This is a genomic window from Actinoplanes sp. NPDC049599 (assembly GCF_044465625.1).
Taxonomy (GTDB): domain Bacteria; phylum Actinomycetota; class Actinomycetes; order Mycobacteriales; family Micromonosporaceae; genus Actinoplanes.
Genome location: NZ_JBITLX010000038.1, coordinates 1 through 56,542 on the forward strand (window position 1 = coordinate 1; position 56,542 = coordinate 56,542).

Annotated in this window: 48 protein-coding genes (1 of these 48 cut by a window edge); 19 read left to right on the forward strand and 29 right to left on the reverse strand. The window is 73.9% G+C overall.

Annotated elements, in window-relative coordinates:
- Positions 1-961: 961 nt before the first annotated feature.
- The 3 genes from ACIBQZ_RS39090 to ACIBQZ_RS39100 are packed head-to-tail and all read right to left on the reverse strand — an operon-like array spanning position 962 to position 3,721.
- Entirely contained in the window at positions 962-1,549 is a 588-nt protein-coding gene (locus ACIBQZ_RS39090; RefSeq protein ID WP_396093987.1) for a GNAT family N-acetyltransferase, read from the reverse strand.
- Positions 1,546-3,048, reverse strand: coding sequence for an APC family permease (locus ACIBQZ_RS39095; protein ID WP_396093988.1), 1,503 nt, complete (start codon positions 3,046-3,048; stop codon positions 1,546-1,548). Before ACIBQZ_RS39095 ends, ACIBQZ_RS39090 begins: the two co-directional genes overlap by 4 nt.
- Before the next feature lie 25 nt (positions 3,049-3,073).
- Positions 3,074-3,721: a GPP34 family phosphoprotein gene (locus tag ACIBQZ_RS39100; protein ID WP_396093989.1), complete on the reverse strand. Its 648-nt coding sequence runs from the start codon at positions 3,719-3,721 to the stop codon at positions 3,074-3,076.
- Positions 3,722-4,058: 337 nt separating this feature from the next.
- On the opposite strand from ACIBQZ_RS39100, the gene ACIBQZ_RS39105 reads away from it, so the two are divergent.
- The 4 genes from ACIBQZ_RS39105 (at position 4,059) to ACIBQZ_RS39120 (ending at position 8,546) form a co-directional block, all read left to right on the forward strand.
- A complete protein-coding gene (locus ACIBQZ_RS39105; protein ID WP_396093990.1) occupies positions 4,059-5,354 on the forward strand; it encodes a DUF1800 family protein in 1,296 nt (431 codons plus the stop codon).
- A 28-nt stretch (positions 5,355-5,382) separates the two neighbouring features.
- Entirely contained in the window at positions 5,383-6,606 is a 1,224-nt protein-coding gene (locus tag ACIBQZ_RS39110) for a DUF1501 domain-containing protein (protein WP_396093991.1), read from the forward strand.
- A 63-nt stretch (positions 6,607-6,669) separates the two neighbouring features.
- Complete coding sequence (locus tag ACIBQZ_RS39115; RefSeq protein WP_396093992.1) at positions 6,670-7,440, forward strand: dioxygenase; 771 nt, start codon at positions 6,670-6,672, stop codon at positions 7,438-7,440.
- 107 nt (positions 7,441-7,547) lie between these two features.
- Complete coding sequence (locus tag ACIBQZ_RS39120; RefSeq protein WP_396093993.1) at positions 7,548-8,546, forward strand: TerC/Alx family metal homeostasis membrane protein; 999 nt, start codon at positions 7,548-7,550, stop codon at positions 8,544-8,546.
- A 57-nt stretch (positions 8,547-8,603) separates the two neighbouring features.
- Here the strand turns inward: ACIBQZ_RS39120 and ACIBQZ_RS39125 are convergent, their stop codons facing one another.
- The 3 genes from ACIBQZ_RS39125 to ACIBQZ_RS39135 form a co-directional block, all read right to left on the reverse strand.
- Positions 8,604-8,849: a hypothetical protein gene (locus ACIBQZ_RS39125; RefSeq protein ID WP_396093994.1), complete on the reverse strand. Its 246-nt coding sequence runs from the start codon at positions 8,847-8,849 to the stop codon at positions 8,604-8,606.
- Positions 8,850-9,105: 256 nt separating this feature from the next.
- A complete protein-coding gene (locus ACIBQZ_RS39130; RefSeq protein WP_396093995.1) occupies positions 9,106-11,337 on the reverse strand; it encodes a M4 family metallopeptidase in 2,232 nt (743 codons plus the stop codon).
- 88 nt (positions 11,338-11,425) lie between these two features.
- Positions 11,426-14,206 carry an AAA family ATPase gene (locus ACIBQZ_RS39135; RefSeq protein WP_396093996.1) on the reverse strand — a complete coding sequence of 927 codons (2,781 nt, stop codon included), beginning with the start codon at positions 14,204-14,206 and terminating at the stop codon, positions 11,426-11,428.
- Positions 14,207-14,397: 191 nt separating this feature from the next.
- Between ACIBQZ_RS39135 and ACIBQZ_RS39140 the strand changes: the two genes are divergently transcribed.
- The gene (locus tag ACIBQZ_RS39140) at positions 14,398-15,180 is read left to right on the forward strand and encodes a thioesterase family protein (RefSeq protein WP_396093997.1); all 783 of its coding nucleotides are present in this window, start codon (positions 14,398-14,400) and stop codon (positions 15,178-15,180) included.
- Positions 15,181-15,314: 134 nt separating this feature from the next.
- A complete protein-coding gene (locus ACIBQZ_RS39145; RefSeq protein WP_396093998.1) occupies positions 15,315-16,982 on the forward strand; it encodes an alpha/beta fold hydrolase in 1,668 nt (555 codons plus the stop codon).
- A gap of 9 nt (positions 16,983-16,991) precedes the next feature.
- On the opposite strand, the gene ACIBQZ_RS39150 is transcribed toward ACIBQZ_RS39145, so the two are convergent.
- From ACIBQZ_RS39150 to ACIBQZ_RS39180, 7 genes are all read right to left on the reverse strand, one after another.
- A complete protein-coding gene (locus ACIBQZ_RS39150) occupies positions 16,992-17,558 on the reverse strand; it encodes a hypothetical protein (protein WP_396093999.1) in 567 nt (188 codons plus the stop codon).
- 8 nt (positions 17,559-17,566) lie between these two features.
- Positions 17,567-18,763, reverse strand: coding sequence for an ABC transporter permease (locus ACIBQZ_RS39155; protein WP_396094000.1), 1,197 nt, complete (start codon positions 18,761-18,763; stop codon positions 17,567-17,569).
- Entirely contained in the window at positions 18,760-19,497 is a 738-nt protein-coding gene (locus ACIBQZ_RS39160; protein ID WP_396094001.1) for an ABC transporter ATP-binding protein, read from the reverse strand. Before ACIBQZ_RS39160 ends, ACIBQZ_RS39155 begins: the two co-directional genes overlap by 4 nt.
- Positions 19,494-20,717, reverse strand: a complete 1,224-nt coding sequence (locus ACIBQZ_RS39165) for an efflux RND transporter periplasmic adaptor subunit (protein WP_396094002.1) — start codon at positions 20,715-20,717, stop codon at positions 19,494-19,496. The genes ACIBQZ_RS39160 and ACIBQZ_RS39165 overlap by 4 nt, the downstream gene beginning before the upstream one ends.
- A gap of 65 nt (positions 20,718-20,782) precedes the next feature.
- Complete coding sequence (locus tag ACIBQZ_RS39170) at positions 20,783-22,288, reverse strand: sensor histidine kinase (RefSeq protein WP_396094003.1); 1,506 nt, start codon at positions 22,286-22,288, stop codon at positions 20,783-20,785.
- Between the two features lie 7 nt (positions 22,289-22,295).
- Positions 22,296-23,051, reverse strand: coding sequence for a response regulator transcription factor (locus tag ACIBQZ_RS39175; RefSeq protein WP_396094004.1), 756 nt, complete (start codon positions 23,049-23,051; stop codon positions 22,296-22,298).
- A gap of 75 nt (positions 23,052-23,126) precedes the next feature.
- Positions 23,127-24,377 carry an efflux RND transporter periplasmic adaptor subunit gene (locus ACIBQZ_RS39180; RefSeq protein WP_396094005.1) on the reverse strand — a complete coding sequence of 417 codons (1,251 nt, stop codon included), beginning with the start codon at positions 24,375-24,377 and terminating at the stop codon, positions 23,127-23,129.
- Positions 24,378-24,544: 167 nt separating this feature from the next.
- On the opposite strand from ACIBQZ_RS39180, the gene ACIBQZ_RS39185 reads away from it, so the two are divergent.
- Positions 24,545-25,114 (forward strand): hypothetical protein, encoded by a 570-nt coding sequence (locus ACIBQZ_RS39185; RefSeq protein ID WP_396094006.1) that lies wholly within the window; start codon positions 24,545-24,547, stop codon positions 25,112-25,114.
- Positions 25,115-25,157: 43 nt separating this feature from the next.
- On the opposite strand, the gene ACIBQZ_RS39190 is transcribed toward ACIBQZ_RS39185, so the two are convergent.
- On the reverse strand, positions 25,158-25,622 hold the full coding sequence (locus ACIBQZ_RS39190) for a hypothetical protein (RefSeq protein ID WP_396094008.1): 465 nt from the start codon (positions 25,620-25,622) through the stop codon (positions 25,158-25,160).
- Between the two features lie 105 nt (positions 25,623-25,727).
- On the opposite strand from ACIBQZ_RS39190, the gene ACIBQZ_RS39195 reads away from it, so the two are divergent.
- A complete protein-coding gene (locus tag ACIBQZ_RS39195; RefSeq protein ID WP_396094009.1) occupies positions 25,728-26,714 on the forward strand; it encodes an asparaginase in 987 nt (328 codons plus the stop codon).
- Positions 26,715-26,871: 157 nt separating this feature from the next.
- Here the strand turns inward: ACIBQZ_RS39195 and ACIBQZ_RS39200 are convergent, their stop codons facing one another.
- On the reverse strand, positions 26,872-27,861 hold the full coding sequence (locus ACIBQZ_RS39200; RefSeq protein WP_396094010.1) for a LacI family DNA-binding transcriptional regulator: 990 nt from the start codon (positions 27,859-27,861) through the stop codon (positions 26,872-26,874).
- A 74-nt stretch (positions 27,862-27,935) separates the two neighbouring features.
- Complete coding sequence (locus tag ACIBQZ_RS39205; RefSeq protein WP_396094011.1) at positions 27,936-29,159, reverse strand: MFS transporter; 1,224 nt, start codon at positions 29,157-29,159, stop codon at positions 27,936-27,938.
- 43 nt (positions 29,160-29,202) lie between these two features.
- Here ACIBQZ_RS39205 and ACIBQZ_RS39210 point away from each other — a divergent pair, with 43 nt between their 5' ends.
- Positions 29,203-30,315, forward strand: coding sequence for an ROK family protein (locus ACIBQZ_RS39210; protein WP_396094012.1), 1,113 nt, complete (start codon positions 29,203-29,205; stop codon positions 30,313-30,315).
- 16 nt (positions 30,316-30,331) lie between these two features.
- On the opposite strand, the gene ACIBQZ_RS39215 is transcribed toward ACIBQZ_RS39210, so the two are convergent.
- Genes ACIBQZ_RS39215 through ACIBQZ_RS39225 form a run of 3 tightly spaced genes read right to left on the reverse strand, consistent with a single transcriptional unit; the run spans position 30,332 to position 32,654 of the window.
- The gene (locus ACIBQZ_RS39215; protein WP_396094013.1) at positions 30,332-30,898 is read right to left on the reverse strand and encodes a histidine phosphatase family protein; all 567 of its coding nucleotides are present in this window, start codon (positions 30,896-30,898) and stop codon (positions 30,332-30,334) included.
- A 53-nt stretch (positions 30,899-30,951) separates the two neighbouring features.
- Positions 30,952-31,566 (reverse strand): FMN reductase, encoded by a 615-nt coding sequence (locus ACIBQZ_RS39220; protein ID WP_396094014.1) that lies wholly within the window; start codon positions 31,564-31,566, stop codon positions 30,952-30,954.
- Entirely contained in the window at positions 31,563-32,654 is a 1,092-nt protein-coding gene (locus tag ACIBQZ_RS39225) for an LLM class flavin-dependent oxidoreductase (protein ID WP_396094015.1), read from the reverse strand. The genes ACIBQZ_RS39220 and ACIBQZ_RS39225 overlap by 4 nt, the downstream gene beginning before the upstream one ends.
- 169 nt (positions 32,655-32,823) lie before the next feature.
- Between ACIBQZ_RS39225 and ACIBQZ_RS39230 the strand changes: the two genes are divergently transcribed.
- Positions 32,824-33,750: a hypothetical protein gene (locus tag ACIBQZ_RS39230; RefSeq protein ID WP_396094016.1), complete on the forward strand. Its 927-nt coding sequence runs from the start codon at positions 32,824-32,826 to the stop codon at positions 33,748-33,750.
- 53 nt (positions 33,751-33,803) lie between these two features.
- Here the strand turns inward: ACIBQZ_RS39230 and ACIBQZ_RS39235 are convergent, their stop codons facing one another.
- Complete coding sequence (locus ACIBQZ_RS39235) at positions 33,804-35,150, reverse strand: carbohydrate-binding protein (RefSeq protein WP_396094017.1); 1,347 nt, start codon at positions 35,148-35,150, stop codon at positions 33,804-33,806.
- Between the two features lie 292 nt (positions 35,151-35,442).
- On the opposite strand from ACIBQZ_RS39235, the gene ACIBQZ_RS39240 reads away from it, so the two are divergent.
- The 4 genes from ACIBQZ_RS39240 to ACIBQZ_RS39255 are packed head-to-tail and all read left to right on the forward strand — an operon-like array spanning position 35,443 to position 40,042.
- Positions 35,443-36,288 carry an SCO2525 family SAM-dependent methyltransferase gene (locus ACIBQZ_RS39240; protein WP_396094018.1) on the forward strand — a complete coding sequence of 282 codons (846 nt, stop codon included), beginning with the start codon at positions 35,443-35,445 and terminating at the stop codon, positions 36,286-36,288.
- Between the two features lie 33 nt (positions 36,289-36,321).
- On the forward strand, positions 36,322-38,169 hold the full coding sequence (locus ACIBQZ_RS39245) for an SCO2524 family protein (RefSeq protein WP_396094019.1): 1,848 nt from the start codon (positions 36,322-36,324) through the stop codon (positions 38,167-38,169).
- A gap of 2 nt (positions 38,170-38,171) precedes the next feature.
- Positions 38,172-39,089, forward strand: coding sequence for an SCO2523 family variant P-loop protein (locus tag ACIBQZ_RS39250; RefSeq protein ID WP_396094020.1), 918 nt, complete (start codon positions 38,172-38,174; stop codon positions 39,087-39,089).
- Positions 39,086-40,042: an SCO2522 family protein gene (locus tag ACIBQZ_RS39255; RefSeq protein ID WP_396094022.1), complete on the forward strand. Its 957-nt coding sequence runs from the start codon at positions 39,086-39,088 to the stop codon at positions 40,040-40,042. The genes ACIBQZ_RS39250 and ACIBQZ_RS39255 overlap by 4 nt, the downstream gene beginning before the upstream one ends.
- 7 nt (positions 40,043-40,049) lie before the next feature.
- Here the strand turns inward: ACIBQZ_RS39255 and ACIBQZ_RS39260 are convergent, their stop codons facing one another.
- Entirely contained in the window at positions 40,050-41,006 is a 957-nt protein-coding gene (locus ACIBQZ_RS39260; protein ID WP_396094024.1) for a DUF6879 family protein, read from the reverse strand.
- A complete protein-coding gene (locus tag ACIBQZ_RS39265) occupies positions 41,003-41,938 on the reverse strand; it encodes an SCO2521 family protein (RefSeq protein ID WP_396094025.1) in 936 nt (311 codons plus the stop codon). The genes ACIBQZ_RS39260 and ACIBQZ_RS39265 overlap by 4 nt, the downstream gene beginning before the upstream one ends.
- A 298-nt stretch (positions 41,939-42,236) precedes the next feature.
- Here ACIBQZ_RS39265 and ACIBQZ_RS39270 point away from each other — a divergent pair, with 298 nt between their 5' ends.
- On the forward strand, positions 42,237-43,190 hold the full coding sequence (locus tag ACIBQZ_RS39270; protein ID WP_396094026.1) for an FAD-dependent oxidoreductase: 954 nt from the start codon (positions 42,237-42,239) through the stop codon (positions 43,188-43,190).
- Here the strand turns inward: ACIBQZ_RS39270 and ACIBQZ_RS39275 are convergent.
- The 3 genes from ACIBQZ_RS39275 to ACIBQZ_RS39285 all read right to left on the reverse strand — a co-directional run bounded on the left by ACIBQZ_RS39275 (position 43,187) and on the right by ACIBQZ_RS39285 (position 45,386).
- Positions 43,187-44,245 (reverse strand): winged helix DNA-binding domain-containing protein, encoded by a 1,059-nt coding sequence (locus ACIBQZ_RS39275; RefSeq protein WP_396094045.1) that lies wholly within the window; start codon positions 44,243-44,245, stop codon positions 43,187-43,189. The genes ACIBQZ_RS39270 and ACIBQZ_RS39275 overlap by 4 nt on opposite strands.
- Before the next feature lie 62 nt (positions 44,246-44,307).
- On the reverse strand, positions 44,308-44,916 hold the full coding sequence (locus ACIBQZ_RS39280; RefSeq protein ID WP_396094027.1) for a transposase: 609 nt from the start codon (positions 44,914-44,916) through the stop codon (positions 44,308-44,310).
- Positions 44,841-45,386 carry a winged helix-turn-helix domain-containing protein gene (locus ACIBQZ_RS39285; RefSeq protein ID WP_396094028.1) on the reverse strand — a complete coding sequence of 182 codons (546 nt, stop codon included), beginning with the start codon at positions 45,384-45,386 and terminating at the stop codon, positions 44,841-44,843. Before ACIBQZ_RS39285 ends, ACIBQZ_RS39280 begins: the two co-directional genes overlap by 76 nt.
- A 317-nt stretch (positions 45,387-45,703) precedes the next feature.
- Between ACIBQZ_RS39285 and ACIBQZ_RS39290 the strand changes: the two genes are divergently transcribed.
- The gene (locus ACIBQZ_RS39290) at positions 45,704-48,151 is read left to right on the forward strand and encodes a BTAD domain-containing putative transcriptional regulator (RefSeq protein WP_396094029.1); all 2,448 of its coding nucleotides are present in this window, start codon (positions 45,704-45,706) and stop codon (positions 48,149-48,151) included.
- A gap of 16 nt (positions 48,152-48,167) precedes the next feature.
- Here the strand turns inward: ACIBQZ_RS39290 and ACIBQZ_RS39295 are convergent, their stop codons facing one another.
- Positions 48,168-48,404 carry a hypothetical protein gene (locus tag ACIBQZ_RS39295; protein WP_396094030.1) on the reverse strand — a complete coding sequence of 79 codons (237 nt, stop codon included), beginning with the start codon at positions 48,402-48,404 and terminating at the stop codon, positions 48,168-48,170.
- A gap of 176 nt (positions 48,405-48,580) precedes the next feature.
- Between ACIBQZ_RS39295 and ACIBQZ_RS39300 the strand changes: the two genes are divergently transcribed.
- Positions 48,581-49,315, forward strand: coding sequence for a hypothetical protein (locus ACIBQZ_RS39300; protein ID WP_396094031.1), 735 nt, complete (start codon positions 48,581-48,583; stop codon positions 49,313-49,315).
- Positions 49,316-49,397: 82 nt separating this feature from the next.
- The gene (locus tag ACIBQZ_RS39305; RefSeq protein ID WP_396094033.1) at positions 49,398-51,842 is read left to right on the forward strand and encodes a M36 family metallopeptidase; all 2,445 of its coding nucleotides are present in this window, start codon (positions 49,398-49,400) and stop codon (positions 51,840-51,842) included.
- Between the two features lie 17 nt (positions 51,843-51,859).
- On the opposite strand, the gene pgi is transcribed toward ACIBQZ_RS39305, so the two are convergent.
- The 3 genes from pgi to ACIBQZ_RS39320 all read right to left on the reverse strand — a co-directional run bounded on the left by pgi (position 51,860) and on the right by ACIBQZ_RS39320 (position 55,808).
- Positions 51,860-53,491, reverse strand: a complete 1,632-nt coding sequence (pgi, locus tag ACIBQZ_RS39310) for a glucose-6-phosphate isomerase (RefSeq protein WP_396094034.1) — start codon at positions 53,489-53,491, stop codon at positions 51,860-51,862.
- Between the two features lie 207 nt (positions 53,492-53,698).
- Entirely contained in the window at positions 53,699-54,043 is a 345-nt protein-coding gene (gene fliQ / locus ACIBQZ_RS39315) for a flagellar biosynthesis protein FliQ (RefSeq protein WP_396094035.1), read from the reverse strand.
- 106 nt (positions 54,044-54,149) lie between these two features.
- Positions 54,150-55,808, reverse strand: coding sequence for an FAD-binding dehydrogenase (locus ACIBQZ_RS39320; RefSeq protein WP_396094036.1), 1,659 nt, complete (start codon positions 55,806-55,808; stop codon positions 54,150-54,152).
- Between the two features lie 84 nt (positions 55,809-55,892).
- Here ACIBQZ_RS39320 and ACIBQZ_RS39325 point away from each other — a divergent pair, with 84 nt between their 5' ends.
- A protein-coding gene (locus tag ACIBQZ_RS39325; RefSeq protein WP_396094037.1) for a helix-turn-helix domain-containing protein crosses the window boundary here: on the forward strand, positions 55,893-56,542 show its 5' portion. The gene runs 541 nt beyond the window's last position; 650 of the gene's 1,191 nt are visible here — the first part of the coding sequence; its start codon is at positions 55,893-55,895; its stop codon lies off the right edge, out of view.

Consider the following 56,542-nt stretch of genomic DNA (forward strand, 5'->3'; position numbering starts at 1 on the left):
TGATTGCAACTCCAGGTGTGCGGTCACCTTCTGGTGCGGGGTCTGGCTTCCGCGCTGTGGTTGAGCCGGGCGGGTTTGTCGGGCAGGCCAGGCTTCGGTAGTGGTCAAGCGAACATTCCGCGCCGGTTGCGCTCAGCAGGCTGCGGCTGGGTGGGGGGTCACCCATGGGTTGCGGGGCCCCGGGGTGCGGGGTGCGGGCTGGGCTGTGACCCACTGGTTTTTGGCGGGGTTGATATCTGCAGTAGGCGTAGCCGGCCCACCCGGATGGCCCCGCTTGAGCAGCGGTGACGCCGCCCTCGAACGAGCGGGCCTCCGAACGCACCCCAGCGGTGCCTGCGCAACCGCCAGGGTCAGCAACTCCGCGTCCGCGAGCCTCGGCGGTCGACCGCTCCTGCGTGGCCGTCCGAGCCAGTCATCGATCTTCACGGGAAATGCGGTCAGAAGGGTGTTGGGGTCTGTCGTCACAGGAAGCGCCACACGTGCCGGCGGCGGTGCAGCATCTCTCCGGCGGTGACGGTGACCGCGCCGTCCACGACGGACTCGACCTCGTGGATGACGCGCAGCGTGCGTCCGGTGGCGTCGACGACCTCGGTGGCAAGCGCGGGCGTCCCGTCCCGCCTGGCGGGGGCCTGCGGGTGGCGGGTTTCGAAGGCGAACTGGCCGCCCTCGATCAGCGCGGCCCCGATCCCGGCCAGGCACAGGTGCGCCGGGTCCGGGTCGATGCCGGCCGGCCGGCCGGCTCCGGTGCCCGGCGTCCCGGGCGTGGTGCAGCATCGCCTCGATGCCGCAGCCCATATCCAGCACCGAGCCGGCCGCCGGCACCCGCCGGTGCAAGAACGCGTCGGCCGGGTTGCGCGCGGGGTCCCACGGGTTCAGCAGGTCGTGGAGCGCGGCCACGGCTCCGGCGGTCCGGCGCGACGGGGTGCGGCCCGAACCGGGCCGCACCCCGGCGGGCCAGCCGCTATGCCCGCCACATCCGGTAGAACGGTGTGTCGTCGGGCATGCGGATGTCGAACGGCATCATCTCGGCGTAGCCGTACCGGCGGTAGAGGCGGATGTTGTCGTCGTTGGTCGCCTCCAGGTACGCCGCCGTGCCGCCCAGGTCCTGGTGGGTGCTGTCCATGAGCGCGCCGCCGAGGCCGCGGTGCTGGTGCTCGGGGCACACCGCCAGGAACGCCAGGTGCCAGTGCGGGTCCACCGGGTGGTGCTTGTCGAACAGCTCGTCCAGGGCGTGGAAGTTCGGCAGCCACTCCCCCGCCAGCTCGGCCAGGCGGTGGTCGTAGTGCGGGATCTCCGGCATCTCGAGCGTACGGTCGAACCAGACCGCGGCCGCGGCCAGGCCGCCCGCCGGATCGTCGATCACGTCGACCTTGCCGCAGAGCGGCGCGTGCTCGGTGAGCAGCGTGAAGAAGTCGCTCATCACCCGCAGCCGGGCCGCCGGGTCCGGGACCAGCGAGTGGTTCTGTTCCAGGTGGTCGAAGGAGAGCGCGATCAGCGCGCCGACCGCGGGCAGTTCGGCCTCGGTGGCGGGACGGATGACCGGGTTCACGGGCGGACCTCCGAGGTGGCGTCGCGGAAGGTGAAGCCGGAGCCGGCGCTGCGCGCGCCCATGCCGATGCCGGCGTAGACCTGCGGCCGGCTCCGGCGCAGGATCAGCGCCCAGCCGACGCCGGCGAGGGTCAGCAGCGCGTACGCCAGCGGCACGGCCCAGGTCGGCGTGGAACCGGGCGCGACGCCGAACAGCACGGCGATGTTGGTCAGCGCCAGGTAGGTCACCACGAGCAGCAGCACGGTGCCGAGCACGGGCGCGCCGATCCGGTGCCAGCCGTCCTCACCCTCGGGGTTGCGGGCGAAGTAGCCGATCACCGCGGCGGAGGTGACCGTGATCAGCAGCAGCACCCCGATGCCGCCGGTGGTGCCGCCCCAGAAGAAGAGCTGCACCAGCGGGTCCCAGCCGGCCACCGCGTACACCAGGATGGCGACCAGGCCGAGCGCGGACTGGGCCAGCGAGCCGTTCTTCGGCGCGCCGGTGGCCGGCACGGTCCGGCCGAACGCGCGCGGCAGCACGCCCTCGCGGCCCAGCGAGAAGGTGTACCGGGCGATGATGTTGTGGAACGAGATCATCGCGGCGATCAGCGAGGTCAGGAACAGCGCGTGGCCCAGGTGCAGGGCGCTGCCGCCGAGCCGGTCCGCGGCCAGGTTGAAGAACAGCTCGGGGCCCTCGGCGCCGGCCCGGCCGACCGGGTCGGCGCCGGCCGCGGAGATCATCGCCCAGGCCGAGAACGCGTACAGGCCGGCGATCAGGGCGACCGCGATGTACGTGGCCCGCGGCACGGTCCGGCGCGGGTCCCGGGACTCCTCGCTGAACACCACGGACTGTTCGAAGCCGACGAAGCCGGTGACGGCCATGACCAGCAGCGCGCCGGCGCCCGCGCCGACCAGGCTGCCGGGGTTCAGCGGCGCGGACGACGCGGCGAACTCCGGGCCGGCCAGGTCGGCGAAGCTGAACACCACGACCAGCACGATCTCGGCGACCAGCAGGGTGGCCAGCACCTTGCCGTTGACCGCGACGTCACGCACGCCCAGCACGGCGACCAGCGCCCAGGCGACCAGCGCGATGCCCCACCACGGCAGCTCGACGCCGAACCAGTCGGTGACCAGCGGGGCGGCGATCGCGCCGAAGCCGCCGTACGAGGCGATCTGGAAGCTGTTGTAGGCCAGCAGCGCCACCCAGGCGGCGCCGACCCCGAACGGGCGGCCGATGCCCCGGGCGACGTAGGCGTAGAAGGCGCCGGCGTTGGCGATGTGCCGGGCCATGGCGACGTAGCCGACCGCGAAGACGGCGAGCACGACCGCGACGGCGAGGAACGCGATGGAGATGGCGGTCAGGCCGGTGACGGCCAGGCCGGTGGGGACGACGCCGGCGACGACGGTCAGCGGCGCGGCGGCCGACATCACGAAGAACACGACCGCGGCGACGCCCAGGCGGTCGCGGGCCAGGGCGGTCGAGAGCTGGCTTTCTCTGACGGGGGTGGACGTGCTGGACACGGGGATCTCCCAACGGGACGGGGTGTCAGGCTCGGCGGGCCATCACGGCGTCGCCGACGGCGGCCTCTGCGTGGCCGACGAGGTGCTGCAGCATCGCCGGCGTGCGCCGGCGCAGCTGGTCGAACAGGTGGTCGCGCTCGCGCGCGTCGAGCGTGACGAGCACGTGCTGGTCCAGGCCGGTGGCCAGCACCAGCCCGGTCAGCACGAGATCGGGGCTGTCCAGCAGCTCGCCGCGGGTGGCGGCGATCCGGATCCGGGTGCCGGGCCAGCCGGCCGCGGCGGGGTCGGTGGGCACGAACCGCACCTTGGTGCCGAGCAGCCCGCGCTTCTCCTCGCGGCGGATCAGCCCGGACCGGGCCAGGCGCCGCTCGACCAGCTCGGTGGCCACGCCGGTGGCCAGGAAGGAGATCCAGTCGCGGATCTGCCGGTGGTGGCTCTCGCGCAGCAGCTGTTCCAGCACCGCCGCGGTCGCCGGGTCGCCGGTGGGCCGCTCGTCGAGCACGGTCAGCTGGTTGTCCTGGGCCGCCAGCCGGCGCCAGAGGACCAGCTCGGCGAGCAGGGCGGCGGCCACGCCGAGCCCGAGGGTGGCGGGGGTGAGCAGGCAGCGGCCGCGGGTGCTGTCGTGGGCGGCGAGGTACAGGTCATCGGCGAGCGGCAGCTGGCTGGTCGCCACTCGACGGTCTCCTTCCCTGGGACGCGGGCACGGCCGGGCCACCGCGGGTCGTGGTGACCGGCGGTGCGGGCTGAGGATCGAGGTAGGACGAGGGTAGCCGCGACCGATTACGGTGAGCGGCGCCCGAGCAACACCGCGTAGCTTGCCAGCGCCCCGCACGCGGCGCAATGTCCAGAGTGGCCTGATCCGAAATGCATCCTGTGGCAAGGCCGCGAGCTGCGGTTCCGTCTCCGGGTAGATCGAAGAAGTTAACATCTTCTTTACCTGGCACGGACGCGTACGCGGCTCTGACCGCACCCTTACCGAACGCTTACCCGCCGGGCCTAGCGTCGCCGTCATGACCGACCGTGCCGAGGTGTCCCATCTGCTGCGCCGGCTCACCTTCGGACCCACGGCCGCCGAGGTGGACGCCGCCGTACGCGCCGGGGCCGCCGCGACCCTGACCCGGGTGCTGGCCTCGATCGGCGGCGCCGCCCGGCTGCCGGAGCTCGGGCCCGACCCGCTGGCCGGGCTGGGCCGCGACGCGAGCCGCGAGGACCTGCAGCGGGCCCGCCGGCAGGCCCGCGCCCAGGTCGGCGCCGCCACCCGGTGGTGGCTCGCCCGGCTGGCCGCCGAGCCGGGCGCCGCGGAGAAGCTCACCTTCTTCTGGCACGGCCACTGGGCGACCTCGGTGCGCAAGGTGCGCTCCGCGCCGCTGCTGCTGGCCCAGCAGCAGACCTTCCGGCGGTACGGCGGCGGCCCCACCGGTCCCCTGGTGCGGGCGATGATCCGTGACCCCGCGCTGATCCTGTGGCTGGACGGGCAGCGCAACACCCGCCAGGCCCCGAACGAGAACCTCGCCCGGGAGCTGATGGAGCTGTTCACCCTGGGCGTGGGGGCGTACACCGAGGCCGACGTGCAGGCCGGCGCCCGGGTGCTCACCGGCTGGCGGGTGGACCGGGCGGCCGGTACGGCGACGCTGGTCCCACGCCGGCACGACGACACCCCGGTCACCCTGCTGGGCCACTCCGGACGGTGCGATGTGGACACGTACGCGGATCTGCTGGTGCGGCACCCGGCCCACGCGTCTTTCCTGGCCCACCGCCTCTGGATCCGCTACGCCGCCGGCGCCGCGCCGTCCCCGCCGGTGACCGCACGGCTGGTCGCCGCGGGCAGCGCCGGCACCACCGCGATGCTGCGCGCCGTGGTCACCGACCCGGACTTCGCCGGCACCGCGGGCGGCCTGGTCAAGCAGCCGGTGGAGTGGCTGGTCGGCGCGCTGCGCCAGCTGGGCGTCGCCGTCGCCGGCCTGCCGGAGCCGGCGCAGCAGCGGCTGCTGGCCGGGCTGCGGGCGCTGGGCCAGGTCCCGTTGCAGCCGCCCAGCGTCGGCGGCTGGCCGGTCGGCGCGGCCTGGCTGACCACGTCGGCCACGCTGGCCCGGCTCGAGCACGGCCGGCACCTGGCCGCGCTCGCCCCGCGGGCGGTGGCGGGCCTGGCGGACACCGCACCCGGCGACCGGCTGGCCGCGCTGGCCCGGCTGCTGGTCGTCGACGCGTGGACCGACCGCACGGCCGCCGTGCTGTCCGGCGCCGTCCACGAGCCCCGCCGGCTGCTGGCGCTCGGCCTCGCCACCGGCGAGTACGCGGTCCACTGAGAAGGAGTCATGAGAAGGAGTCACGGACATGGACACGATCACCCGGCGCCGCTTCCTGACCGCCGGCGGTGTGGTCGCCGCCGGTGCGCTCGCGGCCGGCGGCACCGCGTACGGGCTGCGCGACATCCTGGCCACCGCCGGGCAGCGGGCACCCGGCCGGATCCTGGTGCTGGTGACCCTGTACGGGGGCAACGACGGGCTGAACACCGTCATCCCGTACGCGGACCCGGCCTACCACGCGGCCCGGCCGGGGCTCAGTTACGACGAGGGCGCGGTGCTCAAGCTCGCCGATGGCGTCGGCCTCAACCCGGGACTGGCCGGCCTGCACGCGCTGTACGGCCAGGGCCGGCTGGCGATCGTGCGCGGCGTCGGCTACCCGAAGCCGGACCGCAGCCACTTCCGCTCGATGGACATCTGGCAGACCGCCAGCCCCGAGCAGCCGGCCGGCACCGGCTGGCTGGGCCGCTGGCTCGACACCGCGGGCGGCGATCCGCGGCTGGCCGTGTCGTTCGAGCCGGTGCTGCCGCCGCTGCTGGCCGGCGCGACCAGCGCGGGCGCCACGGTGCCCGGCGGCGCCCTGCGCCTGCCGCCGGGCGTGACCACGCCGGTCCTCACCGGCCTGGGCGTCCCGGCCGCGGCCGACTCGCCGGCCCGGGCGCGGGCGGCGGCCTGCTTCGCCGACCTGGTCCGGGTGCAGGACCTGATGACCGGCGTCGCCGCCGGTGGCGAGGAGGCGGACGAGGCCGACGAGCCGGCGACCGCCACCGGCGGGCAGGCGCCGCCGCTGGACCAGCAGCTCGCGCTGGTGGCCCGGTGCGTCGAGGCGGGCGCCGCCACCCGGGTCTACTCGGTGTCGCTGGGCGGGTTCGACCTGCACGCCGACGAGAAGGCCGCCCAGGAGGCGCAGCTCGGCAAGCTCGACAAGCCGCTCGCCGCGTTCGTGACGCGGCTGGCCGGCAGCGCGGCCGGGCGCGAGGTGGTGGTGGCGGTCTACTCGGAGTTCGGCCGCCGGGTCCGGGCGAACGCGTCGGCGGGCACCGACCACGGCACGGCGTCCGCGCTGCTGCTGCTCGGCGCCGGCGTGCCGGGCGGCCTGTACGGCGAGCCGCCGAGCCTGACCGACCTGGCCGACGGCGACCTGCGGCACACGGTCGACTTCCGGGACGTGTACGCGATGCTGCTCGCCGACGTGCTCGGCGCGGAGCCGGAGCCGATCCTGGGCGGCTGGACCGGTCGCCTGACATTTAGTTGACGACTCAAGTAAATCGCCGTATGGTGAGCTTCAGTAGTTGAAGCGTCAACTCGGAGGCACCCCATGAGCACCATGCCCGCCCTGTTCCTCAGCCACGGCGCGCCGCCCCTGGTCGACGACCCGACGTGGGTCGGCCAGCTCCAGGAGCTCGCCGCCGGCCTGCCGCGGCCGAAGGCCATCCTGATGGCCTCCGCGCACTGGGAGTCGGCGCCGCTGATGCTCGGCGCCACCGAGACGGTGCCCCTGGTCTACGACTTCGGCGGCTTCCCCCGGCACTACTACGAGGTGCGGTACCCCGCCCCCGGCGCGCCCGAGCTGGCCGCCCGGATCGAACGGCTGATGCCCGACCACGAGCGGGTCACCCGGACCAGCCGCGGCCTCGACCACGGCGCGTACGTGCCACTGACGGTCATGTACCCGGGCGCCGACATCCCGGTGCTGCAGATGTCGCTGCCGACCCTGGAACCCGACCGGCTGCTGGAGATCGGCCGCCGGCTGGCCCCGCTGCGCGAGGAGGGGGTGCTGGTGGTCGGCTCCGGCTTCACCACCCACGGGCTGCCGTTCCTGCGCGACTTCCGCCCCGAGGCGGCGGCGCCGGGCTGGTCGCGGGACTTCGACGCCTGGACGGCCGAGACCCTGGCCCGCGGCGCGGTCGACGAGCTCGCCGACTTCCGCAACCGGGCGCCGGGGATGCCGTACGCGCACCCGACCATCGAGCACTTCGCGCCGATGTTCCTGACGCTGGGCGCGTCCGGGGACCCGGAGCGGCGCCCGGAGCAGTCGATCGAGGGCTACTGGATGGGCCTGTCGAAGCGCTCGTTCCAGGTCACCTGAGCGCCGCGACCGGGGGATTTTCAGGATGTTCCCAGTCTGACCAGCAACCCTTGTGGGTACATTCCGCCAACACCCCCCGCTGACTGACGCCCGGAGGTTCCTGCCCCATGCTGGAGGTCACCGCGCTCGGCTGGACGCTGACCATCGCGGTCATCGTCGCCCTGCTCGCCCTCGACCTGGCCCTCGGCGTGCTGCGCCCGCACGCCGTGGGCTTCCGTGAAGCCACCGCCTGGTCGGTGTTCTACATCGCGATCGCCATCGCGTTCGGCTTCGTCTTCGCGTCGATCGCCGGCTGGGACTACGGCACCGAGTACTTCGCCGGCTACATCGTCGAGAAGAGCCTCTCGGTCGACAACCTCTTCGTCTTCGTGATCATCATGGGCACCTTCGCGGTGCCCGAGAAGTACCAGCAGGAGGTGCTGACCTTCGGCATCATCATCGCGCTGGTGCTGCGGGTCATCTTCATCGCGCTGGGCGCGACGCTGCTGTCGCTGTTCTCGTTCATGTTCCTGATCTTCGGCCTGATCCTGATCTTCACGGCGGTGCAGCTCTTCCGGCACCGCGACGAGGATCCGGACCCCGACAACGCCGTGGTGCGGGCCGCCAAGCGGCTGTTCCCGGTCACCCCGGAGTTCGTCGGCGGCAAGATGTTCACCCGGCTGAACGGCAAGCGGACCGCCACCCCGCTGTTCATCACGCTCATCGCGATCGGCAGCGCCGACCTGCTGTTCGCGCTCGACTCGATCCCGGCGGTGTTCGGCGTGACCGAGGAGGCGTACATCGTCTTCGCCGCGAACGCGTTCGCCCTGCTCGGCCTGCGGGCGCTGTTCTTCCTCGTGAAGGGCCTGCTGGACCGGCTCGTCTACCTCTCCACCGGGCTGTCCATCATCCTGGCCTTCATCGGCGTCAAGCTGGTGCTGCACTGGGCGCACAAGGACATCAGCACGGACGTGCCCGAGGTCAGCACGCCGATCTCGCTCGGCGTCATCCTGGTGGTGCTGGTGGTCACGACGGTGGCCAGCCTGATCAAGGTCCGCAAGGACCCCGACACGGTGGCGCACGCCGGCAGCCTGCGCGCCCGGGACGACCACCCCACCGACCGGTGACCTGCGGAACGGCCCCCGGCGTCGTCGCCGGGGGCCGTTCCGTGTCCAGGTGCAGCGTCAGCCGCGATAGCCGCCGATGGCGCTGCCGGTGCGCTGGCGCTCGTAGTCCTGCCGGTTGAGGATCTCGCGGATCTCCCGCGTCTCCTCCTGCGTGTGCCGGCCCAGGATGAAGTCGAGCTCGGCGCGCTCGGCCGGGGTCTGGAACGCCGCGAGCTCGGCGCTGAGCCGGCGCCGGGCGGTCCGCTCGGTGCGACGGTTCGCCAGGTTCACGCGGACGTCGCGCAGCACGGTCTTCAAAGGCATGATCCTTCTCCTCACGATGAGTGATGGCGAAAGCCTCGTCGCTTCCTGCGTCAACCATCCTCGTCGAGGGCTTCCGCACCAAACCGGCCAGGTAAAACTCTCGATACAGGAGTGACGGCCACCACCGGATCCCTGTAGCCCACGTCACTGTGCGTCGTCAAAGTGCTGGTCAGAGCGGGCCCTCGGGCCGGCCGTGTTCCCGGACACAACGAAGGCCCGCGGCGGGCGCCGCGGGCCTCCGGAGTGGTGGCTGGGGTCAGAGGGTCAGGGTCCAGGTGTTGATGTAGCCGGTGTCCACGCTGTAGACGTCGCGCGCCTGCAGCTTCCAGTCGCCGTTGGCGGCCTCCGAGGAGAGGTTCACCGTGTACGTGGCGGCCACGTTGTCCGCGCTGTCCGAGGTGCTGCTGCTCTTCAGCCGGTACGCGGTGCCGTCCGGGGCGACCAGGTCGACGACCAGGTCACCGCGGTAGGTGTGCACGATGTTCACCGCGACGGTCGAGGTCGCCGACGCGGAGCGGGCGCAGCCGCTGATCGTGATCGTGCTGGTGACGGCCGACCCGGCGTCCGGGATGGACACGTCGGTGCCGTTGGTGCCGGCGCAGCTGCCGCTGGAGCCGCCGGTGACGGTCAGCGTGTAGGTGGCCGTGTGCGTCGCCGAGCCGGTGCCGGTGACGGTCACCGGGTAGCTGCCCGACGGGGTGGCCGCCGTGGTGGCGATCGTCAGGGTCGACGACGAGCCGGAGGTCACCGAGGCCGGGCTGAACGAGGCGGTCGCGCCGCTCGGCAGGCCGGACGCGCTCAGCGCGACGGTCTGCGCCGAGCCGGAGGTGGTCGCCGTGGCGACGGTCGTGGTGGCCGAGGAGCCGGCCGCCACGCTGCCCGAGGTGGGCGAGACCGAGACCGAGAAGTCGTTGGTCGGGGTGCCCGTGGTGCAGGTCGCCTCGCCGCTGACCGCCGGGACGCTGACCGCGGCCCAGGCCGCCTTGACGGCGTTGAACTCGGCGCAGCTCGGTGCGTACAGGTTCTTGGCAGCGGCCAGGGTCGCGGTGCGGACCCCGGAGTGCTTCCACGTCGACGTCTTGGACTGCATCGCGTTGTAGTAGATCTCGCCGGCCTTGCGGATGCCCAGACCGGTGACCGTGGTCGAGTTGCAGGTGGGGCTGGCGGGCTGGCCGTTGGTCGGGTTGGAGCCCTCGGCGGTCAGGTAGAACCAGTGGTTCAGCGGGCCGGCCGCGGCGTGCACCTCGGTCGACGGGATCGACGAGGAGTAGCAGTTCGGGTCGCCGGCCAGCGACGGGTCGTACATGTACCGGATCGGGCCGGCCCCGACCAGGTCGACCTCCTCGCCGACCTGGTAGTCCGGCGGGTCCAGCGGGCTGTTGGCGTACGCCTCGGTGAGCGCGCCGAAGATGTCGCCGGTGGACTCGTTGATGCCGCCGTTCTCGTTGCCGCTGCCCGCGCCGCCCGGCGTGTTCTGGAAGACGGCGTGGCCCAGCTCGTGGCCGACCACGTCGATGGGCGTGGCCTGGCGGGTGTTCGCCTGGTTGTGCCCGAAGTTGACGTAGGAGCCGTTCCAGTACGCGTTCACGTCGGCGAGCCCGACCCGGATCGGCGGGTTGCTGCCGTTGCCCAGGATGCCGTTGCGGCCGAACCAGGACGAGAACATGTCGACCTCACGCTGCGCGCCCCAGAGCGCGTCGACGCAGGCGGTCTCCAGGTTGGTGCCGGAGCCGTTGCCCCAGGCGTCGTCCGTGCCGGTGTAGGCGGTGCCGCCCTGGCCACCGCAGCGCAGCCCCGGGCGGGTCGTGTCGGTCATCGAGTACGACGAGCCGGAGCCCGAGGTGGTGATGGTGACGTTGCCGTAGTAGTAGCCGCTGCCGGTGCCCTCGCGGACGTAGTCGACCTCGTCGACCACCACGCCGGTCGCGGCGTCCACGAAGATGTGCAGGTTGCTGGGCTTGTTCTGGGCCGTACGGCCCTCGACGACGGCCTCGTAGACCAGTTTCGGGTCGGCGCCGGCCAGCACCTTCAGCGTGGGCGTGCCGGCGCTGTCCACCTTGGCCAGCTTGGCCTTCGCGGTGGCGGCCGCCTGCCCGGCGGAGATCTTCGGGGTGGTGCCGACGGCGATGGCCGCGGTCTCGGCGACCGCGGTGTCCTTGACCGTGCCGGCCGCGTCCGTGGTGACCACGACGTCGCCGCCGACCACGGCCAGGCCCTTGAAGGTGCGGGCGTACGTCACGTACTGCAGGCCACGGGTGCCCTGCACGACGCCGGTGCGCTTGAGGGCGTCGCCGTCGGAGCGCCGGAGCAGCCCGGCCTTGCCGGCGCTGCCGACCAGGCTGTCGGCGGCGGACGCGGCCAGGGTGGCGGGTGCGGGGGCGGGGCTGGGCGCCTGCTGGGGGCTCGCGGTGGCGGGCGCTGCCGCCAGCGCCAGCGCCGCGCCGGTGGCCAGGGCCACCGAGGCTGTGATGAGTTTCTGACGTCCCACGTCGTACTCCCTTTCTCGACCCGGTCAGGGCGAGGCCTGGGCGAGCTTTCCCGGGGTCGGGATGCACCAGGCTGACTGGACAGTGACGCTATGCATCGATGGCGGTCACCGAATCAGGGAAAACCCTTGTCGCGAGCCGGGCGGAGAGCTGGGAGGAGAGCTGGGTGCGGGAGCGGACGCCGAGCTTGCGGTAGACCCGGGTGAGCGTGGCCTCCACGGTCTTGACGCTCAGGTAGAGCTGGTGGGCGATCTCCCGGTTGCTGGCGCCGGCCCGGACCAGCCCGGCGATCCTGGCCTCGGTCGAGGTCAGCCCCGCCTCGGCCGGGGGCGCGGAGGTGCCCTCGGTGCGGGCCAGCGCCCGTTCGGTCTGCTCGGTCCACGGCTTCGCCTCGGCGGCCAGGAAGATGGCCAGCGCCGCGCCGATCGCCAGCCGCGCGGCCGCGTACCGCCGGCGCCGCCGTTCGGCGCCGCCCTGCACCAGCAGCGCGTGCGCCTGCTCGATCGGCTGGTGCAGCTCGGCGAAGTGCTCGGCGGCGGCCGCGGACAGCCGGACCGCGGTGTCGGCCTGGCCGCTCTCGGAGAGCACCACGGCGGTGGCCCGGTCCAGGTAGCCGGCCACGCCCGGGTGCGCGCCCAGCTTGTCCGCGGCGGCCCGGGCCTCGGCCAGGATGCGGGCGGCCTCGTCGTGCTCGCCGAGCGCGGCCAGCCCGCCGGCCAGGTCGCCGCGCCAGCGCACGATCATCGGGTCGGTGGCGCCGCCCTCCAGCTCGCGCAGCCGGCGCAGCGCCGCGACGCCCGCGCGGCTGTCCCCGGCGCGCAGCTCGGCCAGGCCCAGGGCGTGCAGGTTACGACGCAGGTAGAGGCTGTCGCCCTCCTGCTCGGAGGCGCGCCCGCCGCGGCGGGCGTACCCGGCGGCGGCGGCCAGGCTGCCACCGGTGAGCTCGGCGACCGCGGCGGTGTACCAGGTCGGCCCGGGGCTCAGCCCGGCCTGCTGGGCGGCGCCGACGGCGCGGTGGGCGTACCGCAGGGCCTCCCGGCAGCGGCCCGCCCGGCTGGCCACCTCGGAGAGGCTGCGCAGCACCTCGACCAGGGCCTCGCCGGTGCGGTCGTGCTCGGCCACGGCGAGCAGCGTGAGCAGCTCGGCGCGGGCCTCGTCGAGCCGGTCGTCGATCATGGCGAACCGGGCGGCCAGGTACCGCGGGCCCATGTGCAGCCAGCCGGGGGCCGCCGGGGCCGGCAGCGCCAGCGCCCGCGCCAGGGTCTGCTCCCACTGCGGTTCGCCGCTGATCCGCTGGATCTGCGCGAGCGCGCTGAGCGCCATCGCCTCGGTGCCCGGGTCGCCGGCCAGCCGCGCCGCCGCGGCCGCGCCCACCGCCCAGCCGGCCGCCGTGCCCGGGTCGCCGGCCAGCATCGCCGCCCAGGTCAGCCGCAGCCGCACCGGCCCGATCAGGGTGACGTCCTCGCCGGCCTCGTTGAGCGCGGCGGCGAACGTCTCCCCCATGTCCGCGAGCGCCTGCCCGGCCAGGTCGATGAGCACCAGCCGGGCGGTGACCCGGTGCCGGGCCGGTGAGTCCGCGGCGGCCAGCACCGCCTCGGCAGCCCGGCCGGCCAGGGTCGGCGCGCCGGCGGTCAGCGCGGTGCCGGCGGCCGCGACCAGCCAGTCGAACCGCTCGGCGGCCAGGCTGCGCGGGCAGCGGTCGGCGGCCAGCAGGTACAGCTCGGCGGCGGTCCGTCCGGCGCCGCGGCCCAGCGCCCGCTCGGCGGCGGCGACCAGGTCGCGGGCCACGTCGGCGTCGGGCCGGCCGCTGCGCAGCGCGCGGTGCCGGACGTTGTCGGTCTCGTCCAGCGCCGCGTTGGCCAGCGCGTCGTGCACCCCCGCGCGGCGGGCCGCCCCGGCGTCCTCGGCCAGCACCGCGGCCAGCGCCGGCGGGGTGAACCGGATCGTCTCGCCGTCCACCGCGACCACCCCGGCGGTGGCGGCGACCCGCAGGTCCCGGTCGGCGTCCTCGTGCCCGGCCCGGACCAGGGCCGTCCGGGTCGGCTCGGTGGCCAGCGCGGCGACCAGCAGGGTGGCGGCCACCGGCGGCGGCAGCGCGTCGATCCGCCGGCGCAGCAGCGCACGGGCCGGGTCGGGCAGCGGTGCGGGCCGCCAGGCGGGCCCGGCGGCGACGGCCCCGCCCAGCGCCAGGGCCAGGAACGGGTTGCCGCCGCTGGCCTCGTGCAGCCGGCTGGCCGTGCGGCAGGGCAGGCCGCTGGCCTCCAGCAGGGCGGTCAGGTCGTCCGCGGCCAGCGGCGGGACCAGCAGGTCGGCGACCGGCGCGGGACACAACCTCGCGGCCCGGTGCCGGCCGACCGGATCGGGGAAGCGCTGGGCGGCGACGACCCGGACCCGGGGCCCGGGGCGGCGGCGCATGGCGAACCCGATCAGCTCGGCGGACTCCGCGTCGAGCCACTGCACGTCGTCGATCACCAGCAGCACGCCCTGGCCGCGGGCGCAGTGGGCGAGCAGGCCGGGCAGCACCAGCCGGCGGGCCAGGGCCGGTGCGCCCGCACGCGGTGCGGTGCCCTGCCGCAGCACGGCCAGGGCGGTGCGGTGCGCGGGTGGCAGGGCGGCCGGCGCCGCCGGGGGCAGCTGCGCCACGAGGTCGTTGATGCCCGCGTACGGCAGCCGGCGCTCGGCCGCGGCCGGCCGCAGCCGCACGACCAGCTCGCCCCGCGCGGTGGCGGCGGCCGCGACGGCGTCCAGCAGCGCGCTCTTGCCGATGCCCTCGGGGCCGTGCAGCGCCACCCCGCCGCCGGTGGCCAGCCGCGCCTCCACAGCGGCCAGCAGCGACGCCCGGCCGAACAGGCTGGGCGTGCCGGGCTGCACGCGGGTGTCCAGGGCCGTCTCCCCAGCTAGACCGGATCGAGCGCCCTCAGCCTAGGAACCCGGCCCGCAGGCATCAATGGTTGCGCATATGTCATTTCTTGCTGTCCGGCCCGGCCGGCGCCCGAGATCTTCCCGGCCGGCGCCGCCCGGGCGCCCGGATCCACGGCCCGGCCGGGCCGTAGGGTCAACCCATGATCAGCTACTTCGAGCGGACCGGCGCCGGGCGGTTCCGGCCCACCGCCGCGACCGGCGGCGCCTGGGCCGTCGACGAGCAGCACATCGCCCCGATGACCGGCCTGATCGTGCACGCGGTCGAGCGGTTCGCTGCGGACCGCGGCGCGGACGGCCTGGTGGTCGCCCGGGTGACCATGGACATCCTGGGCGTGCTCAAGCTGGACGAGTTCGAGATCACGGTGGAGACGGTCCGGCCCGGGCGCACCATCGAGCTGGTCGAGGCCGTGGTGACCGCCCGCGGGCGGGCCGCCGTCCGGGCCCGGGTGTGGCGGATGGCCCAGCTCGACACCGCCGCGGTCGCCGGCGGGCAGCCTGCCGCGCTGCCCGCGCCGGAGGCCGTGCCCGGCTGGGCGATGTCGGACGCGTGGCCCGGCGAGTTCATCACCACCCTGGACGTCCGCCCGATCGCCGGGCCGGCGCCGGGCCGGACCACCGCCTGGGTCTCCACCCGGCTCGACCTGCTGGCCGGCGAGCCGGTCAGCGAGCTGGCCCGGTTCCTGGCGCTGGTCGACACCGCCAACGGGATCGCCGTCCGCGAGTCGCCGAAGGAGTGGCTCTTCCCCAACCTGGACCTGACGATCCACCTGCACCGGCAGCCGCGCGGCGAGTGGGTGGGGCTGGACACCACGGTGATCTTCGGCGCGGCCGGCCACGGGCTGACCTCGACCACCCTGCACGACCGGCAGGGGCCGGTGGGCCGCGCCGAGCAGATCCTGACCGTACGGCCCACCCCGCACTGACGGACCCGGTCGCTCATCGACGGAGGGTGATCTGTCGGCTCCGCGACGATACCGGCGGACGATAGCCTGCATCGACGGCGGCGACTATCGTCGGCACCGGTTGTCACGTCCGCTCGGTCCGTCCGGGGGTGCCCATGACCGACCCGAGGCGCCGGCGCAGCAGGCTCGCGGTGACCGCGACCGTCGCCGTCACGCTGGCCGCGACGCTCGGGGGAGCACCCGCCCGCGCCGACACGCCCGCGCCGGCGCCCGCCGTCGCCTGGACCGCCTGCGGCGACGGCTTCGAGTGCGCCACCGTGCCGGCGCCGCTGGACCACGACCGCCCGCTCGGCGTCCAGATCGGCCTCGCGCTGGTCCGGCAGCCCGCCGCGGACCCGGCCCGGCGGATCGGCTCGCTGCTGCTCAACCCGGGCGGCCCGGGCGGCTCCGGCGTCGAGTTCGCCCGCGCCGCCGCCCGCGCCCTGCCGGCCGAGTTGCAGGCCCGCTTCGACATCGTCGGCTTCGACCCGCGGGGCATCCACGCCGGCACCCCGCTGCGCTGCTTCGCCGGCTACGAGCAGGCACTGGCCGTGCTGACGCCGTTGCCGTTCCCGGACACCCCGGCCGAGGAGCGCGCGCGGCGGGTGTCGGACGACCGGCTGGCGGCCGCGTGCGCCCGGCACGGCGGGGCGGTCCGCGACCACATGTCCAGCGCCGACGCGGCCCGCGACCTGGACCTGCTGCGCCGGCGGCTCGGCGACCCGCAGCTGACCTACCTCGGGTATTCCTACGGCTCCCTGCTCGGGCAGAACTACGCGAACCTCTTCCCGGACCGGGTGCGCGCCCTGGTCATCGACGGGGTGGTCGACCCGGTCGCCTGGTCCACCGGGCACGGCGCCGACGCACGCGCCACCCCGGTCGGCACCCGGATCGGCAGCGCCGACGGCGCCGGCCGGACCCTCGGCGAGTTCTTCCGGCTGTGCGACGCGGCCGGTCCGGACTGCGCCTTCTCCGGCGACGCGAGCCGGCGGTACGCGGCGCTGGCCGCCCGGCTGCGCGGACACCCGGCCACCATCACCGGCCCGTTCTCCGGTGAGACCTTCACGTTCACCCACCACGACCTGATCGTGGTCACGCTGAGCGCCCTGTACCGCGCGTCGATCTGGCCCGACCTGGCGTTCTTCCTCGACGGCGTGCAGCGCCAGCTCACGCCGGCCGTGCTGGGCCGGCGGCTCGCCACGATCCGCACCGGGCTCGGCCCGGCCGCCGCCGCGCCGCCGGACTACCCGAACGACGTGGAGGGCGCGCCGGGCGTCGCCTGTTCCGACACTCTCAACCCGCGCGACCTCCCCGCCTGGCAGCGCGCCGCGGACCGCGCCGAGCGGCAGTACGGCTACTTCGGCCGGTTCTGGAACTGGGCCTGGAGCGCCTGCCGCTCCTGGCCGGCCGGCGCGGGACAGGACTGGCACCTGGGGCCGTGGACCGCGCGGACGGCGGCGCCGGTGCTGATCGTCGGCAACTACTTCGACCCGGCGACCCGCTACCAGGGCGCCCAGGCCGCGGCCCGGCTGCTGCCGAACTCGCGGCTGCTGTCGTACGCCGGGTGGGGGCACTCGGCGTACCTCATCGCCGGCAACACCTGTGTGGACACCGCCGTCACCCAGTACCTGCTGACCGGCCAGGCGCCGGCGCCGGGCACCGTGTGCCGGCCGGCCACGTCCCCGTTCACCCCGGTGGCCCCGGTGGCGCTGGGCAGCACCGCCCGGGCCGCGCTCAGCGGTGTGGTGCTGCCGCCCGGGGCACGCCGCTCGTTCGGGCCGTGACCGGCGGGCTCAGCCTTTGTTCTCGGTGACCGTGGTGGCGGTGACCGTGCCCTCGCTGTCGGCCGTGCCCTGCACGCTGACCGTGTCGCCGGCCTTGACGTCCTTGAGTTCGGCCTTGCTGGCGCTGCGCACCGACGTGTCGCCGCTGGTGCGCACGGTGACCACCGTCCCGTCCGAGGTCTCGACGTAGATGGTGGTGCCGTCGACCAGCTTGACCTTGCCCGTGGTGGGCCCCGCGGCGGCGGTCGGCGCGGCGGTCGGGGCGGCCCCGCCACCGAACGCGCCGCCGGGGAAGCCGCCGGTCCGGGCCCCGGTGGCCCCGGTGCGCCCGGTCGCGGCGGTGGCGCCGGTGCCGTAGTGCTTCTGCACCTGCAGGCCGCCGAGGAAGCCGCCGAGCAGCAGCGCCACCGCGCCCAGCACCAGGGTGCCGCGGTTCCACCAGCGGCGCGGGGCGGCCCGGGCCAGCTCGCCGGCGAAGCCGTCGTCCCGCTCGCCGGCGGGGCCGGCCGGAGCGACGGGGTCTGTGCTGTATGGCACCGCGGGCAGGACGGCGGTGTCGTCGGAGGCAGGGGTCACAACGGTCCTCACTCGTAGCGCAACGCGTCGATGGGGCGCAGCCGGGCGGCCCGGCCGGCGGGCAGGCCGCCGAAGAACAGTCCGATCGCGATGGACACGCCCAGGGCGAGCCCGATGGAGCTGGGCACGATCACCGGTTTGACCCCGACGATGGAGAAGCTGCTGCCGATCAGCGCGGCGGCGACGCCGAGCGCGCCGCCCAGCACGCTCAACAGCGTGGCCTCGATCAGGAACTGGGTCAGGATCACCCGGCGCGGCGCGCCGAGGGCCTTGCGGATGCCGATCTCGCGGGTCCGCTCGGTGACGGTGACCAGCATGATGTTGGTGATCCCGATGCCGCCGACCAGCAGGCTGATCGCGGCGACCGCGCCGAGCAGGGTGGTGAACGTGTCGGCGGTCTCGGTCTGGGTGGCCAGCAGCTGGGAGGCGTTCTGGATCCGGTACGGCGCGGTGGCCCCGGCCGCCACGTCGAGCCGCTCGTCGAGGATCGCCGCCACCTGCGTCTGCACCGCGTCCACCCGGTCCGGGCTCTTCGCCTGCACCAGGATCGAGGTCAGGGCGCCGTACCCGGTGAGCACCTGGCGCACCGCGGAGAGCGGGGCGACCGCGGTGTCGTTGCTGTCCTGGAAGCCGGTCGAGCTCTTCTCGGCCAGCACCCCGACCACGGTGAACAGCGCCCCGCCGACGGTGACCTGCTGGTCGACCGGGTCGGCGCCGGGGAACAGTTCCTCGGCGACCGTGCGGCCGAGCACCACCACCCGGCGGCCCTGCGCCTCGTCGTCGGCGGTGAAGCCGGCCCCGCTGCCGACCGGGGTGTTCGAGGCCGCGAACCAGCTCGGCGTGGTGCCGACGAACTGGCCGACCTCGTGGTCGGTGCCCTGGTGGGTCAGCGTCGCGGCGGCGCTGACCACCGGGGAGACCGAGGCGACGTCCGGCGCCAGCTGCGGGTCGATCAGCGCGTCGGCGATCGGGGTGGTCAGGGCGGTGCTGGTGGAGCCGCCGCGGCCGGTGCTCAGCACGGTGATCGTGTTGGTGCCCAGCGCCTCGATCCGGTCGCTGATCGCCTGCGCGGAGCCGTTGCCGACGGCGACCAGCAGGATCACCGCGGCGACGCCGATCAGGATGCCGAGCATGGTCAGCGCCGAGCGCAGCTTGTTCGCCGACAGCCCGCGCAGCGCGAACCGGACGACCTCGAAGAAGCTCATCGGCTGTGCCGTCCCTGCTGGGCGCCGACCGGGACGAGGTCCAGCGGCGACTGGCGGATGTCGGTGACGATCCGGCCGTCCACGAGCCGGACCAGCCGCTTGGTGCGGTCGCCGACCTCGGGCTCGTGGGTGATCAGCACGATCGTCCGGCCGGCGGCGCTGAGCTGGTCGAAGACCTCCAGCACGTCGGCGGTGGAGCGGGTGTCCAGGTTGCCGGTGGGCTCGTCGGCCAGCAGCAGCGCGGGCTCGGTGACCAGGGCCCGGGCGACCGCGACGCGCTGCTGCTGGCCGCCGGAGAGCTGGTTGGGCTCGTGCCGGGCCCGGTCGGCGAGCCCGACGGTCTCCAGCGCGGCCATCGCCCGCTCGCGCCGCTGCCGCGGCCGGACCCCGGCGTACGCCAGCGGCAGCTCCACGTTGGCCACGGCCGTGGTGCGCGGGATCAGGTTGAACGCCTGGAAGATGAAGCCGATGAGCCGGTTGCGGGCCAGCGCCAGCTGCCGGTCGGCGAGCCGGCTCACGTCGACCCCGTCCAGGTGGTACGACCCCGAGCTGGGCACGTCCAGCGCGCCGAGGATGTTCATCAGGGTGGACTTGCCGGAGCCGGACGAGCCCATGATCGCCACGTAGTCGCCGCGCTCGACGGTCAGCGAGACGCCGCGCAGCGCGTGCACGGTCGCCTCGCCGGTGCCGTACACCTTGGTCAGCTCACGGACGGCGAGCACCGGGCGGCTCATCGGGTGCCCCGGCCCGTACCGCCGCCGCCGGTGAAGCCGCCGCCCGGCGGCGCGCCGCCCCCGCCGGTGAGGCCGCCCGGCAGGCCGCCGCCGGGGAACCCGCCGGTGGTGCCGGTGGTGGTGCCGGTCGCGACGATCACGACCTGCTCGCCCGGGGTCAGCCCGGAGGTGATCTGGGTGGCCTGGTCGCCCTCGAGGCCGACCTCGACCGCACGGACCTCCTGCACGCCGCCGGCCAGCACGGTCACGGTGTGCCGGGTGCCGACCGTGGTCAGCGCGGCCGCGTTGACGTAGACCGCGTCGGTCACCTCGCCGGTGACCACCGAGACCGACACGGTCTGCCCGGGCTTGGCGCCGGTGGGCACCTTGTCGAGGCTGAGCGTGACGCCGTAGGTGACCACGTTGTCGGCGGTGGTGGCCTGCGGGTCGACGGCGACCACCTTGGCGCTCTGCTCGGTGCCGCTGAGCGCGTTCCAGGTGACGGTCGCGGCCTGCTTCTCCTTGAGCCGGGTCGCGTCGGCCTCGGCGAAGGCCGCGGTGACCTGGAGCTTGGTGAGGTCGGCGAGGTCCACGAACCCGGTGGACGACGAGGACGAGGACGACGTCGACGCCCCGCTGCCGGTGGGCGCGCCACCGGCCGAGGAGGACGACGAGGACGAGGACGACGAGCCCGACGAGGAGCTGCCGAGGGTGCCGTTGACCGCCACCACCGTGCCGGCCATCGGCGCCTTGAGCGTGGTCCCGGTCACCGCCGCCTCGGCCTCGTCGACGGCCAGCTGGGCCTGGGTGACCTCGTTCTGCGCCGCGGACGTGTCGGAGCCGGCGTCCTCGGCGCGGTCGACCGCGTCCCGGGCGGCGTCCAGGTCGGCCTCGGCGGCGGCCAGGGTCCGCCGCGCCGGCGCCGGATCGACCTCGGCGAGCACCTGGCCCTTCCTGACCTTGTCGCCGACCCGTACGGAGATCGACGTGACGGTGCCGCCGGTGGTGAAGCTCGCGCTGGCGGAGGCGGCGCTCTCCAGGGAGCCGTCGGCGGTGACGGAGGCGGTGACGGTGCCCTGCTGGACGGGTACGGACCGCACGGACGCGGCGGCCGCGGTGCCGGTGTCCGCACCGGACACGATCTCGTACCCCCAGAAGGCACCGGCGACGAGCACCAGGACCAGGGCGGCGTTGACCGCCACCGAGGGACGGCGCAGGGAACCCAGACGGGGCGCAGGCATGACGGACACTGTGGCGGCACCCGCTCGGAGGATCTTCGGGGTTGGCTGGGAGCCACCTCGGAACCTCACCCGGGGTCGGGGTCGGCGCTCGGCAGCAGCACCCGGAAGGTGGCCCCGCCGCCGGGCGCCGGGTCCAGCTCGACCCAGCCGCCGTGGCCGTGCACGATCGCCGCGACGATGGACAGGCCCAGCCCGGAGCCGCCGCCGCGGCCCCGGGTGCGGCTGGAGTCGGCCCGGTAGAGCCGTTCGAAGACCCGGGGGGCGTGCCGCGCGGGCACGCCCGGGCCGTCGTCGCTGACCTCCAGGACCGCCAGCGGTACGCCGGTGACGACAGTCCCGGAGCGCACCGACCCGGCCGGCGGCAGATGCCCCGCGACCCGCCCCACCCGCACGGTGACCCGGGCGCCGGTCGTGGTGTGCTGCAACGCGTTGGCGACCAGGTTGGTGGCGACCTGGCGCAGCCCGTGCTCGTCGCCCAGCACGGTCGGCGGCACGAAGGTGTCCGAGTCGTCGTCGAGGGCGGCCAGGCGCACCGGGCGGTCCGGGACCCGGGCGTGTGCGTCCCGGATGGTGTCGGCGGCGATCTCCAGCAGGTCCACCGGGCGCCGCACCGGCGCCCGGTGCAGGTCCAGGCGGGCCAGCAGCAGCAGGTCCTCGACCAGCACGCCCATCCGGCCGGCCTCACCCTCGATCCGGCTCATCGTCTCGTCGAGCTGCGGGCCGGGCGGGGCGCCGCCGCGCCGGTAGAGCTCCGCGAAGCCGCGGATCGAGGTCAGCGGGGTGCGCAGCTCGTGCGAGGCGTCCGCGACGAACTGCCGCAGCCGCTGCTCGGAGGCGGTCCGGGCGGAGACCTCGGCCTCGATCCGGGCCAGCATCAGGTTGAGCGCGCCGCCCAGCCGCCCGGGCTCGGTGTGCGGATCGGTGTCGGCGACCCGGCCGGAGAGGTTACCGGCCGAGATGTCGGTGGCCAGCCGCTCCATCTCGGTCAGCGGGCGCAACCCGAGCCGCACCACGAACGCCGCGCCGGCCGCGAGCAGCACCAGGACCAGCAGCGTCACCCCGGCGTCGATGAGCAGCAGCCGGTCGCCGGTCTGGTCCACCTCCTCCAGCGACGACCCGATCACCACCGCACCGCCGCTCTCCGGCATCGCCACGGCCAGCAGCCGCCAGTCCGCGCCGCCGTCCGCCGCGGCCACCGTGTACGGCCGCCCGGTCGCCGCGCGCGCCAGCACCTCGGCCAGCGGCGCCACCGCCGGCCGTTCGACGTCGGCGGTGGAGCTGCGGTCGGGGTCCAGCGTGCCGGCGGCGGTGTAGACGTACGCCACCTGGTCGGCGCCCAGGCGCAGCTGGCGGTTGCGCACCCCGGCGCCGGCCGGCGGTGGCGGGGTCAGCCGCTGCGCGCCGGCGAACGGCCGGGACAGGCTCATCAGCTGCTCGTCGACCCGGTCCTGCAGGTAGCTGCGGATCAGCAGCAGCCCGGCGACGTTCGCCACGACCAGCGCGATCGCGGCCAGCGCGCCGACCACCAGGACCAGCCGGGAGCGCAGGGTCCAGTGACCCCAGCGCCTCATGGCCTGCTCACTCCTCGCCGCCGCGGGGCAGGCGCAGGGCGTAGCCGACGCCGCGGACCGTGTGGATCAGCGGCGGACCGGTCTTGTCGATCTTGCGGCGCAGGTAGTACACGTAGGACTCGACGATGCGCCCGTCGCCGCCGAAGTCGTACTTCCACACCCGGTCCAGGATCTGCGCCTTGCTGACCACCCGCCCGGCGTTGACCATCAGGTACTTCAGCAGGTTGAACTCGGTCGGCGACAGGTCGACCAGCCGGCCGGCCCGGCGCACCTCGTGGGCGTCCTCGTCGAGCTCCAGGTCGGCGTAGCGCAGCACCCCGGCGTCGTCCGGCGCCGCCGGCTCGGGCCGGCTGCGCCGCAGGATCGCCCTGATCCGCAGCACCACCTCCTCGAGGCTGAACGGCTTGGTGACGTAGTCGTCGGCGCCGGCGGTGAGCCCGGCGACCCGGTCCTCGACCGCATCCCGGGCGGTCAGGAACAGCACCGGGGTGGCCCGGCCGGCGGCGCGCAGCCGCCGGGCCACCGCGAAGCCGTCCAGGTCCGGCAGCATCACGTCGAGCACCACCAGGTCCGGGTCGAACTCCTCGATCGCGACCAGGGCGCCGTGGCCCGACTCGGCGACCCGGACGTCGAACGCGACCAGGCGCAGCGTGGCGGCGAGCAGGGCGGAGATGTTGGGCTCGTCGTCGACCACCAGGACCCGGGTGGCGCGGGCCGCCGGAGGGTCACTGAGAGCGACGGCGCCTCGGTTATCGGAATACACCGCACAGAGATACCAGCGGTTCCTTTGAATCGCTTGTGAATCCGGTAGGAGCGACCTGGGCCGTGCGCCCCGGGCTCACCAGGACCGGACCACGGCAGCGCCCTCGGCCAGCCCCGAGGTGATCTCGGTGTACTGGTCGCCGCGCAGCCCCACCCCCACCTTGACCTGCGCACCCGCGCGCAGCACGGTGCCGGTGCCGCCGGCGATGTCGTGCACGGCGGTGCTCGGCACCCGCAGCACGTCGTCGGCCGAGCCGGTGGTGACCCGCACCGCGGCGCTCTGCCCGACCAGCAGATCCTCCGGCGCGTCCGTGAACGACAGCAACACTCCGTAACGGACCATCGTGCCGTCGTCGGTGCCGACCGGGTCGACCTGCACGACCGTGGCGGCGAAGTCCTGGCCCGCCCGGTCGGCCAGCGTCGCGGTGGCCCGCTGCTTGACGGCGAGCCGGTCGGCGTCGGCCTCCGGGAAGTCCGCGCTGATCTGCATGTCGTAGACGTCGGCCAGGGTGAGGAAGGCGGTGCCGCTGCCGACCTGGCTGCCGACCTTGCCGGCGACCGACAGGATCCGCCCGGCGATCGGCGCGGTGATGGTGGTGCCCTCGAGCTGGTCCTCGGCGTTGCGCAGGGCCACCTCGGCCTGGTTCACCCGCTGCTGGGCGCTGAGCACCGCGTCGCCGCCGCCGGCCGAGCGCCCCCCGCCCTGCGCGGCGCAGGTGGCGGCGGTGGTCGGTGCGGCGCCGCCGGGCCGGGCCGGCGCGGTGGTCCGGCCCGGCGTCGCGGTCCGGGTGGGCGCGGTGGTCCGGGTGGGCGCGGTGGTCGCGGCCGGCGCCGAGGTACGGGAGGCGCCCGGCGTCGCGCTGCCCGGCGTCGCCGACGGGCCGGTGTACGCGGCCGGCACCACCCCGCAGCCGGAGCTGGTCGACGCCGCACTGTCCCGTGCGTCCGCCAGCGCGTCCTGCGCGTCGGCCAGGGTGTCCTGCGCGGAGTCGACCGCCTCGGCGGCGTCCGTGTCGTCGATCGAGGCGAGCGGCTGCCCCACGGTCACCACCGTGCCCGCGCGCACCTTGATGCTGTCCACGGTGCCGCCGACGGCGAACGTGAGGCTGCGGGTCTGCGCCGGTTCCACGGTGCCGGTGGTCGCCACGTCGGTCGTGACGGGGCCGCGGTCCACCCGTACGGTGGCCACCGCGGCGGGCCGCTCGTCCGCGCCGGCGGTCAGGGCGCGCACCGTGCCCGCGCCGAGCAGCAGGACCACCACCAGGCCGGCGGTCAGCCACACCCACCGCCGGTTCACCCCGCGCCAGGCGGTCAGGCCGATACCCATGGTCCGGAAGTGTGGCCGGGCGTCCTCGCCGCCGGCTCGGTCCCACCTCGGAGTTGCCTCGGAGCCGGCGGGCGCTCTCCTAGCTGATTCCGAGCCGCGTCGCAGGCTGCGGCGAGGTGCGCGGTCTTGTCTGGACCGTCGTGTCCGCTGGAAAGAGGAGAGAGACCGTGCCGCAGCTCAGAATCACGTCACCCCGGCGCCTCGTGGGGCCGGTCGTCGCGTCCGCGGCGCTGCTTTTCCTGGCTGCGTGCGGGGGCGGCACGGACACCCCGGCCACCGGCGGCGCCGGGCCCGACGGCGGGGCCGGGAACAGCGCGTTCGCCGCGTACACCGAATGCCTGGCGAAGAACGGCGTCACGATCACCATGCCGTCCGGCGGGGCCCGGGTGCGCCCGTCGGGCGCGCCGTCCGGCCTGCCCCGGCCGTCGGGCAGCGCCCGGCCCGGCGGTGGCGGGTTCCCGGGCGGCGGCGGCTTCGGCAAGCCGGCCGGCGTGGACGACGCAACCTGGGAGAAGGCGCAGCAGGCGTGCGCCTCGGTCATGCCGAGCGGCCGCCCCGGCGGCGCCGGCCGTGGCAACGGCACCGGGCTGAGCCCGGCCTACCGCAACTGCCTGGAGGACAACGGGGTGTCGCTGGGCGAGGGCGCCGCCCTGGCCACCGGTGACCCGGCGGCACAGAAGGCGCTCGCGGCGTGCCAGGCCCTGGCCCCGGCGGCGAGCTCGGCGCCGGCGAGCTGAGACCCCCGGATCGGCGTCGCCGGGTGGCGGCGCCGGTCCGGTCTCAGTACGCCGGCAGGCTGTCGTTCAGGGTGTGCCACCGGTCGGCGAGCTGCCGGCGACGGCAGGCGACCAGGTGGCTGGCCAGGATGGCGGGCATCCCGCCGCGTACGCAGACGTCCGCCCCGGCGGTGAGCACGGCGGCGACCAGCTCGGCCCGGGCGTCGTCGTCGAGCAGGGCGACGATCCGGGTACGGGCCGGCAGCGCCGCCCGCGCCCGCAGCACCTCGGCCTCGGTGGCGCCGCTGCACAGCACGATCTCCTCGGCCACCACGTCGTCCAGGCCCGCCGGGTAGCGCAGCCGCCACCCGGCGGGCAGGTGCGCGCCCAGCGCCGCGACCCGGCCGGGCTGCCCGAGCACGGCGACGATCGGGCTGACCCGCTGCGAGTTGAGATCGGGCAGCGGCACGGCGGTGGAGTTCGGGGTGAACGTACGGTTGGTCTCGTTCCGGTTCAGCTGCACAAGCATGTCTGCGACCCCCCAGGTCTCGGCTGCCTACCAGCCAACTCCGCCTGGCTGGGCTGCCCATGTGCGCCGGCTGTGGGTCTGGTGTCAGTGCGTAGGGTGGCGGCCGTGACCAGGATCGTGGTGTGCGGGCTGGGCGGGACCATCGCGATGACGGCGACCGGCGACGGCGGGGTGACGCCGGCCCTCGGCGCCGCGGAGCTGCTCGCGGCCGTACCCGGGGCGGCCGGGCTCGGCCTGGAGCTCGATCTCGTCGATGTCGCCGCGGTGCCCAGCGCGTCGCTGCGGCTCGGCGACGTGTTCGCGCTGTCCCGCCGGATCGCCGCGTTGCTGGCCGCGGGGGCGGACGGGGTCGTGGTCACCCAGGGCACCGACACCCTGGAGGAGTGCGCCTACCTGCTGGATCTGCTGCACGACCGGCCCGAGCCGGTGGTGGTCACCGGCGCGATGCGCCCGCCCCGGCAGGCCGGCGCGGACGGACCGGCGAACCTGCTGGCCGCCCTGACGGTGGCCGCCGACCCCGGGGCGCGCGGGCGGGGCGTGCTGGTGGCGTTCGCCGACGAGCTGCACGCGGCGGCCCGGGTCCGCAAGACCCACACCACCAGCGTGGCGGCCTTCGGGTCGGCGGACGGCGGGCCGGTGGGACGGCTGGTGGAGGGCCGGGTGCGGTTCCGGAACGCACCGGAGCGCCGGCTGGTGCTGCCCCGGCCGGCCGGGGACGGGCTGCCCCGCGTACCGCTGATCGTCGCGACCCTGGGGGCCGACGAGCCGGAGCTGGACCGCCCGGCGGACGGGCTGGTGGTCGCGGCGTTCGGCGCGGGACACCTGCCGGAGTGGTGGGTGGCGCCGCTGGCCGGGCTGGCGGCGCGGATCCCGGTGGTGCTGGCGTCGCGCACCCTGGCCGGGCCGGTGCTGGCGGACACGTACGGCTTCCCCGGCTCGGAGCGGGATCTGCTCGGGCGCGGGCTGATCCCGGCGGGGTCGCTGGATCCGGCCAAGGCCCGCATCCTGCTGCTGACGGTGTTGGCCGGCGGCGGCGACCACGAGAGGGCGACGGCCGCCTTCGCGGCCGCGGACGGCCTCGGCAGCCACTGACCCGGACGTAGCCCTCGCCGGGCGTGGCGCGGTCTTCCCGGGCGTGGCGCGGTCTACCCGGGCGTGGCGCGGAGTCTTGTCGCGCGCAGTGCGGCCTCCCCAGGCGCGGCCTACCCCGGCGTGGCGCGGCCTCCCCCCGGCGTGGCGTGTTGTCTTGTCAGGCGGAGTCGCGGTGGATGACTGTGACGATGCCGGTCAGATCCGTCGCCGGCGGTTCGGTGCCGTTGATCGCCGCCAGCACCGTCGTCGCCAGGTGTGCCGCCACCGCCGCCTGGTCGGTGGTCACCGTCGTCAGGGCCGGCTCCGCAAGCCGCGCCGCCGGGATGTCGTCCACCCCGACGACCGCCAGGTCCGCCGGGGCGTGCAGGCCCCGGCGGCGCATTCCCGCCAGCACCGCCATCGCCACCTCGTCGTTGTAGGCGCACACCCCCGTCACGCCCTCCGCGTGCCACCGCCGTACCGCCTCGGCCGCCGCGGCCGGGTCCAGCGGCACGATCCGGACCGACGGTTCGGTCGCGCACGCCGCCCGGACCCCCGCCAGGCGCGGCTCCGCGAAGATCCGGACCCGGTCGTCGTCCGGGTAGGCGTAGCCGATCGTGGTGTGGCCCGCCGCCGTCAGGTGCTCCGCCTGGAGCCGGCCCACCCGCTGCTGCGGCACGGCCAGCTCGCGGCGCGGTGCCGTGCCGCGGCCGAGCAGGCCCACCACCAGGGCGACGCCGGCCGCGCGCATCGCGGTGATCTCGGCGGCGCTGAAGTCGGTGAACGCCAGCACCGCGGCCGGGGTGATCGCCTTCCACAGGTCCGCGATCGGCCGGTCGGCGTGGTTGCCCGGGTGCGCGACGAAGGTCAGGCCGCTGCGCGCGAACCCGGTGGACAGGTTACCGAGCAGCGCGCCGACCTCCGGGCCGATCGGCCAGTCCGGCAGCAGGCACAGCACCACGTCGGACCGGCCGGTGCGCAGGGCCCGGGCCGCCGCGGAGGGCGCGTACCCCAGGCTCGTGGCCGCGTCGAGCACCCGGCCGCGGGTGGCCGCCGAGATGGTCTGGTGCGGGGTGTCGTTGAGGACGTAGCTGACGGTCGCCCGGGAGACCCCGGCCAGCCGCGCCACGTCGGCGCTGGTCACCCTGCGGGGCGTGGGGTCTGTCATGACTGGCACCTCTTGCCGTGCGCCACCGCTGCCGATTCCGTCGCTGACACGAGCAAGTTACACGTGTCAGCCGGTCAGCGCAGCGCCGGCTCGGGGGCCGGCGCGGGCCGGCGCTCGGTGCGGAAGCTGAGCGCCGCCAGCCCCAGCCCGGCGACCGCGAGCCCGACCCCCACCCAGGTCGGCGCCAGGTAGCCGTAGCCGCGGGCGATCACCAGGCCGCCCAGCGCCGCGCCGAGGCTGTTCGCCACGTTCATCGCGGACTGGTTCACCGCCGCGCCCATCAGCTGCGCGCCCGGCGCCACCGCGATCAGCCGGGCCTGCAGCGCCGGGCCCAGGAACAGGCTGGTCGCACCGACCAGGAACGCCCCGGCGAACAGGCCCACCGGGTGCGCCGCGACCAGCCCGAAGACGATCACCGCCGCGATCACCGAGCCGAATCCGATCAGCAGGCTGCGCCGCAGGTCCCGGTCGGCGAACCAGCCGCCCAGCGCGTTGCCCACGGTCATGCCCAGTCCGATCGCGACCAGCGCCCACGGCACGGTCGCCGGCGCCAGCCCGGTGACGTCGGTGGTGACCGGCGCGATGTAGCTGTTCACCGCGAAGAAGCCGGCGAAGCCCACCGCCGCGGTGGCCGCGACCAGCCAGACCTGCGGCTTGCGCAGCGACCGCAGCTCGGCGCGCGGCGAGCCGTCGGCCACCGCGGCGACCGTCGGGACGATCGCCAGGACGGCGACCAGCGTCGCCGCGAAGGCCAGCGCGATGACCAGGTACGCGATCCGCCAGCCGGCCGCCTGCCCGAGCCGGGTGACCAGCGGCACGCCGACCACGTTGGCCGCGGTCAGCCCGCTGAGCACGGCGGCGTACCCGCGGGCCGCGTTGCCCGGGCCCATCAGGCTCGCCGCCAGCAGCCCCGCCGCGCCGAAGTAGGCGCCGTGCGGCAGGGCGGCCACGAAGCGCGCCACCAGCACCAGCTCGAACGTGGGGGCGAGCGCCGAGGCGACGGTGCTGGCCGCGAACAGCACCAGCAGCGCGAGCACGAGCCGCTTGCGCGGCACCCGGGCGGTCAGCGCGGCGATGGTGGGCGCGCCGACGACCACCCCCAGCGCGTACGCGGTGATGGTCCAGCCCGCCTGGGCGACCGCATCCGGCGCCGACCGGGCGTACGCCTCGGGCAGCAGGTCCCGGGCCACCTCGGGCAGCAGGCCCATCGCGGCGAACTCGGTCAGCCCGATCGCCACCCCGCCCAGGGCCAGCGCGAGCAGGGCGGCCCAGCGGCGCCTACGGCTCAGATCCTCCACGGTCGCCGACTTTAACAACAGTGTTGCGTAATAGAGTGGCGGGATGGCCGATCTCACCTTCCTGCGCGGTTACAACGAGGCCCTGGTGATGGCGGTGGCCCGCACCCGGCCGGCGTTCGAGCGCGCGACGATCGCCGAGGCCACCGGGCTCACCCCGCAGGCGGTGTCGAAGGTGCTGGCCCGGCTGGTCGAGCACGGCCTGATCACCCCCGCCGGCGTACGCCGCCCGGCGATCGGCAAGCCCGCGGGCGTGTACGAGCTGGTCCCGCACAGCCGGTACGCGATCGGCGCGCACGTGACCCGCCGCGGCCTGCGGCTGGTGCTGACCGACCTGGCCGGCACGGTGCGGCACTCGGCGGTGACTCCCCTGCCGGCCGACTTCACCCCGGAGACGCTGCTGACCGAGCTGGCCGCGGGCATCAACCGGATCACCGCCGCGCACGACGTCCGCGGCCGGCTGACCGGGCTGGGCATCGGCATGGTCGGGCCGCTGGACCACGCCCAGGGCACAGTCCGGGACGCCCACCGGTTGCGGCACTGGCACGACGTACCGCTGCGCGCCCTGGCCGAGCAGGCCCTGGGCCTGCCCGTGCACCTGGACAAGGACGTCACGGCCGGGGTGACCGCCGAGGCCTGGCGGCACGGCCCGGCCTTCCGCGACGCCGCCCTGATCATGGTGGAGTCCGGGGTCGGCGCGGGCCTGTGGCTGCACGGCGCGGCGCACCGCGGCGCGCACACCAACGCGGGCGAGTTCGGCCACACGGTCGTCGACCTGTCCGGCCCGCCGTGCGTCTGTGGCCGCCGCGGCTGCCTGGAGGCGGTGCACGACCGCGCGGCGGAGGCGGGCGACCTGCGCGCGGCGGCCCGGGTCCTGGCGGTCGGCGTGGTGAACCTGCTGCAGACCCTGGACGTGGCGCACGTGGTGCTGGCCGGCGCGGACCTGCTCGCGCACGCCGCGACCTACCGGGCCGAGGTGCAACACGCGGTCCGCACCGAGGTGCCCCGCGCCGACTGGCAGACCGCGGAGGTGACGCTGTCGAGCCTGGGCGCGGACGTGATCGCGGCGGGCGCGGCGATGCAGATCCTGGACTCCCGCTACGGCATCCCGGACCTGGCCCCGGTCGCCGCCGGCGGGCCGCCGACCGCGCCGGCGTGACGGTGGGCCGGCCGGATCAGCCGGCGTTCCAGGTGTCGATGACCGGATTGCCGTGTTCGAAGCCCAGCGTGGACAGGGTTCCCGTGCCCAGCTTGAGCAGCCCGCCGCCGCCGGCCGGCAGGCCGATCCAGCGGGCGCCCGCCACCCGCAGCGCGTGCCCGTGGGCGACCACCGCCACGTCGCCGCCGGTCAGCAGCGCGCGGGCGCGGCTCAGCACCCGGTCCAGCCGGTCCGCCACCTCGGCCGGGGTCTCGCCGCCGGGCGCCCCGTCGGTCCAGAGCGACCAGTCCGGGCGGGTCTCGCGGATCGTCGCGCTGGTGACGCCCTCGTACTCGCCGTAGTTCCATTCGGCCAGGTCCTCGGTGGTCTCGGTGACCGCCAGGCCGGCCAGCTCCGCGGTCCGCAGTGCCCGCTTGCGCGGGCTGGAGAACACCCCCGCGAAGGTACGGCCGGACAGCCGCTCCCCCGCCAGCCGGGCCTGCTCCACTCCCGCCTCGGTCAGGTCCAGATCCGTGTACGAGGTGTGCCTGCCGTTCGCACTCCACTCGGTCTGCCCGTGCCGGATGAGCACGATCTCGGCCATGACACCCCCACTTTGTCGTTGCCCGGGTTCTACCCGTACCGGTGGGCCTCCACTCAGCCGCCGGCGAGCAGCTCCTCGAACGAGGTGGTGAGCGCGAACGGGTCCTCGACCGTCGCCGGCTCGCGGCGCTCGATCTCGCGGGCGAGCTCGTCGGCCGCCCGGTTGATCCGGCCGCGCAGCTGGCCCGCGCTCTCGTCGCCGCCCCAGTCGTCGGTCGCGGCGAAGACCGACGTCGGCACCGTGACCGCCCGCAGGTAGCCGAACAGCGGCCGGAGCGCGTGGTCGAGCGCCAGCGAGTGCCGGGCCGTGCCGCCGGTGGCCGCGATCAGCACCGGCTTGCCGGCCAGCGCGTCCTTGCCCAGGACGTCGAAGAACGACTTGAACAGGCCGCTGTAGGAGGCGGTGAAGATGGGCGTGACGGCGATCAGGCCGTCGGCCGCCTCGACCGCGTCGAGGGCGCGCTTCAGCGGCGCCGGCGGGAAGCCCGTCAGCAGGTGGTTCATCAGGTCGTGGGCCAGGTCGCGCAGCTCGACCACCTGGACCGTGAGCTGGACGCCGAGGCCGGCGGCCGCGCCCACCGCCGCCGCGGACAAGCGGTCCGCAAGCAGGCGGGTGGACGACGGCTGGCTCAGCCCCGCCGAGACGACGACGAGGGTGCGCTGTTTCATGCCTGGACCTTCTCCTGCTGGGCCGCCGCGACCAGCGAGGCGTGGGTGGGTGCGTCGGGCACGTGTGCCGGCTTGAGCGCCGCGAACTCCTTGCGGAGCACCGGGACGACCTCCTCGCCGAGCAGGTCGAGCTGCTCCAGCACGGTCTTCAGCGGCAGGCCGGCGTGGTCCATCAGGAACAGCTGGCGCTGGTAGTCGCCGACGTAGTCACGGAAGCCGAGCGTCCGGTCGATGACCTGCTGCGGGCTGCCGACGGTCAGCGGCGTCTCGCGGGTGAAGTCCGCCATCGCCGGGCCGTGGCCGTAGACGGGCGCGTTGTCGAAGTACGGCCGGAACTCCCGCACCGCGTCCTGCGAGTTCTTCCGCATGAACACCTGGCCGCCGAGGCCGACGATGGCCTGGTCCGGCGCGCCGTGGCCGTAGTGGGCGAAGCGCTCGCGATAGAGCGCCACCATCCGCTGGGTGTGCGAGGCCGGCCAGAAGATGTGGTTGGCGAAGTACCCGTCGCCGTAGAAGGCGGCCTGCTCGGCGATCTCGGGGCTGCGGATCGAGCCGTGCCAGACGAACGGCGGCACGCCGTCCAGCGGGCGCGGGGTCGAGGTGAACGACTGCAGCGGGGTGCGGAACTTGCCCTTCCAGTCGACGGTGTGCTCGCGCCACAGCCGGTGCAGCAGGGCGTAGTTCTCGACCGCCAGCGGGATCCCGGCGCGGATGTCCTTGCCGAACCACGGGTAGACCGGCCCGGTGTTGCCGCGGCCCATCATCAGGTCGACCCGGCCGTCGGCCAGGTGCTGGAGCATCGCGTAGTCCTCGGCGATCTTGACCGGGTCGTTGGTCGTGATCAGCGTCGTGGAGGTGGACAGCAGCAGCCGCTCGGTCTGCGCGGCGACGTAGCCGAGCAGCGTCGTCGGCGACGAGGGCACGAACGGCTCGTTGTGGTGCTCACCCAGCGCGAAGACGTCGAGATCGACCTCCTCGGCCTTCCTGGCGATGGCGACGATCGCCTTGATCCGCTCGTGCTCGGTGGGGCGCCGCCCGTTCGTGGGGTCGGGCGTGACATCGCCGACGGTGAAGATCCCGAACTGCATGACCGCTCCTGAGCCTCGGGCCGGGGCCTGTCGTCCCGACTGATCCGCACAACGCGTTTGACCCGTCAACTATTTCAGATTCAAAGAAGTTGAGGGAAGTGCGCTCCCGGTCACACCCGTACAGACTGACCATGTGCATCGATCCGACCACCATCCGTGAGGAGTGCGCGTGAAGATCAGCACCAGGATCCTCGTTACCGCGCTGGCCGGCGGGCTCACGTACCTGCTCACCAAGGCCACCGATCAGCCGGAGATCTGGCAGCTGACCATGTCGGTGTTCGTCGGCGGCATCGTGCTGGTGGTCCAGGTGCTGATCGACTACGACAACCGGATGCTGCGGTTCGCGGCCGAGCAGGCCGAGCACGTCGACCGGATCGAGGAGCTGGTGGAGCGCCGGTTCGCCGCGATCAGCGCCGCGACCGCGCTCTACGCCAGCGTCGAGGCCACCGCACTCAAGGCCGACAACGTCACCCGCCTGGTGGAGTCGGCCGCCCGGGTCGGCCCGCACGACGAGCTGTCCCGGCGCTTCGCCGACCACCAGATCAACCGGCTCATCAGACTGTTCGAGGGATTGCAGAACGGCATGGCCGTGGACGACGGCGAGGACCCCAACTGGCTTCTCGGTCTGACGGACTGCACGTCGCACTCGATCGACGCGACCAGCATGACCTCGTTCACCGGCCACAACAGCTACGTCGACGAGGACTTCTGGTCCAGCATCCTGGGCCAGCGGTACCTCGAGGCACAGCGCCGTGCCATCGCCGAGAGAGGGGTGCGCATCCGGCGCGTCTTTCTGCTGACCGACAAGGATGCAGAAGACGAGGGACGGTTGCGGGAGCTTCGAGAACCGCATCGCCAGATCGGCATTGAGACGCGCGTGCTGAGACAGTCGAGCGTTGACTTCCTGCTCAAGACCAAACTCGTCGACTACATCCTCTTCGACGAGGCTGCGAGCTACGAGTTGCACTCATCGTCGATACTCGGCGCAGAGACTCGCGAGGCCATCATCAGCGTGGCGCTGGTGGTGGAACAGTCCCGAGTGGCGGAACGTAAGCAGCGGTTCGAATCGATGTGGAACGCGGCGAAGGACGAATGACGATGGGTCCGCCGCGACGCCGGTCTCCACGGCGGACCCAGCACATTGCATGATCAGCGGCCCTGCAGGCGCTTGACGTTGTCGCCGAAGGTCCAGCCCTTCGAGCCGTCCCAGTTGGCCGACCAGGTCATCAGGCCCTTGAGGCTGCCGTTGAAGCTGTTCCAGGACTGCGTCACCAGCGCCGGCGTCATGTACCCACCGCCGGCCCCGACCTGAGCCGGCAGACCCGGCACCTGCTTGTCGTACGGGACCCGGATCGTCGTGCCCTGGATGACCAGCCCGGTGTTGAGGCAGGTGGTCTGCGCCACGAAGCCCTGGACCGTGCCGGCGCCGTAGGAGTCGGCGGCGCAGCCGTACATGCTGCCGTTGTAGTACTGCATGTTCAGCCACCAGAGCCGGCCGTTGTCCGCGTACTTCTTGATGATCGGCAGGTAGGAGCCCCAGATCGAGCCGTAGGTGACGCTGCCACCGGTGACGTACGCGGTCTCCGGCGCCATCGTCAGGCCGAAGGTCGCCGGCATCCGGGCGAGCACCCCGTCGATGATCCGGATCAGGTTGGCCTGCGAGGCCGACAGCGTGGTGATGCTGCCGCTGCCGGTCAGCCCGGTCTCGATGTCGATGTCGATGCCGTCGAAGTTGTACCGCTGCAGGATCGGCACGACGGTGGCCACGAAGCGGTCCGCGACCGTGCTCGAGCTCAGGTCGATGCCGGCCGCGGCACCGCCGATCGACATCAGCAGGGTGGCCCCGGCCGCCTTGGCCGCGCACATCTCGGCCGGGGTGGAGACCTTCACGCCCGCGTCCATGCCGTCCTCCCACAGCACCGTGCCGTCGGACCGGATCACCGGGAACGCCGCGTTGATCACGTTGTAGCCGTGCTGGGCCAGCCGGCTGTCGTTGATCGGGAGCCAGCCCAGGCCGGGGTGCACGCCGTTGCTCGCGCCGTCCCAGTTCTCCCAGTAGCCGACCAGCACCTTGCCCGCGGGCCGCGACTTGACCGCGCAGGTGCTGCCGCCGGGCGGCGGCGTCGTCGTGGGCGGCGGCGTGGTCGGCGGCGGGGTGGTCGGGGGTGGAGTCGTCGGGGGCGGGGTGGTCGGCGGCGGGGTCGTCGGGCCGCCGGTGCAGGCGCCGAGGTCACGCCAGAGCGACGGCGTGGCGGCGGGATTCCAACCGGCCCCGGCGTACGCGGTGTGCGTCACCAGCGCCGAGTACAGCTTCCCGGCGTAGGTCACCTGCGTGCCCGCGGTGTAGGTGGGGCCTTCCGTCCACGCCGGAGCCGAGCAGACCACCGCGGCCGCCGGCACCGGCGCGGCCAGTCCGTCCGGCGCGGCCACGACGGTGGCCGCCAGCATCAGGGCAGCGCCGGCTGCCAGCGCGAATACGGTACGACGTCTGCTCATGGCCGCTCCTGACGCATCGATGACCTGCCCGGTCCTCACCATCCTCACGGGCACCATCGTGAATATCAAGGGTTGTTAACAGATAGTGTCGCCGTCCATCGATTGACGGCCCCGGCCCGATCTGGTTCGCTGGCCTGCTCCCGGGTAACAGTTCGCCCAACCGGGGGACGCCTGTTGGCGTGATGCGTCAGAATGCAGGAAACTGCCCGCGCGCCACGCGCCGACTCGGCACACAGATGTCGTAAGTTGCACCGCAGAAATGCGGGCTCAGCAAGGCCTTAAACTGGAAGAAGTGGCTGATTCGGGCAGCTTCCCCAGCGACCGCGACAGCTCACCCATCGCCGGAGGAAGTTTCGTGACCGACCTGGACCCTCGTCCCGGCTCCGCGACCGAGGTTGCCGCGCTGCCGTTGGTCAACGCCGACTTCCCGTGGGACTCGTTCGACTCCGCGGCGTACTTCGAGAAGAACTACAGCAAGCTGCGCGGTGACGACGAGGAGATCATCGACTTCGTCGCGGACTTCTTCCAGGCGCACCAGACCCCGCGGCGGCTGCGCCCCCGGGCCATCGACGTCGGCGCCGGCGCCAACCTCTATCCCGCGCTGGCGATGCTGCCCTTCGCCGCCGAGGTCACCCTCTACGAACGCGCGTTCACCAACCGCGACTGGCTGGCCGCCGAGGTCCTCAAGCCACACCCGTCCTGGTGGCAGTTCTGGTCGCACATGAACGTCGGCCGCGAGGCGTACGCGTCCATCAAGAACCCGTTCGACCTGCTGGGCCGGCGCGCGCAGGTGGTCAAGGGCAACATCTTCAGCCTGCGCCCCGGCCAGTTCGACATCGGCACCATGTTCTTCGTCGCCGAGTCGATCACCACGCGCAACGACGAGTTCGAGCGCGCCACCCAGTCCTTCGTCAACTCGCTGGTGCCCCGGGCGCCGTTCGCGGCCGCCTTCATGCGCGACTCCTCCGGCTACCGGGTCGGCAACCGGGACTACCCGGCCTGCTCGGTGGACGAACGCGACGTGCGCCAGGCGCTCGACCAGGTCGCCACCGGTGTCCGGATCCGGACAGTGGACAGTGAGGACCTCCGGGAGGGTTACTGCGGCATGATCGTGGCAACCGGCCGCAGAAAGACGTAACTGACCCACGGACGGGTAGGTGACGGCACACCGATGCAGATCCAGCCACGTCAACAGCTCCTGGATGCCTGGCGCGCGACCGCACGACTGTCCTACCCCGACAATGCCTGGCGGTTCGGCGGCCGCGAGGGCGCCAACTCGATCAGCGACGCCGAGCAGCTGCTCTGCCTGATGGCGCCGGCGACCGAGGTCCCGATCTTCCGCCTGGACAAGCCCGACGCCGCCGCCAGCGACGTGATCGCCGCACTGGGCGTGCTGGGCGACGACATCCAGGTGCCGCAGCGGCTGATCGAGGCACTGACCGGCTACCTGGTGCGCTACACCGCCCCGGACGGCACGCCGATCTTCTCCGGCGACACCTACTTCCAGCCCGACGCCGAGGGCGACGAGATCAAGACCGAGCAGCGCGGGCTCGACGTGGTCGACTCGTTCTCCATCTCGGTCACACTGATGCTCGCCATCGTCGGTTTCACCAAGGTGTTCCGCACCGTGGTCACCCGGCCCGGCCTGCTGGCGGACGTGGACCGGCTGGAACAGATGGCGAACACCCGGCTGACCGCCGCGATGGTGGGGCTGCTGCGTAGTTTCGCGGTCAACGTCTTCTCCGCCGACGAGGACCTGGGCCGCGAGCTGATCCGCACTGTGAACCAGGAACGGCGGCCGACCCGGCAGGTGGTCGAGGAGCTGCGCGAGGCGCTGCGGGAGATCAACGCCCGGCTCCGGGACGACGTCACCATCGGTTCCGGCGCGGCCGAGAGCAGCGAGCTCGACATCCCCAACCGGCTGTTCGAGTGCGGCTGGTCCTGGGGGCTGGTCAAGGAGGCGCCGCTGATCGAGACCACAGTGGACGTCGGCGTGCAGCGCGACGGCGTGGCCGAGAACGCGCCGTACCTGTACTTCACCACCGTCGCGCTGGACGCGATCCAGACGCTGTTCGCCGAGCGCACCCGGCTGCTGGGCCTGCTCGACGAGGCACAGTCCAAACTGGCGCAGGCGCTGCAGCTGCGCTGGGAGCTGGCCCGCTCCTACTGGGCCACCATCGCCACCTTCGGCTCCGGCCGCTGGCCGCTGGAGGACCTGCCCTGGCGGACCACCGACGGCATCGAGTTCGACTACCTGAGCCTGCTGGTCAGCGGCATGGTGGTGCAGAACATGGTGGCCATGCGCGCCTCGAACGCGGAGCTGACCCGGGTGGCCGCGGTGCTGGACGAGCTGGCCAACCGCAGCCGGATCACCCGCCGCTCCTCGGAGCGGGAGCCGGCGCTGGACGTGCACCACCCCGGCCTGCACTTCCCGCTGGTCGGCAGCGAGGAGCTGGGCGGGCCCCGGCTCGCCTGGACGGTCGCGGACATCTCGCCGCTGCTGCTCAAGCGCACGCTCAACCTGGCCAGCCTGCTGTCGGAGGGCACCTCGCGCAGCCGGCTGCTGGATCTCTCCGACGAGCTCTGGGGCCACCTGCAGCAGCGGGTGATCCGGCAGGGCCCGGCCCGGGGCCTGTGGGACCAGCCCGCCGGGGCCTTCCCGCAGCTGCGGGTCGAGTTCACCGAGGTCTCCTGGTACTACACCAAGCGCGTGGTGGACTGCCTGGTCACCGCCGCCCGGGTGATCCAGGAGCCGCCGCTGCGCAGCGGCCTGCTCGCGCAGATCGCCGCCGACCTGCTCAACGAGGCCGACCACCTGTACGACCGCGAGCTGCTCAACGGCTCGACCGACAGCGGCGAGCAGCTGCGGGTCGAGCTCGACCGGATCGGCGTCGAGCTGCGCCGGGCCCGGGCGGTGCGCGGCGAGCGGCCGGGCGTCGCCGTGGCCGTCACCGAGGAGGTGCTGCGCAAGCTCGACCGGCTCTCGGCGGCGCGCCGCGCCAGCAGCGGGACGAGCTGACCGTGCTGATCTTCGCGACCTCCGACAAGGGCGGCACCGGGCGGTCGGTGACCAGCAGCAACGTGGCATACCGGCACGCCCTTCAGGGCGGCGACTGCTGCTACCTCGACTTCGACTTCGGGTCGCCGACCTCCGGCGCCATCTTCGACCTGCCGGGCGCGCTGGCCGGCGTGCCCGAGGGCGGCCTGCACAGCTACCTGGTGGACGGGGTGGCCGGCCCGCGCCGGATCGACATCTGGGCCGAGTCGGAGCGCGACGTGCTGCGGGTGCGGCCCGCCGGCGCCGGCCGGCTGACCCTGTATCCCGGCGACAGCGGCCGCGGCGAGTTCCACGCCCAGCCCGGCGTCGTGGACCGCTGCATCGACCTGCTGGTCCAGGCGGACACCGAGTTCGACCTGGTCATCGTGGACCTCAGCGCGGGCCGCTCGTACGCCACCGAGATCGTGCTGGCGGCGACCGCGGCGGCGGCGCTGCGCGAGGTCGAGGCCCGCTGGCTGGTCTTCCACCGGTGGACCCGGCAGCACATCATCGCGGCGGCCGGGCTGGTGCACGGCCCGCAGGGCATCCTGCAGACCGGCACCCAGCTCGGGCACGACCCCGCGGCGCTCAAGGCCGCCATCCGCTTCGTCCGGACGGCGGTGCTCGATCCGGCCTCACCCGACCAGGCCGGCCTGCGCCCGGAGCAGCTCGCCTGGCTCGACGTCTGCAACCGGCGGCTGCAGGAGCTGGCCAGCCGCGCGCAGGTCGGCCGGAGCACGGTGCTCGGCCAGATCCCGCTCGACCCGGTGCTGCAGTGGCAGGAGCAGCTGCTGTCCAACGACGACGTGTGGCTGCACCGCACCGCCAACCAGCGCACCGTCAACGCGTTCGACGACCTGGCCAAGAAGGTCGTCGACGACGACGCCTGGATCGGGCTGTGACCGCCTACGACGGCGTGTTCACCGAGGAGAGCGCCACCCCGGTGGTGCGCAAGGTCGCGCTGTCGCACCTGTCCGTCGAGCTCGGTCACCTCTACATGGACGACTTCCAGGCGGGCCGGCCGCGGCTGCTGGCCCAGTTCGAGGCGGTCCGGCCGTGGGTCGCGGCGGCGGTCCGGGCGTGCGCCGGCGAGCTGGGCGAACGGCCGCCGCGGGTGAGCACGTGTTTCCTGATCGACGACTACTTCACCCGGTTCAGCACGCCGCGGGCGGTGATCGCCGACCTGGTCGCGGCCGCGGCCGAGGCCGGGCTCACCATCGACTACGTGGCCCGGGAGTCCGGGTGTGCGGTCGCCGACGGCGTCGACGTGGCGACGCTGGTCCGCCAGCACCTGGTGGCCGAGCCGCCCGAGGGCGACAACGGCGGCCGCCCGCCCACGGCGGTGAGCGGCTGGCTGAGCAACGGCGAACGCGGCGGCGAGGGGCCCGCGTCGGCGATGGCCGCGCCGCGGGCCTGGCAGCCGCCGCGGCAGAGCGCCGTGCAGAACCACTCGATCTTCGTCGACATCGAGCTGTGGAACGGGCCGGCGGAGCAGCCGCGGTGGTCGTGCCCGTTCCTTGCGGCCGTCTGGCAGCTGCAGCGGCTGGGCCTGATCCGGCACCTGGGCGAGCCGGTCGGCGAGCCGCGGCCGATGACCCCGCGGGAGGCGCCGGAGGAGTGGGAACGGCTGCCGGCCGTCGTGCAGCTCAACCCGCACGCCGCGCCGTTCCGGGCGTACCGGACCTTCTCCGCGCTCGCCGCCCGGTTCCTGCCGATCGAGCTGGCCGTGCGCACTATCCTCGGTCAGGTCGCGGTCGACCCGGCCGTCGCGGCGCAGGTCCGCGAGCGGGCCGGCGCCGAAGGGATCACCCTGCCCGGCGAGGTGGTCGACCGGCTCCGGTACGCGTTCCAGTAGCCGCCGATCACCCCGTGCGCTCGACGTCCGGGCGGCGGGAGACGTCCCACAGCTCGCGGAAGAGCTGCGCGCACTCCTTGACCCGGGAGTCGTTGAGGACCAGGCGGGTCTCGGCGATCTGCGCGTGCCGCGGGTCCACGGTGGTGGTCGGGTTGGTCTCGTACGCCAGCGTGTCGTCGAAGACGATCAGGTCGCGGACCTGGACCCGCAGCGGCGGCGGCACCGCCGCACGGTCCAGCAGCCGCACGTCGATCCGCATGTCGCGCTGCTCCTCGCAGGCCCGCCGGATCGCCGGGTCCTCGGCCATCGCGGGCGAGTCGAGCACGAAGATGCGCCGGACCCGCTTGCCGCTGCCGGCCGCGCGGCGCTGGGCGTCGAGGTAACGCTGGCCGATCTCGCTCTGCCACAGGTCGTGGTCGACGGCCGCCATGCTGATCGCGTCGATGCTGGTGGTGGCGTTGCGGGTCAGCCCGAGCAGCCAGTCGCGGTCCTCGCCGTAGTAGGTGACCGTGCCGCCCTCGGAGAGCTGCTTGAGGAAGTCCGAGGTCTCCCTGATCTTGGCCTGGACGAAGTGGTAGACGATCGGCGGCGAGGTGGGCGAGATCTGCGTCGAGTTGCGCACCAGCTGGGTGACCAGGTCGGTCTGCAGCGCGGACGCCTCGATCAGGCCGAACAGCTCGGTGGCCTCGCTGATCTCGGAGAAGACGTCGCCGACCATCTGCTTCATCTCGGTCATGCCGTCCTTCTCGAGCTGCTCGACGGCCGCGAGCCGGTTCTCGAAGTCGACCAGGAACCGCAGGATCAGCGCGATGCCACCGATCAGGATGGACAGGGTGATCTGGACGTGCTGGGGCTGGTTGAGCGCGTTGGTGATCAGGAAGGTGGCCCCGCCCAGCACGACGGTGACCAGTGCCTTGCGGGTCACGCTGGAGTGCTCCGCCGACTGGCCGCGCAGCGCGATCATCGAGGACCCGCCGCTGCCAGCGCCGCCACGGCCCCGGCGGACAGCTGGTCCCGGATCCGGTGCACGAGGGTCTGCCACTGCCGGCTGAAGCCGGGGCGCCGATCCAGGCTCGCCCACACCGCCGCGGAGATCTCCCCGCCGCGGGCGCCGGGCATCCACAGGTGCAGCAGGTAGTCGATCGCGGGCACCAGCCGTTGCAGGGCCGCCTGCCGGTCGACGACGCCCAGCGCGCTCTTACCGACCAGCTCCAGCAGCGTGCTCAGCAGCCAGTCGTGCAGCGCCACGTCCTCGGCGAGCGCGGTCAGCTCGCCGGCCAGCCCGGCCGGCTCCGCCGGCACCGACAGCTCCAGCAGGCGCAGGTCGTCGGCACGGACCGAGAACCGGACCAGCGGCTGCTCGCCGGGCCGGGCCGTCCAGCGCAGCCGGGTCCGCGAGGCCCGCAGCGGGGCGGGTCCGCCGCGCGGCGCGGCGCGCTGCACGCGGTCGGCCACCCGGCCTGCCATCGCGCCCAGGTCGAGCGTGGGGCCGGGCCGGTCGGTGCCGGTGAGGGCCTCGGCGACCTCGTCCCAGCGGGTCCGGCCCAACGTCTCGATGACGCCGGGCCGGGTGAGGTAGTGCGACCACGGCTGCCGGGTGCTGCCGCCCGCGCGGACCAGGGTCGTGGCGGCGGAGCCCTGCACGACGTGGCCACCGGTGATCGCGGCCCGTTGCAGGGCGGTGCCGACGCCGCGCACCCGGCGGCCGGCGCCGGCCCCGCCGATTCCACAGTCGACACCCACCGGGATCTCCGGGGAGCGGACGTACGCCATCGGCCGGTGCGACACCAGGACCGGCTCGCCGACCACCAGGTCCACCAGGCGCCGGGCCCGGTCGGCGGTCACCGGGTCGGACCCGCGGAGCAGTCCCGTGTGCACCTCGCCCGCGATCAGCATCGGCTCCCCCACGCACGGCGGTGCGAACACCGGGGAGACGCCGGACGGCGCGCAAGGGTCAGCGGTGACCGATGACTCCCCAGCGGCGCGGCCCCGTGCCACGCGTGTCGCCAGCCAGTCGATTGCACCGCATCCGATCGCGGATTGCAACACGCTCAGTATGCGGAAACGAACACTCGGTAGATTTTGCTAGCACCTCACCGGCGCGCGGGACAACCTTCACGCGCCATTGTCCGCAGCCGCCGTACATTTACGTCGCTCTACGCGATAACGGTCCGGGCCCGGTTAGCGTCGGGCGATGACCGCTGCCCGACCCGAGGTCCTGATAGTCGGCGCCGGCGTATCAGGCCTGACCACGGCCGTCCGGCTGGCCGAGGCGGGGATGCGCGTCCGGGTCCGCGCGCTGCGCCGGCCCGAGCAGAGCACCTCGGCCGCGGCCGGCGCGATCTGGGACCCGATCTACGCCCACCACCCGCTGGTGCTGAGCTGGAGTGCCCGCAGCTACCAGGTGTTCCGGGACCTGGCCGGGGCGGGCCGGCCCGAGGTGCGGCTGGTGCCCGGGATGGAGGCCTCCCGCAAGCGGATCCCGTCGCCGGGCTGGGCGCACGACCTGCCCGGCTTCCGCGAGTGCGCCGCCGCGGAACTGCCCGGCGGCTTCGCCAGCGGCTGGCGGTACACCGCGCCGATCATCGACATGCCGCCGTACCTGGCCTATCTGGAGCGGCGGCTGGGCGCGGCGGGTGGCGTCGTGGAGCTCGGGCGGGTGCGCTCGCTGGACGAGGACCTCGGGCCGGTCGTGGTCAACTGCACCGGGATCGGCGCCCGCGAGCTCGTGCCCGACCCCGAGGTCGAGCCGATCCGCGGCCAGCTGGTGGCCGTGCGCAACCCCGGGGTGCGCGAGTTCTTCGCCGAGCACACCGAGGAGCTCGAGGAGATGACCTACCTGCTGCCCCAGGGCGACGTGCTGCTGCTGGGCGGCAGCGCGGACAAGGGCCAGGACGACCCCGAGCCGGACCTGGAGGTGGCCGCCGGGATCGTGCGGCGGTGCGCGGGCATCGTGCCCGCCATCGCGACCGCCGAGGTGCTCGGGCACCGCACCGGCGTCCGGCCGCAACGCCCGGAGATCCGGCTGGAACACGAACGGCTCGGCGGCCGCGACGTGGTGCACAACTACGGCCACAGCGGCGCCGGGGTCAGCCTCTCCTGGGGCTGCGCGGACCGGGTGCTGGAGCTCCTCCGGGACCTGACTTAGGGCCAGCGGACCACCAGCGGCAGCCCGACGAACTCCGCGTACGGCCGCAGCGCCTCCTCGGCCTGCGCCCGCTCCCCCGCGTCGAGCGGCGTCAGCGGCTGGACCTCGACCGTCACCGCCTTCTTGCCCAGCGTCCTGGTCCAGGTGCCGCACACCCGGCCGGCCCGCACCAGCGTCGACCGGAACACCCCGTTGCCGCCCGGCACGACCGCGGTCAGGTGTTCGGCCTCCAGCATCAGCGTGCGGTCCTTGTAGCCCAGCATGTACTCGTCGAAGCCGGGCAGGGCCGCCCAGCCGCCGGGCGACGCCGGCGGGGGCGGGTCGAGCAGGGCCGGGTCCACCACCATCTCGGCGCCGTCGACCCGGACCGTGGTGAGCCGGTCGCCCGCCTCGGCGATGCCCGCCCGGGTGTCGGCCATCGTCAGGCCGGTCCAGCGCACGAAGTCGGCCCGGGTCGCCGGGCCGTGGCCGCGGAAGTAGCGCAGCGCCATCAGGCCCAGCGCGGCCGCCCGGTCGGGCCGGTGCGGCTCGGGCGCCCACTCGTCGAGCAGCACGAACGTCTGCTCCTTGCCGATGTGCGGGGCGATGCAGGTGACGCCGCGCTGGCTCGCGTACCAGAGCAGGTGGTAACCCATCTGCGGGCCCAGCGTGATGCCCGCCTCAGCGAGGGCCGCCAGGCACTCGGCGCGGGTCAGCCGGTTGCCCTTGAGCACCGTGGCCAGGATCTCGACGCCGCGCTCGGCGATCGCCTCGGACAGCCCGATGGTCTCCCGGCGCTTCGCCGCCCCGGCCAGCGCGCGCACGCCCATCAGCTCCAGCATCCAGTGCGCGTCGGCCGGCGGCACCAGGTGCACGGTGCCGCGCATCGGCCAGGTGCGGATCGCCTCGCGACGCTCCAGGGCGGCGGTGACGTCGCCGGTTGTCGCGCCGGGCAGGCGCACGCCCAGCGACCACAGGCCGCTGGCCATGTCCTGCGCCTGCATCGCGCCGAACCACTCGACGATGCCGGCGACGGTGCCGGGCGCGGCGCCCGGGGTGAGCAGGAGGCTGCGCATGCGCAGGGCCAGGGCCTGCGCGGTTGTCAATCCCACCCGCGCAGCCTAGACACCTTTTGCGGTCAGGGTCTGGCTGGTGTCGGTGGTGATAGACCTGTTCCGGTGAAGAAGCCGTCGATCAAGCCGCGTCGGTATTGCATGCGGTTGAGGCGGTTCTTCACCGCTGTGGCCAGGTCGGTGGCGGTGCGGACGCCCAGGTTGGCCAGGCTGCCTTTCATGGTCGACCAGACCTTCTCGACCGGGTTGAGTTCCGGCGCGTAGGCCGGTAGCTCGTAGACGCGTAGCCACGGCCGGGCGGCGATAGCCGCCCGGATCGCGGGTGTCTTGTGCAGCGACAGCCTGTCCCAGACCAGCACGATTGGTGCTTGTAGCTGCTGGTGAGCGGCATCCAGCAGGCGAATCAGCTCGGGTTCGCGGAACCCTTTCTGTTCACCTTTACGCCCGCGGTAGAGCAGGGTGCGGTAGATCAGCCGGCTGCGGTGCCCGGGCCGGTAACAGCACAGCCCGGCCACCGACACCCGCACGGTGCCTTTGGCGGTCACCTTCACCACCGGAGTGACACCTTTCGGTGCCCAGGTGGTGGCCTTGTGCGCCCTTAACGTTTGGCCGCACTCGTCGGCGAAACAGATCCACGCGCCGCGGCGGGCGGCGACTCTTTTAGCGATGGCCATTGGTACCGCCGCCACGCGGCGATCGCCGCCTCGTCACGTTCGGCAGCACGGTGGATCGGCATTTGAGCGGTGTAGCCGAGCCGGCGCATCGCCTGCCACGCCGTGGTCATCGACACACGCAGGTGGAACAGGGTGGCGATCAACGCCACCACCCGGACCAGGGTCCAGCGCTGGTCCTCGCCGTAGCCGGCCGCTGCCGGGCCTTGTTCGAGGCGTTGCCGGAGCCGCGCCAACTGACCGTCGGACAGCTTCGGATCCGGGCCTGAAGTTCCTTTGGAGGCCAAAGCCTGTGCGCCGCCGGTAACCCAGGCCCGCCGCCACTGATACGCCGACTTCGTCGATACCTCCAGCCGCTGCGCGACCTCGATCGCCGACACATCAGCCGCGAACAGTTCCGCCGCCCGCTGCCGCACTCGCTCACGCCGCACACGCTCTACCTGGTCAACGCCACCGCCATCGCCGTACCGCATACCACCAGCAGACCCGAACCCACCACACCCGTCGATCACCCAAAAGCCTCACAGTGGACTCGAAAGAGACCCCCACCCCAAAAGGTGTCTAGTGCCGCGACGGCGCCCGCCGTGGCGGCTCCCCCGATGTGCCACTTTCCCGCCGGAGCCGCCGCCAGGGCCGTTGGGCCCTCCCCGTCCGCCGTGGACACTGTTGAACTTTCGGTGACACCTGCGTCACTTGATGTGATCAATGAGGAGGCTGCGCGCCGCGCCGCCGGGCAGGACAGATGATGAGGCAGCCGATCCGGCCGCGCGGGGCCCGCACCCTGACTCCCGTGGCACGCGACGGGGTGCCCGACCCGTGGTTCGAGCAGGCGGTGGGCAAGGGCCTGGCCGTGCTCGAGTTCCCCGACGGCCAGGTGCTGAGCGAGCATCTCGCCACGGCGCTGGCCGGTGCCGGCCGTACGCCGCTGTGGTTGCGCCTCGATGCCGGGGACGACGATCCGGCGGCTCCGCTGCTCGCGCTGGCCCGTGGACTGGGCCGCCACGCCGGGCCGGCGGACACCACCCTCGCCGCCATGCGGTCGCACCCGGGACCCGTCTCGGGCTGGCCGCGGCTCGTCGACCTGCTCGCCGGGGAACTGGCCGGAGCCCTGGCGGAGACGGGCGCCCTGGTGCTCGAACACGCGCATCTGCTCCGCGGCACCGGGCCCACCGCCGCCCTGCTGGCCGGCCGGTTGCTGCCGCGGCTGCGCCACCACGACATCCCCTGCGTGGTCCTGGCCCATGGGGAGTCGGCGCTGGCCTCCCTGCTCGCCGCCGCGGACCGGTGGACGCCACGGGACCTGCGGCCCGCGCCGCCCGAGGCCGCCGGCGAAGCGGTCCGGGCCGCACAGGCCCTGCTCGGCGAGGCCGCCGGGCGCCGCCTGCAGACCGCGGCCGCCCTGCCCGAGCTGCTGGAGGGGGTGGCGCGGCAGATGCTGCCGCTGTTCGACGACGACCAGCTCGCGGCGCTGGGCCGGGCCGTCGTTCTCGAGTACGGGCAAGGCGAACCGTCCGGCCCGTGGTGGCAGCCGCTGGAGGGCGACTGGTACCGGGTGCGGGGATGCTGGCGGGCCCCGCTCGCCGCGGCCCTCGACCCCCGGTACCGGCCCGGGCCGGCGGAGCTGCGCGGGGTGGCCCACCACCTGATCAACGCGGGCGCCGTCGCCGAGGGCGTCGCGCTCAGCCTGGACGCGCACGACGACGAGGGCGCCGCCGGCGCGCTGCTGGCGCACGCCGACGAGCTGATGGACGACGGGCGATGGGCGACCCTCGAGCGGCTGATCGACCGGCTGCCCACCGACGTGCTGCACGGCCGCGCGGAGCTGCTGCACCTGCGCGGGGAGATCGCCCTGGCCGCCCGGGATCCCGGCGGCGCCTGCCGGTTCTTCGACGCGGCCGCCGCGCGCTTCGCGGCCCGGCCGGCGCTGGACCGGGCGTGCCACAGCATGCTGGCGGCGAGCACCGCGGTCACCGCGACCGACCTCGGCGGGGCGCGGGCCCGGTCGGCGGCCGCACTGTCCTTCGCCGAGGCCTCCGGCGACCCCGCGACCCTGTCCTGGGCGATCTGGCAGGAGGCCGCCACGGCCCTGCTGGCCGGCGGCACCGATGCCGCGCTGCTCGGCTTCCGCCGGGCCGCGCGGGCGGCGGCCGGCGGCCCCGCGGCGGAGCACATCCGCGTCACCGACGAACTCAGCCGCGAGATCCTCGGCTGCCGCGGGAGACACGAGGAGATCCGCAACGCTCAGACCGCCCTGGAACGCCGGGTGGGCGCCGTCCTGGATCAGCTGCGGGAGACCGTCAGCGGGCCCGGCTCGGGGATGCCGGCAGCCACGGGACGCTGGAGCGCGGACCCCGCACCCGTGCGGCTGCGCCGTCTCCCCTCGGCCGGGCCGCGGTGGCTCGCCCCGGCGGCCGAGCAGGAGGCGACCCCGGCGCAACTGCCGGCCGGGGCCCGCCCCGAGCGGCCGGCGGCGGCCCCGGGTCCCACGGTGATCGCGCAGTTGCTCGGACCGTTCGCGCTGGTGGTGGACGAGACGCCGGTGCCGGCGTGGTCCAGCGGCCGGATGCGATCGCTGTTCGCCTACCTGGTCACGCATCGCCGCCCGGGGCCGTCCCGGGAGGCGCTGACCGAGGCACTCTGGCCCGGCGCCGAGCCGGCCTCCGCCCGCAACAGCCTGAACGTCGCGCTGCACAGCCTGCGCCGGGCGCTGCGCGAGGTCACGCCCTCCCCGGTCGTGCTGTTCCGCGAGGGCGGCTACCGGCTGCATCCCGCGGTCCGGCTCTGGCTGGACGTGGACCTCTACGACGAACGGGCCGCGGCCGCCCGGCGCCTCCCGGAGGACGACGTGGGGCGCAAAGGCGCTCGCTACGAGGAGGCGATCGGGCTCTACCACGGCGACTTCCTCGCCGAGGATCTCGACTCACTGTGGACGGCCGAGCCACGCGAGCGGCTCAGAGCCATTCAGATCGACGCCCTGGGCACGCTCGGGCAGCTGCGGTTCCGGACCGGAGAGTACGCCCGCGCCGCCGAGTTGTGCCGGCAACTGCTCACCATGGATCCGTGCCGGGAGCAGGCGCACCGGTTGCTGATGCGGTGCCACAGCCGACAGGGACTGCCGCACCTGGCGTTGCTGCAGTTCCGCGAGTGCGTGCTGACCCTGCGCACCGAGCTGAAGGTGGAACCCGCGCCGGAGACTGTCGCGCTCTACCGCAAGATCCGCCGGCACGAGCCGGTCTGACCACCGCGGCGGGTGGTCAGTCCCAGCGGATGCCGAGACCGCTCAGCCAGTCGTGTTCGTGCTCGGTGGGATCGCCGGCCCGGGTGTCGCTGCGGGCACCCACGTGGACGGCGCGGTCGTCACCCGGGTGCAGGACGACCCGCACCGGCACGGGCGACCACCGCAGCAGCAGCCTGCGGTCGCACGTCGTGCAGGCCCACTCCTCCGCACCGGGTTCCCGCGTGCCACCGAGCACCATCTCATGCGCGTCCATGGTCGGCTCCTTCACCGGGTTGCTTCACCATGCCCCACGCGCCGAGCTCCGAAACGGTCCGGAGGTGCCACTCGGTTAACCGCCCGGACGCCGGGGTTAACCGCCGGCCCGCACGCCGGTTAAGCAGGCGGTGGAAGAGTCGGCGTATCAGCAGAAGTGTGCGAGGAGGTATCTCGATGACCACTCCCACGATCGGCAAACTGACGGCCAGCAAGGGCACGCTGACGGAAAGCCCCGGACCCGAGGTGGCGGCCCCGCCCGCGGAACCGATCAAGAAGGTCGATCCCCGGCCGATTCCCGAGGAGTACCGCGAGGCGGTCGCGGAGTTCGGCGACAAGCTGCTCGAACGGGCGAAGATGTCCCTGGGACAGCGGCTCGAGGAGCGCATGGCGGCGCTGGAGACCGCACGGCTCGGTGAGCCCACGGTCGGGCCGTACAACGCCTTCGACCTGTACGCCTTCACGCCGGTCCAGTTCGGCGGGCCGCCGCCGTACCAGCCCAGCAAGATCATCGCCGGCGGCGAGTTCGCGGTGATCTACGCCGTGATGTTCGTCAACCCGACGATCGACGTCCCGCACGGCTTCGCCGTGCAGCCGACGGTGCAGCTCAGCGAGCGCTGGTGGCGGGTCGGCATGGAACAGGTCAACCTGACCGACGTGAGCGACGGGCCCGACGACGCCAGGATCGACCAGTTCGCTCCCCCGGAGGCGCCGGCCTACACGCTGCTCTCGTTCGGCTTCTACGCGCCGAAACCGACCGGCCTCAAGCCGTTGTTGTTCGAGGCCAACCTGTCCGCCGACATCATCAACATGGGCCAGCCGTACGCCGCGTTCGCCAGCACGATCATCGACGTCGACAAGTGGCTGATCCAGGAGAACATCCCGCTGCGCTACCTGGTCTACACCAAGTAGCCGGCCCGTCCAGGCTGCCCGGTGCCCGGGTCCCGGGGTCGAGCAGCCGCCCGTGTGCCACCGCCGCAGGGAGGCTGAGCCGATGAGCCGCGAGTTCGATCTCCGCCGGCCGGTCGAGCCCGGGGACGAGCAGCGGTACGCCTCGCTCGCCCGGGAGGTCTCGGACGGGCTGGACGGCGGGCACACCGTCCGCGTGACCGCCGTGGACCCGCTGACCGGCAATCCGTGCCGGATCGAATCGGTGGGAGCGGCACCCGAGCCGGGCGATCCCCGGACGCGCGCGCTGGCGCACCTCCGGTCGGTCGGGCCGCTGCTGGGGCTGACGGCCGCGCAGCCGGTCGAGTTCGTCGGGGATCCGGTGGTGCGGACCACCGGCTCCGGGGCGCACGCGGTGCACCTGCGGCAGCAGTACCAGGGCATCCCCGTGTTCCAGGCGGCCCAGGCGGTGGTGTTCGATCCCACCGGCGCGGTGGCCTCGACCGCCGGTTCCTGCGTGACGATCGGCGAGCCGCTGGACGTCGCTCCCGCGGTGCGGGCCGAGGACGCCGTGCTGGCCGCCGCCCGTCGGGTCGCCCGCCCCACCGCCGACGAACTCGGCACGTACGACCAGTTCATGGAGCCGTTCGACGCGCCCACGGCCGATCTGACGTCCTTCGAGCCGCGCGCCGTCGCGGTGATCGCCGGAGCCCCGGACCGGACGACCGTGCTCGAGCCCGGCCCCTTCGCCGAGCCGATCACCGCCGGTCTGGTGTGGTTCCCGCTGCGCCCCGGCGACCTGCGGCTGGGCTGGAAGGTCACGCTCACCATGCCCGGCCACGCCCAGCGGTTCGTCGTGGTCGCCGACGCGGGCGATGCCGGCGTGCTCTTCGCGCACCAGGTCACCCTGTCCGCCGCGGCGACCGCCGACGTCTTCCTGGCCGGCGGCGACGGGGAACGGCACCGCATCACCCTGCCCCGCCCGCTGAGCGACTATCCGGTGGAGCCGCCCCCGGACCTGCCGGTGGGTTTCCCCGGTCCGTGGCTGGCCGGTGACGACACGGCGGGCACCAACGTCGTGGCCGGCTCCGGCGTGGACGGCCCGGCGGTGCGCGGTCAGCGGGACGGCGACCAGCTGGTCTTCGCGCCCGCTCCGGACAGCGCCGAACAGTGGGTGGTCAACGCGTTCGCGCTGGCCTCGTCGGCCCACGACTTCTTCGCCCTGCTCGGCCTCACCGAGGCCGCGGGCGACCTCACGGGGGCCGCGCCCACCCGCGCCGCAGCCCCGCCCGTCGGCGTCCGGGTGTTCGCCGAGCCGCTGCCGGGCACGGCGACCATGCTGACCCCGGTGAACGGCGCCGGCCCGGTGCTGCGCCTCGGGCCGGTCGGCCGGACCGGCCGGCACACCGCGCTGGACCCGACGGTCGTCTTCCACGAGTACGCCCACGTCGTGACCCAGCGCCTGGCCGGGGGCGTCCTGGACGTGCACGCGCTCGACGAGCCGCAGAGCGCCGGGATGGGCGAGGGCTGGAGCGACTACTTCGCCTGCGTCCAGGCGGGCACGGAGGTCGTCGCGGCGTGGGCGGTGGACCGGCCCGAGGGCATCCGGACCCGGCCGTACGACGAGCAGTATCCCGGCGTCTTCGATCAGCTGGGGGCGTGGTACTCGACGCCGCACGAGGTCGGCGAGCTGTGGTGCGCCACGCTCATGGCGATGACCCGCCGGCTCGGCTCACCGGGCCTGGCCGCGCGCCTGGTGCTGGACGCGATCACGATCGCCCGCGCCAACCCCAGTTTCCTGGACATGCGGGACGCGATCCTGACCGCCCTGGCCTTCCTGCGGACGGCCGGCCGGCTGTCGGCGGAGCCCGCCGCCGCCGCGGAGCGGGCCGTGTGGGAGGCGTTCGCGCACTTCGGCATGGGTCCGGCCGCGACCTGCCGGGGCGCCCGGCTGGAGGGCATCAAGGCCGACCACTCCGTGCCCCCGCCGGCCGCGGCGCCCGCACCGCGACCGGCGCCGGAACGCGCCGCCTGCGCCCTCCACATGATCACCGTGGTGCTCGGCGCGGACGGCGAGATCCGGGAACACCGGATCGTCCAGGTCGACGACGCGCTCCCGGAGCAGGCTCCGGTGCGCACCGACGGGGGCCGCCGGATCCAGTACTTCGTCGAGACCCCGCAGCCCCCGTCCGAACCGACGCCGGGGCGGCCCCGGCTGAGCATCATGGACCTGCGCTTCGAGGTGCCCGCCGAGCCCGACCGCCTGGTCGCGACGATCACCTTCGCGCTGACCGGACCGGGCGCCGACGCGCTCGCCGCGGCAGGCGCCGGATACCTCGCGCACATCGTCGTGACCTCCGCGGATCCGCCGTGGACCAGGGTCGCCGCGACCGCCGCCGGCCGGTTCGGCCCCGGTCGCACGGCGGCGGAGGCGGCGCTGGAGTTCGGGCTGCCCGAGCCCGGCCGCTATCAGCTGGTGGGCGGCGTGCTCGCACCACCGGGCGAGACGCTCGCCCTCGCGGCCGGACCGGTGCTGCACGTGGTGCCCTGACCGGGCGTCCCGCGCGATCAGCGGCCGCGCTGTGCCCGGTACCGCGCGATCAGCGCGTCGGTCGACGAGTCGTTGCCGCCGGCCGGGGCCCCCGCCGCGGTGAGCTGCGGGGCGAGCTGGTTGGCCATGACCTTGCCGAGCTCCACGCCCCACTGGTCGAACGAGTTGATCTCCCAGATCGTGCCCTGGGTGAACGTGGCGTGCTCGTAGAGCGCGATGAGCTGGCCCAGCACCGACGGGGTCAGCTTCTCCGCGAGGATGGTGGTCGTCGGGTGGTTGCCCGGCATCACCTTGTGCGCCACGATCTCCGCCGGCACGCCCTCGACCTCGATCTGCTCGGCGGTGCGGCCGAAGGCCAGCGCGCTGGTCTGGGCGAAGAAGTTCGACATGAACAGGTCGTGCATCTCGCCGGTGTCGTGGTTGGGCACGCTGAAGCCGATGAAGTCCGCCGGGATCAGCTTGGTGCCCTGGTGGATCAGCTGATAGAAAGCGTGCTGGCCGTTGGTGCCGGGCTCGCCCCAGAAGATCTCGCCGGTCTGGAAGTCCACCCCGGAGCCGTCCAGCCGGACGTGCTTGCCGTTGCTCTCCATGGTCAGCTGCTGCAGGTACGCGGCGAAGCGGTGCAGATACTGCGAGTACGGCAGCACCGCGTGCGACTGCGCCCCGAGGAACGTGTCGTACCACACGTTGAGCAGCCCGAGCAGGGCCGGCACGTTCTGCTCCAGCGGCGCGGTGCGGAAGTGCTCGTCCACGGCGTGGTAACCGGCCAGCAGCTCGGCGAAGCGCTCCTTGCCGATCGCCAGCATGACCGACAGCCCGACCGCCGACGGCAGCGAGTAGCGCCCGCCGACCCAGTCCCAGAAGCCGAACATGTTCTCGGTGTCGATGCCGAAGTCGGCCACCCGCTGGGCGTTGGTGCTGACCGCCACGAAGTGCTTGGCCACCGCGGACCGGTCGCCGCCCAGGCCGGCCAGCAGCCAGTTGCGGGCCTCGGTGGCGTTGGTCAGCGTCTCCTGGGTGCCGAAGGTCTTCGACACGATCACGAACAGCGTGGTCGCCGGGTCCAGGTCGTGGGTCTTGGCGTACAGGTCGGTCGGGTCGATGTTGGAGATGAAGCGGCACTCCAGGCCCGCGTCCGCGTACGCCTTCAGCGCCTCGTAGGCCATCACCGGCCCGAGGTCCGACCCGCCGATGCCGATGTTCACAATGGTCCGGATCCGCTCGCCGGTGGCGCCGGTCCAGGCGCCGGAGCGGACCCGGTCGGTGAACGCGCCCATCCGGTCGAGCACCTCGTGCACGTCGCGGACCACGTCCTGGCCGTCGACGACCAGCGTGGCGTCGCGCGGCAGGCGCAGCGCGGTGTGCAGCACGGCACGGTCCTCAGTGACGTTGATGTGCTCGCCGGCGAACATCGCGGCGGTGCGCTCGCGCACCTTGGCGCGCTCGGCGAGGGCGATCAGCGCGGCCAGCACCTCGTCGGTGACCAGGTTCTTGCTGTAGTCCACGTAGAGGTCCGCCACCCGGGCGGTGAGCCGCTCGCCCCGCCGGGGATCACTGTCGAACAGCTCGCGCAGGTGCACGCTCGAGAACTTCTCGGCGTGCCCCTGCACGGCCTGCCACTCAGCGCTGTCGGAAACGTGTTCGCTCATTGCCTTTGACTCCCGCCTGGACCAGAACTATCGGCTTCATCGTGGCACGGATCCCCGCGGCTTGCCGCGAACTGGGTCCGGCTGACCCCGGCGCGGCCACCGCATCCTGCGCGGCACCGATCCGGACGGCGAGTGCCCGGAACGGGCCACCCGCAGCCGGACACCAAAAGAGGGCCGCCCAGCGGGCGGCCCTTGCTTGCGTCGGATTCAGCCGATGAGCGTCGGGATCCGCTCGAACAGCTGCGTCGTGAACGTCACCATCTCGTGCAACATCCAGTTGCCCGAGAACAGGATCGCCGCACCGACGCCTACTGCCTTCGGGACGAACGACAGCGTCGCCTCCTGGATCTGGGTCACCGACTGGAACAACGAGATCGCGAAACCGATCAGCAACGCCGTCAGCAGCACCGGCGCGCACATCTTCGCCGCGATGGTCATCGCCTGCAGGCCCAGCTCCACGATCTGCGTATCCGTCATGCCAACCCCTTCGGGCCCCGCCGCGAGGCCGGGAGCGCAGAACAGGCGCACCCCGGTTACCGTTCGGTTCGCCACCCCGGAACCCTCAAGTCACCACCGGAACGAGCTTGCCGGCCGAGCGCTACCCCGTGGCGTACCGCACACCGCCTAAGGCATCCTAGGATGAAAGGGTGGGCGACGGTCAGGCGGTCGCTGCCGCCGCCGCGCGGCCCGCGGTGCGGCCGGAGAACAAGCACCCGCCCAGGAACGTTCCTTCCAGCGAGTTGTACCCGTGCATCCCGCCGCCGCCGAAGCCCGCCACCTCGCCCGCCGCGTACACACCGGGCAGCGGGGTGCCGTCGGCGCGCAGGACGCGGGCCGAGAGGTCCGTCTCCAGGCCGCCCAGGGTCTTGCGGGTCAGGATGTTCAGGCGTACCGCGATCAGCGGGCCGGCCGCCGGGTCCAGCAGCCGGTGCGGGGCCGCCACCCGGATCAGCCGGTCGCCGCGGTAGCGCCGGGCGCCGTGGATCGCCGTCACCTGGGCGTCCTTGCTGAACGGGTTGGTCATCTCGCGGTCGCGGGCCTCGACGGTGCGGCGTACCTGGTCGAGGTCCAGGGCCGGGCCGTCGCTCTCCGCCGCCAGTTTGTTCATGCCCGCGACCAGGTCGTCCAGGCCCGGCGCCACGACGAAGTCGGCGCCGTGCTGCTTGAACGCCTCGACCGGCGGCGTCGCGCCGGGGCGGATCCGGCCCAGCACCTGGCGGATGCTCTTGTTCGTCAGGTCCGGGTTCTGCTCGGAGCCCGACAGCGCGAACTCCTTCTCGATGATCTTCTGGGTCAGCACGAACCAGCTGTAGTCGTAGCCGGTGGCCATCAGGTGCTTGAGCGTGCCCAGGGTGTCGAAGCCGGGGAACAGCGGCGCCGGCAGCCGCTTGCCGGTGGCGTCCAGCCACAGCGAGGACGGGCCGGGCAGGATGCGGATGCCGTGCTGCGGCCAGATCGGGTCCCAGTTGCGCAGGCCCTCGACGTAGTGCCACATCCGGTCCGGGTTGATGATCCGCGCGCCGGCCGCCTCGGTGATGCCGAGCATCCGGCCGTCCACGTGTGCGGGGACGCCGGCGACCATCCGCTTCGGCGGCGCGCCCAGCCGGGCCGGCCAGGCCTTGCGGACCAGGTCGTGGTCGCCGCCGATGCCGCCCGAGGTGACGATCACCGCTTGCGCCGCGTACCCGAAATCGCCGGTCTCCTCCCGTGAGCTGGACGCGCCGCGCGGCACGTCGCTGGCCGCCAGCGTGCGGCCCCGCACCCCGGTGACCACCCCGCCGGTCTCGACCAGTCCGTCCACCCGGTGCCGGAAGCCGAAGCGGACCAGGCCGCGCTCGGCGGCCGCGCGCACCCGGCGCTCGAACGGCGCCACCAGGCCCGGGCCGGTGCCCCAGGTCAGGTGGAAGCGCGGCACCGAGTTGCCGTGCCCGTCGGCCGGGCCGCCGCCGCGCTCGGCCCAGCCGACCACCGGGAACAGCCGGTGGCCCATCTGCCGCAGCCACGCGCGCTTCTCGCCGGCCGCGAAGTCCACGTACGCCCGGGCCCACTGCCGTGGCCAGTGGTCCTCCGGGCGGTCGAACGCCGCGCTGCCGAGCCAGTCCTGCCAGGCCAGGTCGACCGAGTCGCGGACACCCATCCGGCGCTGCTCCGGCGAGTCCACCAGGAACAGCCCGCCGAACGACCAGAACGCCTGGCCGCCCAGGCTCTGCTCGGGTTCCTGGTCGAGCAGCAGCACCCGGCGGCCCGCGTCGGCCAGCTCGGCCGTCGCCGCCAGCCCGGCCAGTCCCGCCCCGACCACGATCACATCTGCGTCCATGGCACCACGCTAGGCATCGCGGTGCCAAGATGGTGGTCCACCGAGGCGGAATCCCGTCCTCGCTTTATCACCGGGGTGACAAACGTGCCGGAGACCTTCGCCGACATCGAGCCGCGCGTCGGTGACCTGCCGGCAGCCGTCGGCGAGCGGTTGCGGGCCGAGCGGGTGGCGCTGCGGGAACGGGTGCTGCGCACCATGCGCGCCGCGATGAGCGGGCAGGGCCGGTCGCTGACCGGCGGGCAGGGGCGCGGGCTGACCCTGGGCGTGGAGACGGCGGTGGACGCGTTCGTCCGGGCCGTGGCCGAGCCGTCCCGCGACCTCACCGCCAGCCGGGACGTCTTCGTCGAGCTGGGCCGCACCGAGTTCCGCGAGGGGCACAGCGTGGACGCCCTGCGCTCGGTGCTGACCCTGGGCGGCCGGGACATCTGGGCGTACCTGGTCGAGCGGGAGCTGCCGCCCGCGGTGCTCTACGTGCTGGCCTCGGCGCTGTTCGGCTTCCTCGACACGCTCGCCGGCGCCGCGGCCGCGGGCTATCTCGACGAGCAGCGCCAGCACGCCCGGGACTGGGACACCACCCGGCGGCGGCTGATCACGCTGCTGGTCCAGCCCGACCCGCCGGGCCACGCGGCGGTCCTGGCGGCCGCCGACGCCGCCCGCTGGCCGCTGCCCGGGTCGCTGGCGGTGGTCAGCGTGGAGGGCACCGACGGCGAGCACCTGGCCCGGCTGGCGGGCAG

Excerpts from the sequence above, each read along its gene's own strand:
- ACIBQZ_RS39105 (WP_396093990.1), top strand. The coding sequence starts at position 4,059 with ATGACCGACCGTGCCGAGGTGTCCCATCTGCTGCGCCGGCTCACCTTC.
- ACIBQZ_RS39110 (WP_396093991.1), top strand. The coding sequence starts at position 5,383 with ATGGACACGATCACCCGGCGCCGCTTCCTGACCGCCGGCGGTGTGGTC.
- ACIBQZ_RS39115 (WP_396093992.1), top strand. The coding sequence starts at position 6,670 with ATGAGCACCATGCCCGCCCTGTTCCTCAGCCACGGCGCGCCGCCCCTG.
- ACIBQZ_RS39120 (WP_396093993.1), top strand. The coding sequence starts at position 7,548 with ATGCTGGAGGTCACCGCGCTCGGCTGGACGCTGACCATCGCGGTCATC.
- ACIBQZ_RS39125 (WP_396093994.1), bottom strand. The coding sequence starts at position 8,849 with ATGCCTTTGAAGACCGTGCTGCGCGACGTCCGCGTGAACCTGGCGAAC.
- ACIBQZ_RS39140 (WP_396093997.1), top strand. The coding sequence starts at position 14,398 with ATGATCAGCTACTTCGAGCGGACCGGCGCCGGGCGGTTCCGGCCCACC.
- ACIBQZ_RS39145 (WP_396093998.1), top strand. The coding sequence starts at position 15,315 with ATGACCGACCCGAGGCGCCGGCGCAGCAGGCTCGCGGTGACCGCGACC.
- ACIBQZ_RS39155 (WP_396094000.1), bottom strand. The coding sequence starts at position 18,763 with ATGAGCTTCTTCGAGGTCGTCCGGTTCGCGCTGCGCGGGCTGTCGGCG.
- ACIBQZ_RS39160 (WP_396094001.1), bottom strand. The coding sequence starts at position 19,497 with ATGAGCCGCCCGGTGCTCGCCGTCCGTGAGCTGACCAAGGTGTACGGC.
- ACIBQZ_RS39165 (WP_396094002.1), bottom strand. The coding sequence starts at position 20,717 with ATGCCTGCGCCCCGTCTGGGTTCCCTGCGCCGTCCCTCGGTGGCGGTC.
- ACIBQZ_RS39170 (WP_396094003.1), bottom strand. The coding sequence starts at position 22,288 with ATGAGGCGCTGGGGTCACTGGACCCTGCGCTCCCGGCTGGTCCTGGTG.
- ACIBQZ_RS39180 (WP_396094005.1), bottom strand. The coding sequence starts at position 24,377 with ATGGGTATCGGCCTGACCGCCTGGCGCGGGGTGAACCGGCGGTGGGTG.
- ACIBQZ_RS39190 (WP_396094008.1), bottom strand. The coding sequence starts at position 25,622 with ATGCTTGTGCAGCTGAACCGGAACGAGACCAACCGTACGTTCACCCCG.
- ACIBQZ_RS39200 (WP_396094010.1), bottom strand. The coding sequence starts at position 27,861 with ATGACAGACCCCACGCCCCGCAGGGTGACCAGCGCCGACGTGGCGCGG.
- ACIBQZ_RS39210 (WP_396094012.1), top strand. The coding sequence starts at position 29,203 with ATGGCCGATCTCACCTTCCTGCGCGGTTACAACGAGGCCCTGGTGATG.
- ACIBQZ_RS39215 (WP_396094013.1), bottom strand. The coding sequence starts at position 30,898 with ATGGCCGAGATCGTGCTCATCCGGCACGGGCAGACCGAGTGGAGTGCG.
- ACIBQZ_RS39220 (WP_396094014.1), bottom strand. The coding sequence starts at position 31,566 with ATGAAACAGCGCACCCTCGTCGTCGTCTCGGCGGGGCTGAGCCAGCCG.
- ACIBQZ_RS39225 (WP_396094015.1), bottom strand. The coding sequence starts at position 32,654 with ATGCAGTTCGGGATCTTCACCGTCGGCGATGTCACGCCCGACCCCACG.
- ACIBQZ_RS39235 (WP_396094017.1), bottom strand. The coding sequence starts at position 35,150 with ATGAGCAGACGTCGTACCGTATTCGCGCTGGCAGCCGGCGCTGCCCTG.
- ACIBQZ_RS39245 (WP_396094019.1), top strand. The coding sequence starts at position 36,322 with ATGCAGATCCAGCCACGTCAACAGCTCCTGGATGCCTGGCGCGCGACC.
- ACIBQZ_RS39260 (WP_396094024.1), bottom strand. The coding sequence starts at position 41,006 with ATGATCGCGCTGCGCGGCCAGTCGGCGGAGCACTCCAGCGTGACCCGC.
- ACIBQZ_RS39265 (WP_396094025.1), bottom strand. The coding sequence starts at position 41,938 with ATGCTGATCGCGGGCGAGGTGCACACGGGACTGCTCCGCGGGTCCGAC.
- ACIBQZ_RS39270 (WP_396094026.1), top strand. The coding sequence starts at position 42,237 with ATGACCGCTGCCCGACCCGAGGTCCTGATAGTCGGCGCCGGCGTATCA.
- ACIBQZ_RS39275 (WP_396094045.1), bottom strand. The coding sequence starts at position 44,245 with ATGCGCAGCCTCCTGCTCACCCCGGGCGCCGCGCCCGGCACCGTCGCC.
- ACIBQZ_RS39280 (WP_396094027.1), bottom strand. The coding sequence starts at position 44,916 with ATGGCCATCGCTAAAAGAGTCGCCGCCCGCCGCGGCGCGTGGATCTGT.
- ACIBQZ_RS39285 (WP_396094028.1), bottom strand. The coding sequence starts at position 45,386 with ATGCGGTACGGCGATGGCGGTGGCGTTGACCAGGTAGAGCGTGTGCGG.
- ACIBQZ_RS39295 (WP_396094030.1), bottom strand. The coding sequence starts at position 48,404 with ATGGACGCGCATGAGATGGTGCTCGGTGGCACGCGGGAACCCGGTGCG.
- ACIBQZ_RS39300 (WP_396094031.1), top strand. The coding sequence starts at position 48,581 with ATGACCACTCCCACGATCGGCAAACTGACGGCCAGCAAGGGCACGCTG.
- ACIBQZ_RS39305 (WP_396094033.1), top strand. The coding sequence starts at position 49,398 with ATGAGCCGCGAGTTCGATCTCCGCCGGCCGGTCGAGCCCGGGGACGAG.
- pgi (WP_396094034.1), bottom strand. The coding sequence starts at position 53,491 with ATGAGCGAACACGTTTCCGACAGCGCTGAGTGGCAGGCCGTGCAGGGG.
- ACIBQZ_RS39320 (WP_396094036.1), bottom strand. The coding sequence starts at position 55,808 with ATGGACGCAGATGTGATCGTGGTCGGGGCGGGACTGGCCGGGCTGGCG.